Source organism: Alistipes sp. cv1 (assembly GCF_900240235.1).
In the GTDB taxonomy this organism is placed as follows: Bacteria; Bacteroidota; Bacteroidia; order Bacteroidales; family Rikenellaceae; genus Alistipes_A; species Alistipes_A hominis.
On sequence record NZ_OEPW01000003.1, the window covers coordinates 229,055 to 286,725 of the forward strand.

The 57,671-nt window shown below is 55.8% G+C and carries 46 protein-coding genes and 3 tRNA genes (2 of these 49 running past the window's edge); 32 read left to right on the forward strand and 17 right to left on the reverse strand.

The genetic code is table 11. The features are described from left to right. Positions 1 to 695: the 3' portion of an arginine--tRNA ligase gene (gene argS / locus C1A08_RS06905; protein ID WP_101572320.1), read on the forward strand. Its footprint begins 1,087 nt before the window's first position; 695 of the gene's 1,782 nt are visible here — the last part of the coding sequence; its start codon lies beyond the left edge, outside the window; it ends in the stop codon at positions 693 to 695. Between the two features lie 33 nt (positions 696 to 728). After that, a complete protein-coding gene (locus tag C1A08_RS06910) occupies positions 729 to 2,219 on the forward strand; it encodes a lipopolysaccharide biosynthesis protein (RefSeq protein ID WP_101572322.1) in 1,491 nt (496 codons plus the stop codon). A gap of 3 nt (positions 2,220 to 2,222) precedes the next feature. On the opposite strand, the gene C1A08_RS06915 is transcribed toward C1A08_RS06910, so the two are convergent. Further along, complete coding sequence (locus tag C1A08_RS06915; RefSeq protein ID WP_055205287.1) at positions 2,223 to 2,705, reverse strand: hypothetical protein; 483 nt, start codon at positions 2,703 to 2,705, stop codon at positions 2,223 to 2,225. Between the two features lie 537 nt (positions 2,706 to 3,242). Between C1A08_RS06915 and cls the strand changes: the two genes are divergently transcribed. The 10 genes from cls (at position 3,243) to tatC (ending at position 15,064) form a co-directional block, all read left to right on the forward strand. Then, positions 3,243 to 4,712, forward strand: coding sequence for a cardiolipin synthase (gene cls, locus C1A08_RS06925; RefSeq protein ID WP_055205289.1), 1,470 nt, complete (start codon positions 3,243 to 3,245; stop codon positions 4,710 to 4,712). A gap of 63 nt (positions 4,713 to 4,775) precedes the next feature. Next, positions 4,776 to 5,579 (forward strand): transglutaminase domain-containing protein, encoded by an 804-nt coding sequence (locus tag C1A08_RS06930; RefSeq protein ID WP_101572326.1) that lies wholly within the window; start codon positions 4,776 to 4,778, stop codon positions 5,577 to 5,579. 140 nt (positions 5,580 to 5,719) lie between these two features. After that, complete coding sequence (locus C1A08_RS06935) at positions 5,720 to 6,337, forward strand: porin family protein (RefSeq protein WP_055205294.1); 618 nt, start codon at positions 5,720 to 5,722, stop codon at positions 6,335 to 6,337. A 13-nt stretch (positions 6,338 to 6,350) separates the two neighbouring features. Further along, a complete protein-coding gene (locus C1A08_RS06940; RefSeq protein ID WP_055205295.1) occupies positions 6,351 to 7,310 on the forward strand; it encodes a PhoH family protein in 960 nt (319 codons plus the stop codon). A 26-nt stretch (positions 7,311 to 7,336) separates the two neighbouring features. Then, on the forward strand, positions 7,337 to 8,290 hold the full coding sequence (locus tag C1A08_RS06945; protein ID WP_101572328.1) for a phosphoribosylaminoimidazolesuccinocarboxamide synthase: 954 nt from the start codon (positions 7,337 to 7,339) through the stop codon (positions 8,288 to 8,290). 35 nt (positions 8,291 to 8,325) lie between these two features. Beyond that, entirely contained in the window at positions 8,326 to 9,789 is a 1,464-nt protein-coding gene (locus tag C1A08_RS06950; RefSeq protein ID WP_101572331.1) for an aminoacyl-histidine dipeptidase, read from the forward strand. 5 nt (positions 9,790 to 9,794) lie between these two features. Further along, entirely contained in the window at positions 9,795 to 10,793 is a 999-nt protein-coding gene (locus tag C1A08_RS06955; protein WP_101572333.1) for a diacylglycerol/lipid kinase family protein, read from the forward strand. 38 nt (positions 10,794 to 10,831) lie between these two features. Continuing rightward, positions 10,832 to 13,606 carry a glycoside hydrolase family 78 protein gene (locus tag C1A08_RS06960; RefSeq protein WP_101572335.1) on the forward strand — a complete coding sequence of 925 codons (2,775 nt, stop codon included), beginning with the start codon at positions 10,832 to 10,834 and terminating at the stop codon, positions 13,604 to 13,606. A gap of 252 nt (positions 13,607 to 13,858) precedes the next feature. Continuing rightward, on the forward strand, positions 13,859 to 14,104 hold the full coding sequence (locus tag C1A08_RS06965) for a Sec-independent protein translocase subunit TatA/TatB (protein ID WP_101572337.1): 246 nt from the start codon (positions 13,859 to 13,861) through the stop codon (positions 14,102 to 14,104). Positions 14,105 to 14,191: 87 nt separating this feature from the next. After that, a complete protein-coding gene (gene tatC / locus C1A08_RS06970; RefSeq protein ID WP_172970805.1) occupies positions 14,192 to 15,064 on the forward strand; it encodes a twin-arginine translocase subunit TatC in 873 nt (290 codons plus the stop codon). Between the two features lie 71 nt (positions 15,065 to 15,135). Here tatC and C1A08_RS06975 read toward each other — a convergent pair whose 3' ends face one another. From C1A08_RS06975 to C1A08_RS06985, 3 genes are all read right to left on the reverse strand, one after another. Next, positions 15,136 to 15,561, reverse strand: coding sequence for an RNA-binding S4 domain-containing protein (locus C1A08_RS06975; RefSeq protein ID WP_055205301.1), 426 nt, complete (start codon positions 15,559 to 15,561; stop codon positions 15,136 to 15,138). 9 nt (positions 15,562 to 15,570) lie between these two features. Beyond that, positions 15,571 to 16,134 carry an aminoacyl-tRNA hydrolase gene (gene pth, locus C1A08_RS06980; RefSeq protein ID WP_055205302.1) on the reverse strand — a complete coding sequence of 188 codons (564 nt, stop codon included), beginning with the start codon at positions 16,132 to 16,134 and terminating at the stop codon, positions 15,571 to 15,573. 101 nt (positions 16,135 to 16,235) lie between these two features. Then, on the reverse strand, positions 16,236 to 16,820 hold the full coding sequence (locus C1A08_RS06985; RefSeq protein ID WP_055205303.1) for a 50S ribosomal protein L25/general stress protein Ctc: 585 nt from the start codon (positions 16,818 to 16,820) through the stop codon (positions 16,236 to 16,238). Positions 16,821 to 17,230: 410 nt separating this feature from the next. On the opposite strand from C1A08_RS06985, the gene C1A08_RS06990 reads away from it, so the two are divergent. The 4 genes from C1A08_RS06990 (at position 17,231) to C1A08_RS07005 (ending at position 18,779) form a co-directional block, all read left to right on the forward strand. After that, positions 17,231 to 17,315: transfer RNA gene (locus tag C1A08_RS06990), tRNA-Leu, on the forward strand. Positions 17,316 to 17,354: 39 nt separating this feature from the next. Beyond that, positions 17,355 to 17,437 (forward strand) — tRNA-Leu (locus C1A08_RS06995). Between the two features lie 220 nt (positions 17,438 to 17,657). Continuing rightward, complete coding sequence (locus C1A08_RS07000; RefSeq protein WP_101572339.1) at positions 17,658 to 18,359, forward strand: MotA/TolQ/ExbB proton channel family protein; 702 nt, start codon at positions 17,658 to 17,660, stop codon at positions 18,357 to 18,359. Positions 18,360 to 18,362: 3 nt separating this feature from the next. Then, a complete protein-coding gene (locus C1A08_RS07005) occupies positions 18,363 to 18,779 on the forward strand; it encodes an ExbD/TolR family protein (RefSeq protein WP_055205318.1) in 417 nt (138 codons plus the stop codon). A gap of 157 nt (positions 18,780 to 18,936) precedes the next feature. On the opposite strand, the gene terL is transcribed toward C1A08_RS07005, so the two are convergent. The 3 genes from terL to C1A08_RS07020 all read right to left on the reverse strand — a co-directional run bounded on the left by terL (position 18,937) and on the right by C1A08_RS07020 (position 21,337). Further along, positions 18,937 to 20,394, reverse strand: coding sequence for a phage terminase large subunit (gene terL / locus C1A08_RS07010; RefSeq protein ID WP_101572341.1), 1,458 nt, complete (start codon positions 20,392 to 20,394; stop codon positions 18,937 to 18,939). A gap of 105 nt (positions 20,395 to 20,499) precedes the next feature. Further along, complete coding sequence (locus tag C1A08_RS07015) at positions 20,500 to 20,901, reverse strand: hypothetical protein (protein ID WP_125147213.1); 402 nt, start codon at positions 20,899 to 20,901, stop codon at positions 20,500 to 20,502. A 157-nt stretch (positions 20,902 to 21,058) separates the two neighbouring features. Beyond that, positions 21,059 to 21,337 (reverse strand): hypothetical protein, encoded by a 279-nt coding sequence (locus C1A08_RS07020; RefSeq protein WP_055205321.1) that lies wholly within the window; start codon positions 21,335 to 21,337, stop codon positions 21,059 to 21,061. Between the two features lie 227 nt (positions 21,338 to 21,564). Between C1A08_RS07020 and C1A08_RS07025 the strand changes: the two genes are divergently transcribed. Genes C1A08_RS07025 through C1A08_RS13375 form a run of 3 tightly spaced genes read left to right on the forward strand, consistent with a single transcriptional unit; the run spans position 21,565 to position 23,099 of the window. Continuing rightward, complete coding sequence (locus tag C1A08_RS07025) at positions 21,565 to 22,236, forward strand: LexA family transcriptional regulator (protein WP_055205424.1); 672 nt, start codon at positions 21,565 to 21,567, stop codon at positions 22,234 to 22,236. A gap of 21 nt (positions 22,237 to 22,257) precedes the next feature. Continuing rightward, positions 22,258 to 22,920 (forward strand): uracil-DNA glycosylase, encoded by a 663-nt coding sequence (gene ung, locus C1A08_RS07030; protein WP_101572343.1) that lies wholly within the window; start codon positions 22,258 to 22,260, stop codon positions 22,918 to 22,920. Positions 22,921 to 22,973: 53 nt separating this feature from the next. Further along, positions 22,974 to 23,099: a hypothetical protein gene (locus C1A08_RS13375; RefSeq protein ID WP_257937060.1), complete on the forward strand. Its 126-nt coding sequence runs from the start codon at positions 22,974 to 22,976 to the stop codon at positions 23,097 to 23,099. 56 nt (positions 23,100 to 23,155) lie between these two features. On the opposite strand, the gene guaA is transcribed toward C1A08_RS13375, so the two are convergent. The 4 genes from guaA to C1A08_RS07050 form a co-directional block, all read right to left on the reverse strand. Continuing rightward, positions 23,156 to 24,685: a glutamine-hydrolyzing GMP synthase gene (gene guaA / locus C1A08_RS07035; RefSeq protein WP_101572345.1), complete on the reverse strand. Its 1,530-nt coding sequence runs from the start codon at positions 24,683 to 24,685 to the stop codon at positions 23,156 to 23,158. Between the two features lie 27 nt (positions 24,686 to 24,712). Then, positions 24,713 to 27,175, reverse strand: a complete 2,463-nt coding sequence (gene pheT, locus C1A08_RS07040) for a phenylalanine--tRNA ligase subunit beta (RefSeq protein ID WP_101572347.1) — start codon at positions 27,173 to 27,175, stop codon at positions 24,713 to 24,715. Between the two features lie 326 nt (positions 27,176 to 27,501). Further along, the gene (gene lysA, locus C1A08_RS07045; protein WP_101572349.1) at positions 27,502 to 28,659 is read right to left on the reverse strand and encodes a diaminopimelate decarboxylase; all 1,158 of its coding nucleotides are present in this window, start codon (positions 28,657 to 28,659) and stop codon (positions 27,502 to 27,504) included. A gap of 2 nt (positions 28,660 to 28,661) precedes the next feature. Further along, positions 28,662 to 29,966, reverse strand: coding sequence for an aspartate kinase (locus C1A08_RS07050; RefSeq protein ID WP_219618093.1), 1,305 nt, complete (start codon positions 29,964 to 29,966; stop codon positions 28,662 to 28,664). Positions 29,967 to 30,168: 202 nt separating this feature from the next. On the opposite strand from C1A08_RS07050, the gene C1A08_RS07055 reads away from it, so the two are divergent. Both C1A08_RS07055 and C1A08_RS07060 read left to right on the forward strand, forming a co-directional pair. Next, positions 30,169 to 30,837: a hypothetical protein gene (locus C1A08_RS07055; protein WP_055205327.1), complete on the forward strand. Its 669-nt coding sequence runs from the start codon at positions 30,169 to 30,171 to the stop codon at positions 30,835 to 30,837. A gap of 263 nt (positions 30,838 to 31,100) precedes the next feature. Further along, positions 31,101 to 33,407: a PAS domain-containing protein gene (locus C1A08_RS07060; protein ID WP_101572351.1), complete on the forward strand. Its 2,307-nt coding sequence runs from the start codon at positions 31,101 to 31,103 to the stop codon at positions 33,405 to 33,407. 117 nt (positions 33,408 to 33,524) lie between these two features. Here C1A08_RS07060 and C1A08_RS07065 read toward each other — a convergent pair whose 3' ends face one another. After that, positions 33,525 to 35,828, reverse strand: coding sequence for a hypothetical protein (locus C1A08_RS07065; protein ID WP_101572353.1), 2,304 nt, complete (start codon positions 35,826 to 35,828; stop codon positions 33,525 to 33,527). Positions 35,829 to 36,019: 191 nt separating this feature from the next. On the opposite strand from C1A08_RS07065, the gene C1A08_RS07070 reads away from it, so the two are divergent. From C1A08_RS07070 to C1A08_RS07110, 9 genes are all read left to right on the forward strand, one after another. Next, positions 36,020 to 37,042, forward strand: coding sequence for a LacI family DNA-binding transcriptional regulator (locus tag C1A08_RS07070; protein ID WP_101572355.1), 1,023 nt, complete (start codon positions 36,020 to 36,022; stop codon positions 37,040 to 37,042). 85 nt (positions 37,043 to 37,127) lie between these two features. Continuing rightward, the gene (locus tag C1A08_RS07075; protein ID WP_101572357.1) at positions 37,128 to 39,764 is read left to right on the forward strand and encodes a family 78 glycoside hydrolase catalytic domain; all 2,637 of its coding nucleotides are present in this window, start codon (positions 37,128 to 37,130) and stop codon (positions 39,762 to 39,764) included. A 27-nt stretch (positions 39,765 to 39,791) separates the two neighbouring features. Beyond that, positions 39,792 to 42,215, forward strand: a complete 2,424-nt coding sequence (locus C1A08_RS07080; protein WP_101572359.1) for a glycoside hydrolase family 2 protein — start codon at positions 39,792 to 39,794, stop codon at positions 42,213 to 42,215. A gap of 12 nt (positions 42,216 to 42,227) precedes the next feature. Then, a complete protein-coding gene (locus C1A08_RS07085; RefSeq protein ID WP_055205333.1) occupies positions 42,228 to 43,199 on the forward strand; it encodes an ROK family protein in 972 nt (323 codons plus the stop codon). Between the two features lie 2 nt (positions 43,200 to 43,201). Continuing rightward, positions 43,202 to 43,792: an SIS domain-containing protein gene (locus C1A08_RS07090; RefSeq protein ID WP_055205334.1), complete on the forward strand. Its 591-nt coding sequence runs from the start codon at positions 43,202 to 43,204 to the stop codon at positions 43,790 to 43,792. A 37-nt stretch (positions 43,793 to 43,829) separates the two neighbouring features. Continuing rightward, on the forward strand, positions 43,830 to 44,987 hold the full coding sequence (locus C1A08_RS07095) for an MFS transporter (protein WP_101572361.1): 1,158 nt from the start codon (positions 43,830 to 43,832) through the stop codon (positions 44,985 to 44,987). A 21-nt stretch (positions 44,988 to 45,008) separates the two neighbouring features. Continuing rightward, positions 45,009 to 47,078 carry an alpha-galactosidase gene (locus C1A08_RS07100; protein WP_257937061.1) on the forward strand — a complete coding sequence of 690 codons (2,070 nt, stop codon included), beginning with the start codon at positions 45,009 to 45,011 and terminating at the stop codon, positions 47,076 to 47,078. A 28-nt stretch (positions 47,079 to 47,106) separates the two neighbouring features. Next, positions 47,107 to 49,182 carry an alpha-galactosidase gene (locus C1A08_RS07105; protein ID WP_180951537.1) on the forward strand — a complete coding sequence of 692 codons (2,076 nt, stop codon included), beginning with the start codon at positions 47,107 to 47,109 and terminating at the stop codon, positions 49,180 to 49,182. Between the two features lie 158 nt (positions 49,183 to 49,340). Beyond that, positions 49,341 to 50,510: a glycosyl hydrolase family 28-related protein gene (locus tag C1A08_RS07110; protein ID WP_101572363.1), complete on the forward strand. Its 1,170-nt coding sequence runs from the start codon at positions 49,341 to 49,343 to the stop codon at positions 50,508 to 50,510. A 25-nt stretch (positions 50,511 to 50,535) separates the two neighbouring features. On the opposite strand, the gene C1A08_RS07115 is transcribed toward C1A08_RS07110, so the two are convergent. From C1A08_RS07115 to C1A08_RS07135, 5 genes are all read right to left on the reverse strand, one after another. Continuing rightward, positions 50,536 to 51,117 carry an RNA polymerase sigma factor gene (locus C1A08_RS07115; RefSeq protein WP_070103340.1) on the reverse strand — a complete coding sequence of 194 codons (582 nt, stop codon included), beginning with the start codon at positions 51,115 to 51,117 and terminating at the stop codon, positions 50,536 to 50,538. Continuing rightward, the gene (locus tag C1A08_RS07120; protein WP_101572365.1) at positions 51,104 to 51,478 is read right to left on the reverse strand and encodes a hypothetical protein; all 375 of its coding nucleotides are present in this window, start codon (positions 51,476 to 51,478) and stop codon (positions 51,104 to 51,106) included. Before C1A08_RS07120 ends, C1A08_RS07115 begins: the two co-directional genes overlap by 14 nt. A 352-nt stretch (positions 51,479 to 51,830) precedes the next feature. Beyond that, a complete protein-coding gene (locus C1A08_RS07125; RefSeq protein WP_101572367.1) occupies positions 51,831 to 54,920 on the reverse strand; it encodes an FG-GAP-like repeat-containing protein in 3,090 nt (1,029 codons plus the stop codon). A gap of 130 nt (positions 54,921 to 55,050) precedes the next feature. Next, positions 55,051 to 55,122, reverse strand: a tRNA-Arg gene (locus C1A08_RS07130). 142 nt (positions 55,123 to 55,264) lie between these two features. After that, positions 55,265 to 55,891 carry a glycosyltransferase family 32 protein gene (locus C1A08_RS07135; protein ID WP_101572369.1) on the reverse strand — a complete coding sequence of 209 codons (627 nt, stop codon included), beginning with the start codon at positions 55,889 to 55,891 and terminating at the stop codon, positions 55,265 to 55,267. 205 nt (positions 55,892 to 56,096) lie between these two features. Here C1A08_RS07135 and ychF point away from each other — a divergent pair, with 205 nt between their 5' ends. Then, positions 56,097 to 57,194 carry a redox-regulated ATPase YchF gene (gene ychF / locus C1A08_RS07140; RefSeq protein ID WP_055206376.1) on the forward strand — a complete coding sequence of 366 codons (1,098 nt, stop codon included), beginning with the start codon at positions 56,097 to 56,099 and terminating at the stop codon, positions 57,192 to 57,194. 42 nt (positions 57,195 to 57,236) lie between these two features. After that, on the forward strand, positions 57,237 to 57,671 hold the 5' end (the start) of the coding sequence (locus C1A08_RS07145) for a mechanosensitive ion channel family protein (RefSeq protein WP_228385806.1). It continues 831 nt past the right edge of the window; 435 of the gene's 1,266 nt are visible here — the first part of the coding sequence; its start codon is at positions 57,237 to 57,239; its stop codon lies beyond the right edge, outside the window.

Sequence of the window (57,671 nt, forward strand, 5' to 3'; positions counted from 1 at the left end):
TGAAACTGATCCTCGGCAAGCTCGGTTACGGCTGGGCCGATCATATCACGCACCTGTCGTACGGTATGGTCGAGCTGCCCGAAGGAAAAATGAAGTCGCGCGAGGGGACGGTGGTGGACGCCGACGACCTGATCGACGAGATGGTGCGGACGGCTTACGACATGTCGCAGGAGCTCGGCAAACTCGACGATGCGACGCCGGACGAGGCGATGCGGATCAGCCGGATGGTAGGACTCGGCGCGTTGAAATATTTCATTCTGAAAGTCGATCCGCGTAAGACGATGCTGTTCGACCCGCGCGAGTCGATCGACTTCAACGGCAATACCGGGCCGTTTATCCAATACACCCACGCCCGGATCAAGTCGGTGTTGCGCAAGGCGGCCGAGCGCGGGATCGTTCCGGCTTCCGAGCTGCATAGCTCGGCGCTTTCGACTGAAGAGGTCGGCCTGATCAAGATGCTTGCCGACTATCCGGGCGCCGTAGCGCAGGCCGGCGCGACGTTCTCGCCGTCGGTGATCGCGAATTACGCTTACGAATTGGCCAAAGCGTACAACAGCTATTACCACGATTTCCCGATCCTGCGGGAGGCCGATGCGCAGAAACAAACGATGCGTCTGACGCTTTCCGAAACCGTAGCCCGCGTGATCGCTTCGGCGATGGCGCTGCTCGGTATCGGAGTTCCGCAACGCATGTAAACCGGCTTTCCGCAGCCTTTAACCGATACGGCCTTGGGCATCGTACAACGCAACAGCATCACGATCACGATCCTGTCCTACCTGGGGATCCTGATCGGATATGTCAACAAGATCCTGTTGCTGACGAACTTCCTGACCGAGGAGCAGGTCGGACTGGTCAATATTCTGACCGGGCTGGCCGTCCTGTACGCCCAGTTTTCCGCGCTGGGAATCAATTTTTCGGTCGTCAAATTCTTCCCGTTTTTCCGGACGCCCGACCGGCGGGACAACGGTTTCTTTTTCTGGTCGGCGCTGGGTGTCGGCGCCGGGTTCGTCGTGTTCACGGTTCTGTTCCTGGCGTTCCGCGAACCGGTCATGGCGTACTATTCGAAAGAATCTCCGCTACTGTCCGAGCACTACCTGATGCTGATTCCGCTGGGGCTGGCTACGTTGTCCTATAATTTTTTCAGTTCGTGGTTGCAGGCATTTTACAAGACGGTCGTCACCTCTTTCGTCAACGAGATTCTGCTGCGCCTGTTGATTTCGATCGAAATTTCGCTGTATGCGTTGCGGCTGATTACGTTCGAGCAATTCGTCGTGGGGTACGTGCTGATCTATTTCGTACCGGCGGCGATCCTGCTGGTTTATATGGCGACGATACGGCAAACGCGGTTCCGGCCGGTTCCGGTCACTCCGCGCGTGCGCAGGTTGCTTTCGATCACGGCGGTATACGGATTGTGGCAGTATCTCGGAGGGGCTTCGATGTATATCGTACCGATCGTCGACCAGACGATGCTGGCCGGGATCTGCGGGCTGGCGGAAGGAGGGATCTATACCACGATCATCTATATGACCAGCGCGATGCAGATGCCCTACCGTTCGATCGTCAAGGTGTCTACGCCGGTGGTTACGAACCTGTGGAAAGAGCGCGACATGGAAGGTATGCGCAAAATCTCGCGCGATGCGTCGCTGATGAACCTGATCGCCGGTTGCTTTCTGTTCGTCGTCATCTGGGTCAACCTCGACAATATCTTTTCGCTGATGCCGGAGTCGTACGCCAGCGGGCGTTACGTTTTCCTGTTCCTCGGCCTGGGTTGGGTCGTGAATATGTACGTGGGACTGAACAGCACGATTCTGATGACTTCCAAGAAATACCGCTATGAGTTCATGCTTTCGATCCTGCTGGTCGGGCTGACCGTCCTGACCAACGCGCTGATGATTCCCCGCTGGGGGATGAACGGGGCGGCGCTGGCGACGATGATCTCGCTGCTGGTTTTCAACGTCGGGCACGTTGCGTTCGTATGGAAGTTCTACCGGATTTTTTCACTGTCGTGGCGCGATGTCCTCGTCGCCCTGTGGGGAGCCGCGATGATCGGCGTCTCGATGCTGATTCCGCGGCAAGACAATTTCATCGTCGACGGAACGATCCGGACGACGCTGATTTCGCTCGTATTCGGTACGGGAATTTATTATTCGAAGATTTCTCCGGCGCTGAACCGGATGCTCGAAGGCCTGCTTCGCCGGATTTTCGTCCGCCGCTCTTAACGGTCAGGCGCGCAGTTGGGCTTGGCGATACGTAAAGAGCATGGGATAATCGTCGAATGCGAAGATGGTCATTTCGTCGCGCCGGCGCCGCCACGGGAGCAACCGTCCCCATACGATTTTGCTGACGAATATGAAAAACAGCGTGTATAGGTCGTCGTACTCTTTATCGCAACAATAAACGACGGACGGATCTTTCGGATCCACCAGTCGTTCGTATTTGTTGATCAGGAATCCGTTCCACTGGTATTTTCCCGAACAGAGCCGATCCATGAACGCATTGTAATCGGGCAGGAATACGAGCTGGCGTCCCGTAAAATCCTGATAATTCTGTAATGCGAGTTTGAAAATCCGATCGCGGCGGTTGTTGCGTTTCCCGAGCCAGAATATCAACAGGCGCGTCGGGATCTCTTGCGCGAACACGATGTCCGACGTGTGGGCTTTCAAAAATTTCTCGGTGTCCCGGTACAATCGTTTTTCTCTGTTCATAATGATGACTTTTTGTAGGATCGATCAACGATTGCTCCCGCTTGCGACGAGAACGCATTTGCCCGTATTCCCGTTTGCGGTACGGCATTTCCCGGCGGAACCGATGCGGACTTCGGGAGCGGTCGCACGAGACCGCCCGGTATCGGTCGGACAAAAGCATACTTTCTCCGTTTTCCGGATCGTAATCCGTTGAGGCTGTTCTGTAGTTCGCTGTGAATGGAAGAAGGGCATAATCATTTGTTTACAGTACGTCCGACGCCGCGATTTCTCCGGATTATTCGTCCTGATCGTACTTTTCGATCCTTGATTTAATAAAATTTATTATAAATATAGTTATAACTACATAACTTTATGATGCAAATATAATTAAAATTCAAGATAATCCAACGGTCCGATATATTTTTATGCAAAGTTCCGGTTATTTTATTTCGATCGAAAAGGAACGGAGGCGGGCCGTTTTGCAATTTTTCGGCAGACCGCCTCTTTTTTCCGGAGGGGTTTATTATATTTGTATCAAATACTGCTATTTGGAATGCCATGCCGGATACTTTTTTACTTTTCGCTCTGATCGACCTGAAGCCTTACCTGAGTTTCGGGTACATCGTTTTCGTGATTATCACGATCGCCGTGATCATTCACGACAAGCGCGATCCGGTGAAGGCGTTGTCGTGGATCATCGTGATTTCGTTGCTGCCGGTCGTCGGATTTATCTTTTACATCGTTTTCGGACGCAACCACCGCAAGCAAAAATTGTTCAGCCGCAAGGAACTGAGCGATCTCGAACAGATCGACACGCTGAGCCGGCAGCAAATCTACGAGATCAACAACGCCGCGGTGCTGCACAAACCGGAGATCAGCGACAACCGCGATATCATTACGCTGCTGCTCAACAGCAACAAGGCGCTGCTGACGGTGCATAACCGGGTGAAGCTGCTGAACGACGGAACGGAGACGTTCGACGAAATCCGCAAGGCGCTGTGGTCGGCCAGTTCGTCGATCCATCTGGAATATTACATCATCGAGGACGATCCGCTGGGCCGCGAGATCGCCGACATTCTGATCGCCAAGGCGCAGCAGGGGGTCGAGGTGAGGCTGATCTACGACGACGTGGGCAGTTGGGGGCTCGGGCGCAAGTACATCGGCCGGCTGCGCAAGGCCGGCGTCCGGGTAGAGTGTTTCATGCAGGTGGTCTTCCCGTGGCTGACCAGCCATGTTAATTACCGGAATCACCGCAAGATCCTGGTTGTGGACGGCAAGATCGGGTTCACGGGCGGGATCAACATCGCCCAGCGGTACGTCACCGGGACGAAAATGGGGCCGTGGCGCGATACCCACCTGCGGCTCGAGGGCGAAGCGGTCGGCATGTTGCAGATCGTATTCATCGCCGACTGGTTTTTCGTCAGCAAGCAGTTGTTGAACGACTATCCGAAATACCTGCCCAAAACGCATGTCAAGGAGGAGACGATGATCCAGATCGCCACGTCCGGACCCGATTCCGACTGGGCGTCGATCATGCAGGCGTTTTTCTCGGCCATCACGCATGCGCAGCACCATATCTATATTTCGTCGCCCTATTTCCTTCCGAACGAGGCGATTCTGACGGCGGTCAAAGTGGCTGCGCTGAGCGGGATCGACGTGCGGATCATGATCCCGAGCCGTTCCGATTCGAAGGTGGTTTACTGGGCCTCCCGCTCGTACATCGGCGAACTGATCGACGCCAACGTGAAGGTGTACCTGTACCGCCGGGGATTCAACCATTCGAAGCTGATTATGATCGACGGGCAGTTCAGTTCGGTCGGCACGGCCAATATGGACATCCGCAGTTTCGAAGACAATTTCGAAGTGTCGGCGTTGCTGTACGACCGGAAGATCACGCAGGAGCTGGAAGCGGAGTTCCTGCACGACCTCGATCAGAGCCGCATGGTAACGCGCGACTACTGGGAGAGTCGTCCCGCGCTGCATAGTTTTTACGAAGCGTTGTCGCGGTTGTTCAGCCCGTTGCTGTAAACGAGGTTCGGATGTTGCCGTACCGCCGTGGGAATGACTTGATAAACCGTTAAACTGCCCGTTATGAGAAAAAAACTATTTGTTGTTTTTTGTGCGTTTTTGGCGCCCGTGTTTTCCGCAGCCCAGTCGCACGATCCTTTCGAAGCGGACACCACCGAATTCGTCCTGACGGTAGGTTCCCTGTCGACGAAGGCTATGGATGCTTATCCGCAGCGAATAACCGGGCTGTCGAAAGACGGAAAAGGTTACCGGGTCGTTCTTACCGTGGTCAATCCTTATGCCGACAGTGCGCGGCGTGCGAAAATGATGGAGGCGCCTTATTCCCGCAATCGATCCTACGACGGAGAGACGGCGAAATATTTGTTGCCGACGCCGCTGATCGACCCTGAAAACGAACTCCTGGCGGGAATTGCCGATACGTTGTTTACCGACGAATCCAGCGCGTTTGCCGTAATAAACAAGGCGCTTTCATTTACCCACGGTTTTTTATCGCCCGACGATTCGCTTGCCCGCCGCATTGATGCGGGAATTTGCAGGACGCTGGACGTGGCGTCGATCATCGAGCGGAGGAGAGGCACTTGCAGCGAATATGCGAACCTGTTCATTGCATTGATGCGCCGCAAGAATATCCCCGCCCGCCTTGCCGTGGGCTATGTTTACGCTCCCGAATACAAAGCCGTCGGAAGCCATGCATGGCCCGAATGCTATCTCGATGGCATCGGATGGTTTGCCGTCGATCCTACGATGAATACTTTCTGGTTTCCCCATTTCATGATAGTCAAGATGCGGGACGGGGTTGATTACGAAGACTGCGACATCGGTCTGTTGAAAGAAGACATAGAGCCTGTGGAGATAGCGAAAAAATAGTCGGGGAACCCCGGTAACCGGGATTGCGTTTGCCTTTCGGTCCTCTTTGTCGGATATTTTCCACTTTAAGACCGAAAAGGAAACAGGAAAGGAATATTTTTTCTACCTTTGAAATGTTTAACGGTGTAAATATGCAATCTATGAAGAAAAGGTGTTTGCTCACGACTGCGATCGCATTGATTTTATGCGGAATAACGAACAATGCCGGGGCCAAAGGCCCGATTCGTTTCGGGATCAAGGCCGGTATCCAGAGCCAGAGTCTTCACGCTTCGAAAGACGAGGTGCTCGGCGTGTTTTCGGCCGATAAGGATTTCGGTTATCAGTTCGGCTTCGTGGCCAGGATCAATTTTCCGATGTTGTATATACAACCGGAGTTGAACTATGCCAAGCATCGCTTTACGATGGATATGGAGGACGGCGCCACGACGAAGGTAAAAGTGAACAACATTGAGCTGCCGATCCTCGTGGGGTGGAAAATCGCATTTGTGCGGTTGTTTGCCGGCCCCGTTTTCACGCTGATGAACGATACCGGCAACAAGTTGAAAAATACTTCGGCGGCGATCAATACCGAACTCGCAAAATCGTTGGTCGGTTATCAACTGGGCGGCGGCGTCGAATTCGGGCGCGTCAACGTGGATATGCGTTACGGCGGCCAGTTCAAAAAGCCGGAGCTCACCGTGGTCAAGGGCGAGCAGCAGGCCCGCACTTACAAGACGAGCATGAATCAGTGGCAGTTGAACATTAGCTACCTGTTCTAAATCCTGTACGCGGATGACCGAAAAAGTAATTCTTCTCGAAGGGATCGACCCGGTGGAGTTTTACGGCCTCGCCGATGCCAACATCGAAAAAATCGGCGGTAAATTTCCGAAACTGAAAATCGTGGCGCGCGGTTCCGCCATCAAGGTGATGGGGGAGGAGAGCGAGATCGTGCGGTTCGACAAGAAGCTTGCCGAACTGCTGGCTTATTACGAGCGTTACGGCCATATATCCCCGCAGGTGATCGACCAGATTTACGACGGGGGACTCTCTGCGGTGCAGGACGATCCGGAAGACCAGCATGTGATCGTCTACGGCAACAACGGCCTGGTCGTCCGGGCGCGCACCGTCAACCAGGAGCGCCTGCTGAACCTGTACGACCGCAACGACCTGATTTTCGCCATCGGCCCGGCCGGTTCGGGCAAGACTTATACGGCGATCGCGCTGGCGGTTCGGGCGCTGAAGAACCGCGAAGTGAAACGCATCATTCTGACGCGTCCCGCCGTGGAAGCCGGCGAAAAGCTCGGTTTTCTGCCCGGCGACATGAAGGAGAAACTCGATCCTTACTTACAGCCGCTGTACGATGCGTTGAACGACATGATTCCGGCAGCGAAACTCGGTAAATACGTGGAAGACGGCACGGTGCAGATTGCGCCGTTGGCCTATATGCGCGGGCGGACGCTCGACAACGCTTTCGTCATCCTGGACGAAGCGCAGAATACGACGGTCGCCCAGATCAAAATGTTCCTGACCCGCATGGGGCGCAACGCCCGGTTTATCGTTACCGGCGACATCACGCAGATCGACCTGCCGCGGCGCAGCGATTCGGGTCTGATGCCCGTTGTGGAGATGCTGAAAGGGATCGACGGTATCGGGATCGTCGCATTCGACAACCGCGACATCATCCGTCACCGGCTGGTAAAGCACATCGTTGAAGCCTTCGAACGACATGCCGGCAACTCCGAGAAAGAATGACTCGAAACATATAAATCGAAACAAACATGACAAAAGCAATCGTAAAAACCGATTTCCGGTTTGACGGGCAGAAGAGCCTGTATGAAGGAAAGGTACGTGATGTCTACAATATCGACGACCAGTATTTGGTGATGGTCGTGAGCGACCGGATTTCGGCGTTCGACGTCGTCCTGCCGAAAGGGATTCCCTACAAAGGACAGGTGCTGAACCAGATCGCGTCGAAATTTCTCGACGCCACGTCCGATATCTGCCCGAACTGGAAAATCGCTTCGCCCGATCCGATGGTGACGGTCGGTTACCGCTGCGACTCGTTTCCGGTCGAGATGATCGTGCGCGCTTACCTGACCGGCAGTTCGTGGCGGGATTACAAAGCCGGCGCCCGGGAGATCTGCGGCGTACCCGTTCCGGACGGAATGCGCGAACACCAGCGTTTCCCGCACCCGATCGTCACGCCGACGACCAAGGCCGAGATCGGCGAGCACGATCAGAATATTTCGAAAGAGGAGATCATCGCCAAAGGACTGGTTTCGAAGGCCGATTACGAAATGCTCGAAAAATACGCGTTGGCGCTGTTCGATCGCGGAAGCAAGATGGCTGCCGAGCGCGGCCTGATCCTGGTCGACACGAAGTACGAATTCGGCAAGAAGGACGGCGAGATCTACCTGATCGACGAGATTCATACGCCGGACAGTTCGCGCTATTTCTATGCCGACGGTTACGAGGAACGTTTTGCGAAAGGCGAGCCGCAGCGTCAGTTGTCGAAGGAGTTTGTCCGCGAATGGCTGATGGACCACGGTTTCCAGGGGAAGCCCGGACAGCAGGTTCCGCAGATGACCGATCAGTTCGTCGGGAGCGTCAGCGACCGGTACATCGAGCTGTACGAGAAGATCACCGGCGAGCAATTCGTCAAGGACGAAGCGGCCGATATCACTTCGCGGATCGAAAATAATGTAAAGAACATGCTGGCACGGCTGCGCTGAGGTTTGTTCGGAGAGCTTAGATAAAACGGGTTTTTATGAATACGAATCTGGATGGGCTTTCGCCCCGCGAGGTGTGGGAAAAATTCGCCGAGATCGCTCGTGTGCCGCGTCCGTCGCGGCACGAGGAGGCGATTCGGGCGTATCTGGTCGCCGAAGCGCGGACGCACGGCATCGCCTGTACGGTCGACGATGCCGGGAACGTGATCCTGCGCAAACCGGCTACGCCGGGCATGGAGTCCCGCAAGGGGATCATTCTGCAGGCGCACATGGACATGGTTCCGCAGAAAAACGGCGACAAGCGGTTCGATTTTACGAAAGATCCCATCGAAGTCCGTGTCGACGGCGAATGGGTAAGGGCCGACGGCACGACGCTCGGAGCCGACAACGGGATCGGAGTTGCTGCGATTTTGGCCGTTATGGAGTCTGAGGACGTCGTGCACGGGCCGTTGGAAGCGCTGATCACCGCGACCGAGGAGACCGGCATGGACGGGGCCCGCGGTCTGAAAGGCGGAATGCTCGACGGCGAGATACTGGTTAATCTGGATTCCGAGACGGAGGGCGAACTGTATGTCGGATGCGCTGGCGGTTTGGATGCTTCGGTGCGCATGACGTATCGTGAAGATATTGTTCCTGAAGGATATAAGGCTTTCTGGATTGCGGTAGGCGGTTTGAAAGGTGGACATTCGGGCATCGATATCCATCTGGGACGCGGCAATGCGAATCGGATTTTGTTCCGGCTGTTGAGAAAGTGCGAGCGGGAGTGCGGCTTGCGGTTGGCGTCGGTCGACGGCGGCGGCCTGCGCAATGCCATTCCGCGTGAGGCGACGGCGACGGTTGTCGTTCCGGACGCTGTCTCGGACGTTTTTCGGACGCTGGCCGCCGGTCTCGAATCGGTGTTGAAAGAGGAGTTCCGGGGCGTCGACGATGCGGTGACCGTTCGGATTACGGATGCCCGGCGGCCCGATTCGCTGATCGACCCGCAATCGCAACGGCAATTGATCCGGGCCGTACGCGGATGTCCCGACGGCGTAATCCGGATGAATCCGTCGATGCCGGGGCTGGTACAGACTTCGTCCAACCTGGCCCGGGTCACCGCCGGAAGCGGGGAGATTCTGGTGCACTGCCTACTACGCAGCTCGCTCGATAGCGAAAAGGCCGATCTGGGCGACCGGATCGCCGGGGTATTCGAACTCGCGGGAGCAGAAGTCGCGCTCGAGGGCGGTTACGACGGCTGGAATCCGAATCCGGATTCGCCGATTCTGCATACGATGATCGCGTCGTACGAGTCGCTGTTCGGTCGCCGACCGGTCGTTACGGCCATCCATGCCGGACTGGAGTGCGGGATCATCGGTACGAATTACCCTGCGCTGGATATGATTTCGTTCGGCCCGACGATCCTGCACCCGCATTCGCCCGACGAAAAAGTGAACGTCGCGTCAGTCGGCCGTTTCTGGCAGTATCTGCTGGGCACGCTCCGCAATGTACCGTTCAGATCGTAAAGGTTATGGAGACGTTCGATAAATGGTTTGCCATCGTCAATCCCGTCGCCGGAAGCGGCAAGGGACTGAGCGACTGGCCGCTGATCAGCAAGTTATTGCGCGATCACCACATCGTGCCGGAGTATGCGTTCACCGAACGCAAGTACCATGCGATCGAACTGGCCGTCGAGGCGATCAACAACGGTTTCCGCAAGATCATGGTGGTCGGCGGCGACGGGACGATCCACGAGGTGGTCAACGGCCTGTTTATTCAAAAGGCGGTTCCTACGACCGAGGTGCTGGTGGGCGTGATCGCCGTCGGTACCGGCAACGACTGGATCCGGATGTTCGGGATTCCGCGCAAATATTCCGAAGCGATCCGGGCGATCGTCGAAGGACACTCTTTTTTGCAGGACGTCGGCGTGGTTTCGTACCACAAGGCGACTTACAAGCAGGAGCGTTATATGGCCAACGTGGCCGGGGTGGGCTTCGACGCCGTCGTGAACCGTCGTTACAACCACCTGAAAGAGGAAGGGAAGCGGGGTAAATGGCTGTATCTGTGGAGCACGCTGAAAGCCCTGCTGCGCTACTCTTCGACCGGCGTCAAGGTGTATGTCGACGATGAATTGGTCGTTAACGACTTGGTTTACAGCGCTACGATCGGGATCGGCAGGTACAACGGCGGCGGGATGTTACAAACGCCGGACGCCGTGGCCGACGACGGGTTGTTCGACCTGACCGTGATTCGCAAAATGAGCTGGCTCTCGGTGCTGTTCCATTTCAAGGTGCTGTTCAACGGGAAAATTTACAGGTTGAACAAGACGAGCCTGAACCGGGGAAGGCGCATCCGGATCGAGTCGTCGCCCGAGATCGCGCTGGAGGTTGACGGCGAAGCGCTCGGATATTCGCCGTTCGAGTTCGAGATCATCGACCGCGCCGTCCGGGTGGTCGTGGCCAAACGCTTCCTGGAAGAAGGAAGCGCCGGCAAGTCCGTTGCGGATAGAATTTTGGAAAATAAAAAATAAAACGATATTTTTACGAACTAACCTTAACAAAACCAAAAATGAAAAAAAATCAACTTTTATCACTGGTTTGCGCGGCGTTGTTTTTTATGGGCTGCGGTGAAAAACCGGCGGGCGTCGTCGATTTGACTGTCGAGTTGCAGGAGAACCCTATCGGGCTCGACGAGCAGCATCCCCGTTTCGGATGGCGGATCGAATCCGATCAGGACGACGTGATGCAGACTTCCTATCGGATCATGGTGGCTCCTACGAAGACCGATCTCGACAAAGCGGAAAATCTGGTGTGGGATTCGGGCGTCGTTTCGTCCGACCAGTCTACGTTCGTTCCTTACGCGGGATCTCAGCTCGAATCCCGCAAGGATTACTACTGGAAGGTGCTGATTACCACCAATAAGGGCGACTCGCTGTGGAGCGATGCCGCGCAGTGGTCGATGGCGCTGCTCGATGACGGCGACTGGCAGGCGCAGTGGATCGGGATCGACAGTTCGCTGAACGCGACGGATCGCCTGACCGGCGACAGCCGTCTGGCCGCCCGTTACCTGCGCAAGGAATTCCCGGTGGAAGGGAACGTCGCTTCGGCGCGTTTATACATTAGCGGACTGGGCTTTTACGAATGCTACCTGAACGGCCGCAAGATCAACGAGGACATCTTCGCACCGACGGCTACCGACTATACGAAGTCGGTCAACTACAATGTTTTCGACGTGATGGAGTTCCTGAAGGACAAGCAGAATACGATCGGGGTGATCCTCGGCAACGGGCGCTATTTCTCGATGCGTCTGGGCGATCCTTCTGCCGGTTTGCTCGGTTCGCTGCGTCAGTTCGGCTACCCGAAGCTGCTGGCACAACTGGAAATCACTTATAAAGACGGTTCGAAAACGGTCGTAGTCAGCGACGACAGTTGGAAACTGACCACCAACGGCCCGATCATCGCCAACAACGAATTCGACGGCGAGGAGTATAACGCCAATTATGAGATGAAGGGCTGGAACGAAAACGGCTTCGACGACAGCGCGTGGATGCAGGCCCGGAAGGTAGGCGCTCCGGGAGGCGAATTGGTCGCTCAGCGCAATCCGAACATCATGACGATGGATACGGTGGACCCGGTTTCGATCAACCAGTTGAACGACAGTACTTACATCGTCGATATGGGGCAGAATTTGGTCGGATGGCTGGCTGTAACGCTGAAAGGGCAGAAGGACAAGCCGATCAAGATGCGTTTCTCCGAAACGCTGAAGGACGACGGCAGCCTGTATATGGACAACCTGCGCGGCGCGCACGTGACCGACATCTATACGCCTGCGTCGGACGGCCTGTTTAGCTGGGAACCCCGTTTCACCTATCACGGGTTCCGTTTCGTAGAGATTACCGGACTGAACTACAAGCCCGAGTTGAAAAATTTCAAAGGGAAAGTCAATTACGACCGGATGGAAACGGTCGGTTCGTTCGAGTCGTCCGATTCGACGATCAACCAGATTTACCACAATGCGTTCTGGGGTATTCGCGGCAATTACCGCAGTATGCCGACCGACTGTCCGCAGCGCGACGAGCGTATGGGATGGCTCGGCGACCGCGCGATGGGTTGCATCGGCGAAAGTTTCATGTTCCGTCATGCGCTGCTTTACGAAAAGTGGCTGAAGGATATCGAACAGATCCAAAGCGAAAACGGTTGCGTGCCCGACGTGGCTCCGGCTTTCTGGACGTTCGACCAACACTCCGGCAACGTAACCTGGCCCGCCGCTTACATTTGCGTGGCCGATATGTTGTACAACCAGTACGGCGACAGCCGCCCGATCAAGGAGCATTACGCTTCGATGAAAAAGTGGATGGATTTCATCCGCGACACGCAGATGAAGGATAATGTCGTTATCAACGACGTGTACGGCGACTGGTGTATGCCTCCCGAAAGCCAGGAACTGATCCACTCGGCCGATCCGGCTCGCAAAACCGACGGCCGCCTGCTCGCGACCAGTTTCTACTACCGTTTGTTGAACATTATGAGCAAATTCGCCGCAATCAGCGGCAACGAGGCCGATATTCCGGCTTACCAGGAGCTCGCCGCCAATATTAAGAGCGCTTATAACCAGATGTTCTTGAATACCGAAACCGGTCAGTACGCCAACAACACGGTGACGGCCAACATCCTGTCGCTGATGCAAGATCTGACCCCCGATTCGTTGCAGGGCAAGGTGTTCGAAAATATCGTGGAAAAAACCCAGGGCGAATTCGACAGCCATGTCAGCACCGGCCTGATCGGAATCCAGTTCCTGATGCGCGGCCTGACCGAGCACGGCAAGGGCGACCTGGCTTACACGATCGCTACGAACCGTACCTATCCGAGTTGGGGTTATATGATCGACAAGGGCGCCACGACGATCTGGGAATTGTGGAACGGCGATACGGCCGATCCGGCGATGAACTCGGGCAACCACGTGATGTTGCTGGGCGACCTGATGACGTGGTATTACGAGAACCTGGCCGGGATCAAGAGCGATCCGCAGCAGGTCGGTTTCAAGAAAATCGTTATGGCTCCCTATTTCCCCGACGGGCTCGATTGGGTGAACGCGTCGTACGAATCGCTGTACGGCCCGATCGAAAGCAATTGGAAGAAGGGTGAGAACGGACTTTCGTGGAAAGTCGTAATTCCTGCCAATACGACGGCCAGCATCCGCATCCCGGCCGCATCGGCCGATAAGGTCACCGAAAGCGGCAAGCCGCTGTTGCAGAATCCAGCGGTGAAGTCCGTCAATGCGGCCGACGGTTTCGTGGTGGTCGAAGCGGGATCGGGAACTTTCGATTTCCTGGCCGGGAAATAAGCTTACGTACCGAAAAAACAAAAGACCCCGCCCGATCGAACGGCGGGGGTTTTTGTAAGCCGGCTTTTCCGTTTGGACGGTCGAATGCGCAACGACCGGAATGCGCGGGAATGGGGACAGGCTAAAATAAATGCCCTGCGAACAACAAAAATCTGTTTTTTGTGTTATATTTGCAAGACGAACGGGCTTTCGGGAAACGCGAATCGGGGCCCGGACCGCAATAACCTGAGTGTGAAACCTAATATGTAAATTATGCTTAACTTACCTTTGCTGATAATGGGTGTGATCGGGCCGTGGCAGCTTTTAGTGATCGTGGCGCTGGTCGTTATTTTCTTCGGTGGCAAGAAAATTCCCGAACTGATGCGTGGCATGGGACGCGGTATCAAGGAGTTCAAGGACGCTATTAACAAGGATTATACGGCCGAAACTCCCAAGAACGAGACGACGGCTCCCTCTGCGCCCGCTGCAAAACCGACCGACGAGACTACCAAGAATTAGAATCTTGCAGGATACGGCAGGGGCCCGGGCCTTTGCGCGGTTCTACGGAACCGCGAATGTGTATCGTATGCTAACCGTTTGAATATTATGACCGATAAACAGGAAAAGTCATCCGATAACGAGATGACTTTTTTTGAACATATCGATGCTTTGCGTCCCCATTTGGTGCGTGGTTTTTCGGCGTTGTTCATCATCATGATCGTCGCATTCGTCGCCAAGAAGTTTATCATCGATATGGTGCTGATGGGGCCTCAGTCCCCCGACTTTCCGACCAACCGCTGGCTGTGCGAGTTATCGCACCGGCTGTTCGGCGACGACACCTTGTGTATCAACCATATCAAACTGAATATGGTGAATACGGCGCTCGGCGGGCAGTTCAACCTGCATATGCAGGTGTCGATGGTGACGGGCGTCGTACTGGCGGTTCCCTACCTGCTGTGGGAAATCTGGCGCTTCGTGGCTCCGGCCCTGACCAGCTACGAACGTTACAAAAGCCGGATGTTCGTGTTCTACGTTTCGGTGTGCTTCTTTTGCGGACTGTTGTTCGGCTATTTTCTGATCGTTCCGCTGTCGATCAATTTTTTCGCCGGTTATCAGGCCAGCGCCGATATTACGAACATGATCGACGTGCGCTCGTACCTGACTACCGTACTGACCGTGTCGGTGGCGTGCGCCGCAGTGTTCCAACTGCCGTTGCTGATCTATTACCTGACGCAGATGGGTATCGTGACGGCCGCTTTCCTACGAAAATACCGCCGACATGCGATCATCCTGCTGACCATCGTTTCGGCGGTGATCACGCCGCCCGACCTGTTCAGCCTGGTGCTGGTAATTCTGCCGCTCTATTCGCTGTATGAGCTGAGTATATTCCTCGCCCGCCATGTCGAACGGAAAAAGGCGAAAGAGGAGGCTGCGAACGGTTATCCGGTGGACGTGCCGCAGGAAGACCTGGAAGAATAACCGCTTTCGTTATAAAATAACGAAGAGGAGCGCATGGGAATGCGCTCCTCTTTTGTTATACCGGAAAAAGATTATTCTGAATCGCCGGACGTTTCCGAATCGTCGTCGAGGTAAATCTCTCCCATCAGCGAATCGATCTCCCGGCGTTCGCGTTTGGTGGGGCGGCCGGTTCCCCGGTCGCGCTGTACGAAAACGGTCAGTTTCGGGATGTGCAACTTGTCCAGTTCCGCCTGGGACGTCAGATTTTCGACGTAATCGGGCACGTTCTTGGCCGGTTGCCGCGAAGAGACCATCGCCGCGACGCGGTATGTGTAAGTGACCGGCATCTTCTTTACGGTCACCGTATCTCCGACTTTGATCTCCCGCGAAGGCTTTACGAAAGCCCCGTTGATCAATACTCGGTTCGTGCGGCACGCATCCGCCGCATCGCTGCGGGTCTTGAAGATCCGCACGGCCCACAGCCATTTGTCAACTCTTACCGAGAAATCTTCGCCCATCGTTTTGTCTTATTTGTTGTTGAATGCGTTCATCGTTCGTTCGAGTCCGGCCGTTGCGAACGACCGGATGACCTCTCCGGCCATATCGAGCCGTTCGGGCAGGGCGTCGGCCTCCTCTTTTGTCCAGGTGCCGAGGACGTAGTCCACCTGAAACCCTTTCGGAAAGTCTCCGCCGATCCCGAAACGCAGCCGGGCGTAGTTGTTGTGCCCGAGCGATTCCGCGATGTTTTTCAGTCCGTTGTGTCCTCCGTCGCTTCCTTTCCCGCGGATGCGGAGCGTGCCGAACGGCAGGGCGATGTCGTCTACGACGACGAACAGGTTCTCGATCGGGATTTTTTCGGTCTTCAGCCAGTAGCCGACGGCTTTCCCGCTGAGATTCATGTAAGTCGACGGTTTCAGCAGGATGAAGGTGCGCCCTTTGTATTTCAGTTCGGCGACCGATCCATAGCGGCCCGTTTCGAACGCTACGCCGGCGGCTTTCGCCAGCGCGTCCACCACTTTGAACCCGATGTTGTGGCGGGTTTCCGTATATTCGGCTCCGATGTTTCCGAGCCCTGCGATCAGATATTTCAATGTGTCGGATTTTTAGGAAAAAAGCCCTGTCGCTTCCCTTACAGGGGCTTCGCGACAGGGCGTTTCGGTATGTCGGTCGTCGCGGTCGTTCCGCGGTCGTCCTACTTCGCTGCGGCAGCTTCGGATGCGGCGGCGCCTCTGGCGGCACGCGTCATCTTAACGGCGCAGATCGCAGTCGACGCGGGGGTCAGGATCGCGATGTTGTCGTATTGCAGGTCGCCCACGAAAATGCTTTTGCCCAGGCCGAGTTTGGTTACGTCCACGACGATTTCGTCGGGCAGGTTCTCCATGGTGGCGCTGATGCGTACTTTTCGTTTGCTGAGGATCAGCTTACCGCCCAGTTTGACGCCTTCCGAGTTGCCTGTCAACTTCACGGGAACGTCGATCGAGATCGGTTTGCCGGGGATTACATGGAAGAAATCCACGTGCAACACGTTATCCGTTACCGGGTGATACTGTACTTCGCGCATTACGCCTACTTCTTTTTTGCCGTCGATGTCGAATTCCACGAGGTACGACTGCGGGGTGTAGATCAGCGGCCTTAGCGAACGCGTTTCCACTGCGAAATGAATGGTCTCCCCGTTTCCGTAGATTACGCACGGCACCATGCCTTCTTTACGTACGGCTTTGCTCTCTTTTTTGCCGAATGCGTTACGTTTCACGCCGGCGATTTTGATCGTTTCCATAATTTTGATTGTGTTTGTGTTATCCGGCGCTACTCAGAAACAGAAGAGAGATTCGAACTCTGTCGCCCCATCGCGCCTTTTGCAGTCGCAAAGATAGGATTAATAACGGGAAAATAAAAAAAATCGAAAAAATTATGTCCTGATATTTTGGATTATTCCAAATTTGGTTACCTTTGCAGCACTTTTACGGGATACACGTAAAGGGCGTTCTCAAAAGAATGATCCAGACGGAAAAAAGTTTTGGACGATTCGGAAAAAAGTTTTATCTTTGCAACGAAGTTTTAGGTTCATTTTAGGTTAGTAGTTTTAGGTTAGTAGAAGGAAAATGCCGCAGAAGTGAGATTTTTCTCTTTCTGTAGCTTTCCTTTGAATTTTGAATGAACTTTATTCCTGTTGTAAATAAGATATAAGCCCAGATGGTGAAATTGGTAGACACGCTACTTTGAGGGGGTAGTGTCGGTTTACGACGTGCAAGTTCGAGTCTTGTTCTGGGCACGGGAACCGAAGGGTTTGAGTTTTTTGAGGTATTGGATTGCCCAGGTGGCGAAATGGTAGACGCGCTAGTTTCAGGTACTAGTGTCAGTGATGATGTGAAGGTTCGAGTCCTTTCCTGGGCACCGTTTGAACTCCTAAGTTTTCGGACTTAGGAGTTTTTTATTTCCGATCGTTCGCCGGATTCGGGCGCAGGCCGATGGCGTTTTGCCCGTTTTTGAGACTCGGGTGAAGTTTATTTCCGAAAAGTGATTCCGAAACCGGGAAAAGATATATTTTTGTAGGTCATAGCGGGATTGCGGAGCGTCGTGCGTGTCGTCGTCCCATAAATTTATTCGAACGAATATGGGTTTACTGTGTATTTTCTTGCAGGCCGTCGCAAACCTTCCGGCAGAGCCGGCCGCCGCGGTTCATAGCGAGAGTTATTTCAGCCTGTTGATGAAGGGGGGACTGATTCTGATCCCGATTTTCCTGCTGGCGGGTTTGGCGATTTTCATTATTTCCGATAAATGGTACATGCTACGCAAGCTCGGAAAGCACGACAGCCGGGCGTTCGGCTACCTGCTGAAACTGATCTATGCCGGCGATTCCGATAAAGCCGGCCAATTTGCCGCGAGCCGGACTTTCCCGTCGTTCAAGGTGATCGCAGCGGGATTGAAAAACGACAACCGGACTTTGCAGGACGTCGAAGAGTCGATGCAGATTCAGGCGCGTTTGCAGATTTCCAAAATGGAAAAAGGGATGAATTACCTCGCCATTACCGCGTCGGTCGCGCCGATGCTGGGTTTTTTGGGAACGATTTTCGGGGTGATCCGGATCTTCTACGACATTTCGAAGTCCGGCGTGCTGGATATTTCCACGATTTCGAACGGTCTGTACGAAAAAATGATCTGCTCCGGTACCGGGCTGCTGGTCGGGATCATTGCCTATTCGGGGTATTCGCTGCTCAATAACCGGATCGACAAGATCGTGTTGCAGATGGACGTTGTCGCCAACGAAGCGCTGAAGGCGATCCGCGCCGACCGGGATCACGCCGTTAAACCGTAACCGATGAAAATCGAACGCAGAAAAACAAGGCTCGCCGAGGTGTACACGGCATCGTTGAACGACATCATGTTCTTCCTGCTGCTGTTTTTCCTGATTATCTCCACGATGGTCACGCCGGTGGCGCTGAAGGTGATGCTGCCGCATTCGAGCACGGCCGAGAAGGTGATTACCAAAAAGAATATCATGCTGGCGGTCACGGCCGACCGTCAGTATTTCATCGACGACCGGAAAGTGGAGTTCAAGGAGATCGAGCCGGCGCTGGCCTCGATGGTCAAGAACAAGAAAGAGGGGAATGCGGAGATCGAGTATGTCGTCTTGCTGCAGGCCGACATGTCGCTGAACCTACAGCCGGTCGTAGATCTGATCGATATAGCGAACAGGCTTCAGTTGAAGATGTTGCTGTTTGTTGAGAAAAAATAGCCGGATGATCGATGCCGGAATGAAACTCTCCGGGCGTTCTTGCAACGCCCGGAGGGTTTTTGTGTTCAGCGATCCGTCTCTTACGGAACATGCGATGCGGCGGCCGCGGCGATTCTGTGTCGCATAACTGCCGGCGGTCGTGCCGACCCGCCGGTCGTTACCGGCTGAATCCGACGGCCCGGATATTTTTTCGCGAAGCGGTTTCGCTTTCCGTCTCGATGATGCCGGTCAGCACGTCCGGCGCGTCGTCGCGCCGGTTTGCGCGGAACAGCCGCCGGAAGGTGACCAGGTCGCCGTACAGGACGTGCCAGCGGATCTGCCATCCGGCCGGCATCGCAATGCGGTTCAGTACGGCCGGGGCGTTCGACAGGATACGGGCTTCCTTGTTGTGACTCTGGTGAAACCACTCGACCCGTACTTCGCGGCATCGTTTCGCTACTTCGCGGGCGAATCCGCGGCCGCCGTTGTTGCTTTCGATGCGGGCTGCGACGGTGCCGTTGCGTAGCAGCATGTCGGCTACCAGGATCTCCGTCTCCTCCATGCCGAGCGGCGAATAGACCGCGTCGGTAATGTAGACGATACCGTCGCGCCCCACCTCGTAACAGACCGAGCACAGGTAGTCCTCGCCGGTATCGGCCGTGTCGGTGTAGTTGGCCCGGCGGACGGTATCTTCCGGCAGGCGGTCGTAGGTCTTGAAATTGTCGCCGTATAGCAGTCCTTCGCGTACGGCGGGATGTCCCTGGTACATTGTCTCGAACAGCAGCGGGTCGAGTCTGCGTTTTTGTTCCAGTAACCGTATGCCGTGGCGTTCCGGCCACAGCGCTTCGCCGGGCTTTCGCGGGTCGGAAGGGGTGGGGGGACTTTGTTTGACGGCTTCGAAGTTCAGGTGCAGCCATTGTTCCGCCTGCGTTTTTCCGTTATAAGATTCCGAGGAGGCGGTCAGTTCGAGTACCGGTTCGTGGGCGGCGATCCGTCCGATCAGATCGTCTTCGTGCCAGCGCGTGAAGACGATCAGTTCGCGCGAATCGTTGTGCAACCGGGTTTTGACGACCGCATTGTACCATTCCCACGCATGGTCGCGGATCAGCGGCGAATTGGCTTCGGCCGCGTCTTTATATAGGTCGTCGAGGATGAAAACGTCGACCGGGTTGCCGGTCAGCGCTCCTTCGCGCCCGACGCTGAGCAGACCGCCCGGAGCGCCGATCAGTTCGAATTCGTCGCTCGTGCGGATCACGTTCGGTTGTTTTGCGGAGGACGTCTTGAGCCGTGTCGCGGGGAAAACGTCCCGGTAGGCGGGTTCGCTCATCAAACGTTGTACCCGGCGGTTGAAGCGGGACGCGAGCCGCAGGTTGTACGAGGCCAGCGCGATTCGGGTCTGCGGTGCGATTCCCAGCAGGTAAGCCGGCAGCAGCACCGACGACCCGAGCGATTTGCCGTGTTGCGGCGGCACCGAAACGATCAGCCTGCGGATTTGTCCGTGCGCGAAGCGGTCGAGCGTATTGTAGTAAGTGCGATGGAACGGGGTCAGGCGGATCGCCGGCTGGCAGACCCGCGCGAAATCGCATAGCGAGCGGCGGGCGAGTTCCGCCGCTGCCTGTCGTTTTGAAAGCAGCATAGATCGGTATGGTTAAGACGAAAAGTTACGGGGGCGGTTTCCATTTTACCGGAGTCGGATTCGGTCGTACTCCGGAGTAAATTTCGGACGGGTACGACCGGTTCGTCAGAGTTCCGACAATCCCGAAATTTCACGGAGCGCCTGTTCGGACAGTCCCGACAGGTCGGGACGGTCGTCGTCCGCAGTGTCGTTGTCCGGAGGACTGCCCGTGTCGGCAGCGGATTTTGCGCGCCATCGTTGCGGATCGAGGTTCGACAGCGCGAATGTGATCGCCGCCAGGTCGGGGGCGACCTGCTTGCGGGTGATCGTTTCGTTTTTGATTCGTTTGTTGCCGTCTCCGTCGTATTCGTAGGTCGTCTTGACCTCTTTCAGCAGGTAGCCCCGGATTCGTTTTTCGAGGCTTTTCAGGGCTTTGGGGTATAACGTGGAGGATGCCTTCTCCTGCCGGGCCGGGGCGGGAGCCCCTGCGGAAACGGACGAAACGGAAGCTTTTTCGGAATCGGTCATGGTTTTTCGGTTTGTGCCGGGAAGCGCGTCGGGCGCCGATGCGCTTCCCGTACTTGTTTCCGGGTCGGAGCGCCGGGGCGGTCGCGCGACCGGGATGCGTTTCCCGCCGGACCTGTACGCCGGACCTGTCATGTTCATAAGGCAGGATCTCCGATGTTTAGAACCGGCTTTCGAGGAACCGGTTCAGGGTGTTCCAACTGAAATCGCTTTGCTGCTCCCCGTCGATCAGGGCGATGTCGTAGTTCCACCACACCGGGAGTACCGAGAGGATGATTCCGGTTTCCGGGGCGCGGCAAATGATCAGCGTACAGGTCAGCGAGGAATAGAATTCGTCGGTGTCGTATTCGACGGTGCCGTTAAAAAAATCTTTTTCCCGAATTTTTTCCAATAGAAGTTCCGCAATTTCTTCGTAAATTTGTTTGGTGATCGTGATCATAATTCTTGCAGTTTTGAATACAAAGATTAAATAAGAACGGTTCGAAATGGATTATACAATTTTTGAATCTAAGATTTGAATTTGGAAAGCTTGTAATAGTCTTTATATCAATTTCTATTTGAATTTTGTGTAAAACTGTTTAACTTTGCAGTACAAATATAAGTTCAATATTTTAATAAAACACATTTTTGCCTGAAAAAATGCAAAAAAATAACGATATCCGTATTTTGTGCGACCGGCTGCGTATGATTCGCTCTGAATTGTCGATGACTCAAGAAGATATGGCCCGTATCATAGGGATCGGTAAAAGCGCGTTGTCGATGATCGAAACCGGAAGGGCGTCGTTGTCGGAACGAAACCGCAATATTTTGATTCAAACATTGAATGTCAATCCGGAATGGCTTGAATCCGGAACGGGAGCCATGTTCAACGAGCAGTTCCCCGAGCGGACTTTCCTGAAGGGGAGCGACCGCCCGGTCGGATCGCAGAGCGTGCCGCTGTACAACGTGGAGGGGACGGCGGGCCTCGTTCCGCTATTTCTGGACAAGGCGTCCCGGCAGCCGGTGGATTACATCCACATTCCGAATCTGCCGAAGTGCGACGGGGCGATTTATGTCGTAGGCGACAGCATGTATCCGTTGCTCAAAAGCGGCGATATCGTGCTGTACAAGCAGTTGAACGACATCAACGACATTTTCTGGGGCGATATGTACCTGCTTTCGATCGACATCGACGGCGAGGAGTACATTACGGTCAAATATATCCAGAAGTCCGACAAGGAGGGGTGCGTCAGACTGGTGAGCCAGAATGTCCATCATGCCGACAAGGACGTCGAAATATCCAGAATCCGTGCGCTGGCTTTCGTGAAAGCCAGCATACGGATGAACTCGATCCGGTAACTAACCTAAATTTATAGCGATATGAACGTAAAGATAGCTCCGCGGTGGAAAGATCTGATCGGAGCGGAGTTTGAGAAACCCTATTTCGAGCAGCTTGCCGCGTTCGTCAAACAGGAATATGCCACGAGGCAGGTTTTTCCCGCCGGGAAAAATATTTTCCGGGCGTTCGATAAGTGCGATCCGGACGATCTGAAGGTCGTGATTATCGGGCAGGACCCTTATCACGGCGTCGGGCAGGCCAACGGCCTGTGTTTCTCTGTAAACGACGGGGTGCAGTTTCCGCCGTCGCTGGTCAATATTTTCCAGGAGGTGAACGCCGATACGGGGACGCCGGTTCCGCAGAGCGGCAACCTCGACCGTTGGGCCGAACAGGGTGTGTTGCTGTTGAACGCCGTGTTGACGGTGCGCGCCCACGAGGCGACTTCGCATGCCGGAAAAGGGTGGGAGCAGTTTACCGATGCCGTCGTACAGGCTATCGCGCGGCAAAAACAGGGGATTGTCTACATGCTGTGGGGGTCTTACGCCCAGCGTAAGGCGTCGATGGTCGATCCGCAGCGGAATTGTATCCTGAAGACCGTGCATCCGTCCCCGCTGTCGGCTTACCGGGGCTTTTTCGGGTGCCGTCATTTCAGTCAGGCGAATCAATACCTGCAAAGTATCGGAAGGACACCGATCCGCTGGTAGCGGGTACGAACGAATTAATTCATAAAGCGGCTTACGGGACCGGAGGCTCCTGCATGGTCGTTAAGGACGGACCGATTTATCTGTACTACACTTATTGCGGCGACGGCATCGTTTACGACATTCGTTTGGCTACGGCCGATGCGAACGATCCGAATTGGCCTGCCGCGCTGACCGAATGAAAAGCGCCCGGATCGTTCCTGTATGAACGTCCGGGCGTTTGATTCGGTGAATCGTCCTATTCCCACTCGATCGTTGCGGGCGGTTTCGAACTGATGTCGTAAACGACGCGATTGATTCCTTTTACGCGGTTGATGATGTCGTTCGAGACTTTAGCGAGAAAATCGTAGGGCAGGTGTACCCAGTCGGCGGTCATGCCGTCCGTCGAGGTGACCGCGCGCAGCGCTACGCAGTTTTCATAAGTGCGTTCGTCGCCCATCACGCCGACCGACTGAACCGGCAGCAGCATCACGCCCGCCTGCCAGACCTGATCGTACAGTCCCGACTCTTTCAGTCCGTCGATAAAGATTTTATCGGCTTCTTGCAGGATACGGACTTTCTCGGCCGTCACTTCGCCGAGGATACGGATGCCGAGTCCCGGCCCCGGGAACGGATGGCGCCCGAGGATATCCGCCGGAACGTTCAACTGGCGTCCCACGCGGCGTACTTCGTCCTTGAACAGCAGTCGCAGCGGTTCGACGATTTTGAGGTTCATCTTTTCGGGCAGCCCCCCTACGTTGTGGTGCGATTTGATCGTCGCCGACGGGCCGTTGACCGAGATCGATTCGATCACGTCGGGATAGATCGTTCCCTGGGCGAGCCACTTCACGTCGGTCAGTTTCTGCGCCTCGGCGTCGAATACTTCGATGAAATCGCGGCCGATAATCTTCCGTTTCTTTTCCGGGTCGGTCACGCCGGCCAGGTCGGCGAGGAATTTATCGCCGGCCCGTACGCCGATTACGTTCAGTCCCATCGACTCGTAGGATTTCAGCACCGATTCGAATTCGTCTTTGCGAAGCAGGCCCATATCGACGAAGATGCAGACCAACTGATCGCCTACCGCTTTGTGCAGCAGTTCGGCCGCCACCGACGAATCGACGCCGCCGGAGAGTCCCAGCAATACCTTGTCGCCTTTGATCTTGTCGCGCAGTTCGCGGACGGTCGATTCGATGAACGAGTCGGGCGTCCACTGTTGGCGGCAGCCGCAGATATCCACGACGAAATGTTTCAGCAGTTGTTTGCCTTCGGTCGAATGGTACACTTCCGGGTGAAACTGGATGCCCCAGGTCTGTTCGCCTTCGATCTGGAAGGCGGCGACCGGAACGGTGTCCGTGCTGGCGATGATGCGGTAGTTTTCCGGAATTTTCACGATCGTATCTCCGTGCGACATCCATACTTGCGTCCTGTCCGAAAGGCCTGCGATCAGCGGGTTGTTCGCAACGACTTTCGATAGTATCGCGCGTCCGTATTCCCTTGTGGCCGATGGTTTTACCTCGCCGCCGAATTGTTGCGACAGGTACTGGGCCCCGTAGCAGACGCCCAGCATCGGAAGGCGTCCCTTGATCGCCGACAGGTCTGCCTGAGGCGCCTGGGCGTCCCGTACCGAATAAGGACTTCCGGAGAGGATCACTCCTCTGACCGATTCGTCCGGCTGAGGGAAGTGGTTGTACGGATGGATTTCGCAATAGACGTTCAGCTCGCGCACGCGGCGTGCGATCAGCTGCGTGTACTGTGAACCGAAATCGAGAATCAAGATTTTTTCCTGCATATTCTGTTAGATGTGTTTTTCGTGCGTTTAGCGGATCTGCGCTCCGGCCTGCCGTTCGAATTCGCGGATCAGATTGCCCATCGTCCGGTCGATCACTTGGTCGGTCAGCGTTTTTTCACGGTCTTCGAGGACGAAACTCAGCGCGTACGATTTTTTGCCTTCCGGCAGCTTGTCGCCCTCGTATACGTCGAACAGCGATACGCTCTTCAATAGTTTTTTCTCGGTCGCGAAAGCAATCCTGCGCAGTTGCGCGAAGTTGACGCTCTTGTCCACGAGCAGTGCCAGGTCGCGTTTCACTTCCGGGTATTTTGGCAGTTCGCTGACCGTGACCGTATGGTTTCGGGTCAGTTTGACCAGCGCGTCGAAATTCAGTTCGAGGTAATAAACGTCCGCTTTAACGTCGAACAGGTTGCGGATCTTCCGCGACACGACGCCCATTTCGAGCAGCGGTTGTTTGCCGTTGAATTTGCAGCGGACCGCTTCGGCATACAGGTCGCTGTCGAGCGGTTCGGTGGTCGCGTCGTTCAGGTCGACACCGAATTTTTTCAGCACTTTTTCAGCCGCGCTCCGTAGCGTGTAAAAAGTGCTCGGCTGCGATTGAACGTTCCACGAAGCCGCGTGGTCTGCGCCGGTTATGGCCATCGAAACCATTGCCCGCTGGCTGTACGGCGCGAGCCCTCCCTCTTCGGCTTTTGCCGGATCGTAAGAGTAGCAGTTGCCGAATTCGTAGATTTTCAGGTCTCCGTTGCGGCGGTTGACGTTCAGTTGGATCGCCTCCATTGCGTTGAACAACAGTGTTTGACGCATTACGCTCAGGTCGTTGCTGAGCGGGTTGAGAATCTGCACGCAGTTTTCGGCTTTGTAGGCCGATAAGTTTTCGTAATAGGCCGCTTTAGTCAGCGAATTACTCATAATCTCTAAAAATCCGTTGGCGCTCAGCGTATCGGAGAGCATGTTGATCAGCTTGTCGCGATTCGGCTTCGGAGCGTAGGAGAGCGTCGAGTTGACGTGCATCGGGATCTCTACGTTGTCGTAGCCGTAAATCCGCAGGATGTCTTCCACGAGGTCGGCCTCGCGCCGCACGTCGACGCGGTAAGGCGGTACGCAGACCTGCCATGCGCCGTCGCGTTCCGATTCGATCGTCACGCCGAGCGCGTCGATGATTTTTCGGACGGTCGTCTCCGGGATCGCTTTGCCGATCAGCCGGACGATCCGGTCGTACGACACCTCGAACCGGAACGGCTCGATCCGCACCGGGTAGATGTCGGTTACGGCCGAAGTAACGACGCCTCCGGCCAGTTCGCGGATCAGCAGCGCGGCGCGCTTGAGCGCGTAAGGCGTCATGTCCGGGTCGATTCCGCGTTCGTAGCGGAACGACGCGTCGGTACTCAGTCCGTGGCGTTTGGCCGTTTTGCGGATCCAGACAGGGTTGAAATAGGCGCTCTCGATAAATACTTCGGTCGTCGAGTCCGATACGCCCGAGTCGAGTCCGCCGAACACGCCGGCGATACACATCGGCCCTTCGGCGTTGCAGATCATCAGGTCTTCGGCCGACAGTTTGCGTTCCACACCGTCCAGCGTAACGAACGGCGTCCCTTCCGGGCAGGTTCTCACGACGATTTTGTCTCCTTTGATTTTCGCCGCGTCGAATGCGTGCAACGGTTGTCCGGTTTCGTGTAAAATGAAGTTCGTGATGTCGACCACGTTGTTTTTCGGGTTAATGCCGATAGCTCGCAGGCGTTGTTGCAACCAGTCCGGCGAAGGCGCGATTTTGATTCCGGTCATCGTTACGCCCATGTAACGCGGCGCGGCTTCGGAATCGGCTACCTCCACGGCGATGGTTTTCGAATCGTTGTCCCGGCCGAACGCGTCGACCGCAGGCAGGATCAGTTCGTGCGGGATGTCGTTGGCCTTCAGGTAGACGGCCAGGTCGCGCGCTACGCCGTAGTGCGACATCGCGTCGGCCCGGTTCGGCGTCAGGCCGATTTCGAGCAGGTAATCGTCTTCCAATTGGAAATATTCTTTCGCCGGAGTTCCCGCTTTCACGTCGGCCGGCAGTACGATGATTCCTTCGTGGCTCGTTCCCACGCCGATCTCGTCTTCGGCGCACAGCATACCGAATGATTCGACGCCGCGGATTTTACTTTTTTTGATCTTGAAGCCGTTCTCTTCGCCGGTCGGATACAGCATGGCGTTGATCGTCGCTACGACCACTTTCTGTCCGGCCGCTACGTTCGGCGCGCCGCATACGATCTGGGTCGGCTGCCCGTCGCCGAGGTCGACCGTCGTTACGTGCAGTTTGTCGGCGTCCGGGTGTTTGTCGCAGGTCAGCACTTCGCCGACGACCAGTCCGGCGAGTCCCCCGCGGATCGATTCCGCTTTTTCGAATCCCTCGACTTCGAGTCCGATCTGGGTCAGTGTCCGGGAGATCTGTTCGGCGTTCAGGTTGGTTTTGATATAGGCTTTCAGCCAGTTCAATGAAATTTTCATCGTTCTATCTTGTTTTCCTTTTAATTTGTCGTCGATTGTTTCGGGCAGTCGGGCTTTCCTCCGGAAATCGGCCGGTGTTCCGGTCGCCTGAAATAGGTGCGAAAGTTACGAAAAGTTTTACAAAGTATCTAATTTCAGCGGGTACGCCCGGCGATAAATGCGGATAATTCGTATCGGACGGCGGCGGCTCATTCCTTATCTTCACAAGCTCCGGCAGCGATACCGGGTTCCGTCGTCACCGAGGTGCTTCCGAACGGAAAATCGCACATCAAAAAATAAAGCGCTATGAATGAGCGCTTTATTCGGTAGTTTATAAAAATATGTTTTTATAGTTTATCGCTGTATACGGCTCCGGGCAGATCCTGCAGATTGTAGCGCGATGCCATCGCCATGCCGTAAGCCCCTGCCGAACGCAGCGTCAGCAGGTCTCCGCGCGAGGTGACCGGCAGTTCGACGTCGCGGCCGAAAATATCCGACGATTCGCAGATCGGGCCGCCGATCGTATATTTTTCGCTCCCGGTCGCGGAAGTCAGGTTTTCGATCTTGTGTTTCGCGCCGTACAGGGCCGGCCGGATCAGGTCGGTCATTCCTGCGTCGACGATCACGATCTTCGTACCGGCCGACGTTTCTTTGTTGTAAAGCGCGCGCGTAATCAATTCGCCGCACTGCGCGACCAGCGAGCGGCCCAGTTCGAAATGCACGGTCTGGCCTTCGTCGATTTTCAGGTTGCGGTGGAAGATGTCGAAATAGGTTTCGAAGTCGGGCATCGGTTCCCGGTCGGGGTCGTCGTAGTCGATGCCGAGTCCGCCGCCCATGTTGAGGTGTTTCAAAACGATGCCCTTTTCGCGGAACCACTCCTTGATGTCGAATACCCGTTTGCTGAACGTTTCGAACACCTGCATATCGCGGATCTGCGAGCCGATGTGGAAGTGCAGCCCGACGATTTCGAGGTTTGCGAGTTTTTCGAGCGAAGCGATCGCCGCGTCGATTTCGTCGTACGAGATGCCGAATTTGTTATCCGCTTTGCCGGTGGTGATGTAGCGGTGCGTTTTCGGATCGACATCGGGGTTGATCCGAAGCGCGATTCGCGCCTTTTTGCCCATTCGTCCGGCGATTTCGTTGATGACTTGCAATTCGTGCAACGATTCGCAGTTGAACGAGAAGATTTCCTGGCCGAGCGCGTATTCGATCTCCCGGTCGGTTTTGCCGACGCCGGCGAATACGATCTCCGATGCCGCAAACCCGTTTTCGACGGCCATCCGCACCTCGTTGCCGCTGACGCAGTCCATGCCCATGCCGGCGCGGCGCACGGCTTCGACGATGCGCGGGTCGAAGTTCGATTTCAGCGCGTAATGTATTTTATAGCCGTAACGCGATGACGCTTCGGTCGCCTTGTTCAGTGTGCGGTTTAGCAGTTCCATGTCGTAAAAATAGAACGGCGTGGGCAGTTCCGCTAACTGTTTGATGTAATTTCGTGCGCTCATAATTATTCGAAAAGTCCGTCGTTAAGGGATTGCAAGGTTTGTTTCTTGTATTCGGTGCTGATCAGCATCGCCAGGCTGCGGTGGCTTGCCCCGTACGAGATCATTTTGATCGGAATCGACTGGACGCTTTTGAAAACGCTGGCGGCCAGTCCCGCGTCGCCGTGTTCCATTCGTCCGACGACGCACACGATCGAATTGTTGCGTTCGATCTCGATCGTGCCGAGCTTTTCGAGTTCGGCGACGATTTCGTCGATGTGCTTGTCGTTGTCGACCGTCAGCGATACGGCCACTTCGGACGTGGTAATCATGTCGATCGGCGTGCGGTACTGTTCGAAAATCTCGAATACCTTACGCAGGAAGCCGTAGGCCATCAGCATACGCGCCGAGTGGATACGGATCACGGTGATTCCGTCTTTGGCGGCCACCGCGTGGAACGATTTCGAATCGTCGTCGCGGTCGGAAATCGTCGTGCCCGGGGCTTTCGGGTCCATCGTATTTTTCAGCAGCACGGCGATCCCTTTGTCTTTGCAGGGCTGTATGGTCGCCGGGTGCAGGATCTTCGCCCCGAAGTAAGCCAGTTCGGCCGCCTCGTCGAAGCTCATGTTTCGGATCGGGTGGGTGTGGTCGACGATGCGCGGATCGTTGTTGTGCATTCCGTCGATGTCGGTCCATATCTGCACTTCGTTCGCGTCGATCGCCGCGCCCATCAGCGCCGCGCTGTAATCGCTGCCGCCGCGTCCGAGGTTGTCGATTTCGCTTCGGTTGTTCGTACAGATGAAACCCTGCGCCACGTAGAAAGTATCCTGGTCGGCCGCTACCGGAGCCAGCGCTTCCCTCAGACGGCAAGTATCTACTTTCCCGTCTTCGTCGGTCACCATGAAGTCGGGCGAGTTTAGGCATACGGCCTTCATGCCGGTTTCGTTCAGGTACAGCGTGAAAATCGCCGAGGTCAGTAGTTCGCCCTGCGCGATGATCGTGCGTTCGGAAGTGTATTCGCGGAATGCGCCGACTTCGCTGCGAATCAGTTCAAAGGCGGCTTTCATCCGTCCGAGGGCCTCGTCTCGGTGCGCGCCGAGCACCCCGTCGATGCAGGTCGTATATTTATCGGTCAACATCGCGAGCTGGCTTTCCACCGTGTCCCGGTCTCCGGCTGCGGCTGCCGCCACGATCTTCACCAGAGCGTCGGTCGTGCCCGACATCGCCGACAGCACCGTGATCCTCGCTCCTTCGTGACGGACTACTTCGGCTACTTTCTTCATATTCGCGGCCGAACCCACCGACGTGCCTCCGAATTTCAACACTTTAATCATAAAAACAATCAATAAGTTGTAAAATCAAACAAGAATTTATTTTTCGCACAAAAATAGAATGAATTGTTTGTTTTTATCGGGTAATTTTATTTTTTTTGCAACAAAGCGGGTCGGAGTGAAAAATTAGACACGGTCCGGGCAGGGAAGCGTCCTGTGCGGCGACGGATCCGGTTGGTATTGTCACATAAAAAATAACGATATGCTCACGATTCCGAATGCGGTCGAAGAGGTGATCAAAAAGAAGCCTTTTCTGGAAGGCGCGCTCGTCGAAGGATTGGTCAATCTTTCGGCGTTGGCCCGGCAACTGAAGCCCGAAATAGAGAAAAAAGTAGGAAAGGAGGTAAACGACAGCGCCGTCATCATGGCGCTGAACAGGCTGGTTCCGCGTCTGGAGTTGATGTCGGCGATGAAGTTCAAAAAGGTGGTCGAAAACATCGGGGACATCATCGTGCGCTCGAACCTGGCCGATTACGCTTTCGTCAACTCCCCGACCCTTTACGAACGGCAGGCCAAGCTGCTCGACCGCGTGCGGGCGATGAAGGACGTGTTTTGCACTTTTTCGCAGGGGATCTACGAGACGACCCTCGTCGTGAGCAGTTCGATCGTCAAGTTGGTGGACGAAATTTTCGCCGAAGAGACCGAGATCGCCAAAACCGAGAACCTTTCGTCGATTACGGTGAAGCTGCCGGCCGAAAACACCATCTGTCCGGGCGTCTATTACTATATTTTCAAGGAGCTGGCGTGGGACAATATCAATATTGCGGAGGTAATCAGTACGACCAACGAGTTTACCGTCGTGATCGGCGACGAGGACATTCACCGGGCATTTACGATCCTGATGGAGGCCAAACGTCAGGTCGGCGTCTGAATGATTCCGTTTTCGGCGAATAAGGCGAATAATATAAAAAGGTCTGGACGGTAAGCGAACGAGCCGATTGTTCCGAAGTTTTCGGGCCGGGAATGCGCCGGTGGCGACGTTTTGCGTTATTTTAGGATGTAAATATGTATCTGCAAGAGGATTGCGGGACTATAAAAAAGTGAACTTTTTCACGAATTTCCGATGATTCTCATTACGAAGTTGTATATTTGTAAAATTAGTTATAGCAGATTAATTTATTCACACGGACAAGGATGGTCAGGGAAGAGCAATTGCTGAAAAGAATTCAGGAACTGGAAACGGAAAACGAGAAGCTTCGCACACAACTGAATCGTCGTACTTCCGGCGCCGTCGACGGCGCCGCCGAACAAACCCGGGCCAAATACGCGGATCGGATATTGGATACCTTGCCCGATATGATGACGGTGTGGACCAATTCGGGGGTTATTACGGAGCTGATTTCGTCCGAAGAGACCAATCATGTGGGCGTTCCGTCCGAACGGTTCATCGGGATGAATATCCGGGAGCTGTTGCCGGAGGAGGCTTATCGAAACGTGCGGGCCAATCTGGATCACGTGCTCGAAACGAAAAGAGGTTCTACCGGGCGGCACGACCTGACCGTGGACGGCGAACTCCGGCATTACGAAAACCGGATCTGGCCGCTCGACCGGGACAAAGTGTTGTGTATGTGCCGGGATATCACCGAGGCGGTGCGTACCCAAAAGGCGATGAACGACGCCAACAAGCGGATGAAGCTGATCGAGCAGGTGGTTTCGCTCGGGTATTGGTTCTATTATTCGGAAACCAACGAATTTTATGCCCCGGATATCCTGCCTGTACTGCTGGAACGGGAGAGCGGAGCCGATTCTGTGAATGCCGACTACTATTTCGAGCATTTCGTCCATCCGGACGACCGTGAAAAAGCGCGCCAGTTGCTGCATTATAATCCGGAGCTGGGAGAAAAAGATTACATCGAGTTTCGGATCGTTACCGACGACAAAGTCAAATACCTGCGTCACCGGGTTCTTCGGGAGTCCGTCGAAAAAGGACATCGCGTCGTCGAAGGGTACGTGCAAGACGTAACGCCGATTATCGAGCGTTACCATGAACTGGAAATCCTGAAATATGCGGTGAATAATGCCAGCGAAGAGATTTTCTGCTGTTCGCTGGACGGCATGTTCCGTTTTGCCAACCGGACGTTCCTGTCGCACCATCGGATTACGGACGACGTCGCGAAATATAGTCTGAACGATCTCAAAGAGGGACAGTATGCTCCGGACGGTTTCGAGGCCCTGGTCGATAGGTTGCGGCGGAACGGCGGGGTGTTGCAGAATACGTGCTCCTACGAATTGCCCGACGGCGAGTCGATCACGATGGAGTCGATGGTTTACCTGTTGGACGATTCGTTTTCGGATCAGAAGGTCGTCTGGTTTTTCTGCCGGGACGTTACCGAGCGAGTCAGACAAGGGAACGAGTTGAAAGAACTGAACCGGCTGATGGAAGCGATTCTCGATAATATCCCGGTATACCTGTTCGTGAAAGACCCGAACGACGAGTTCCGTTATCTGTACTGGAATCAGTCGTTCGTCAAGCATTCGGGAATTCCGGCTTCGCAGGTGATCGGGAAGACCGATTTCGAAATTTTTCCGAATCCGGCCGATGCGGCTCATTTCCAGCGCGACGATCTCGAATTGTTGAAGCGGGGCGAGTTGCCGCCTTTCGAAGAGGAGTATTCCGTCGTAACCGGCCAGAAGCGGATCGTCAATACGGTGAAGATGCTGGTTCCGGTCGAGGAACGCAAGCTGCCGCTGCTGATGGGGATTTCGTGGGATATTACCGAACGCAAAGTGATCGAGACCGAGTTGCTCGAAGCCAAAGTGAAGGCCGAGCAGTCCGACCAGTTGAAAACCGCTTTCCTGGCCAACATGAGCCACGAAATCCGGACGCCGCTGAATGCCATCGTCGGCTTTGCCAAGATACTGCCCGAAATTACCGACGAGATGGAGCGCGCTTCGATCATCAATATCATCGACACCAATTCCGATCAATTGCTGATGTTGATCAACGACATCCTCGACCTGTCGAAGATCGAGGCGGGAACCATCGAGTTCGTGGACATCCCGGCGAACCTGACCGATCTGTGCCAGAATATTTACTGCACGCTGATCGAGAAGACGGCTCCGGGCGTGCAACTGGTATTCGAGGGCGCTTTCGACAATCTGGTGACGCTTTGCGACCCGGGCCGGTTGTCGCAGGTGATCGTCAACCTGATTACCAACGCGATCAAATTTACCAAAGAAGGGTTCATCCGTTACGGGTATCGGCTCAGGGAGGATCGGGTCGAGTTCTATGTGGCGGATATCGGCCTGGGGATTCCGGAGGACAAACTGAGCACGATTTTTACCCGTTTTACGAAATTGAATTCATTCATTGCGGGAACGGGGCTCGGACTGGCCATCTGCCGGATGATCGTCGAACGGCAGCATGGGAAAATATGGGCCGAATCGAAACTGGGCGAAGGTTCGATATTCCGGTTTAATTTTCCTTACCGGAAGTGCTGATTCCTTTTGGTCCGATGTTCGTCTCGGCTGTAAGCGGCTGGTTTGTAAAATATTGATTTTGGGTTGTGGCAGAAAAGGCGGGAGATTTATCCCGCCTTTTCTGTTTGATACGGCCGGTTACGGCCGGATATTGAACGTGTACTTCTCTCTGTTCTGCAACCGGTCGACGGTAATCCATGCCCATCGTGCGTCTCCGGCCGGTTCGGTGCGGACGACCGTGCCGTTCACGGTAACCCGGTCGCACGTGAACGGTCCGGCCCTGAATTTCAGCGTATCCAGGTTTCCTTTGTTTTCGATCGAAAACGAGGCGGTTTGCACGTTATTTTCCGGATAGGTCGCCCGGTAGCTGATTTTCGCTTCGCTGCCGGGAACGGTCAGGTCGTTTACTTCGACGTTCCATGTTTTCGGCAGCCGGGGCATGATCTTGACGACGTTGCCCTGCGCTTTCGAAGTGCCGGCCGCCATCAGGATCGTCCGGACGGTTTCGTTCTGCTGCACGAAATTGCCGAGATCGCCTTGGCGCCGGTACATTCCCTGCTCCCGGCTGTACGACGCGCCTTCCGGGACGATGAACGGCTTCGGCAACCTCGGGCTGTAACACAGTTTCGAAAGATTGGTCAGGAACCGGTCGTAATCGTCGCTCCGGTCGAGCAGCATCGAGGTCTGCGTGATGATGTTGTGGTCGTATCCGAGTCCGCGCGGCCCGAAGAACGCGTTGCCGATATAACGGTCGATATCGCTCCGGTAGGTGTTGTCGCAGAGCGAATACCATGCTGCGGGCGCGTCGTTGCGGACGTCGTAGCCCACGTAGTCGGCGTAGATCGACATCGACGGGTCGTGGAAAAATCCGAACTTTTCCGGGTTCCACTGCCGCCCGTCGGAGAATCCGTCGAGGATCGCCCGCTCCATCCGGTCGGCCAGTTCGGTCCATACCGTCGCTTCGCGGGTTTTGCCGGCCGCCTGCGCCATTTCGACGTACATCCGCACGCCGAGGTAGCACGGGATGTTGGCGAACATCGTGTAGTCCATCATGGCGGCTTCCGTTTCGCCGTACATCAGTCCGTTCTTGTTGAACGATATGTCGGGGTTTTTCATCGCCCAGTCGATGTAGTGCACCGCTTCGTTGACGTATGTCCAATTGTCGAGCACCCACTGCGGGTCGGCTCCGCCGTTGCGCCATACGTTGGCGATGCTCATCATGGTCAGTCCGTGTCCGTCCGGTTCGCTGTTGCCGAAGTTCTGGTAGTCGTCCCCAAAAAGTTCTTTTGTGTACTGCGTCGGCCAGTTGGCTACCGGGACGAGCACTTTCGAGTATTCCATCGGTTTGTTCGGGATGACGCTCCAGTGCCCCGGAATCCGTTTGCCGAGCATCGTCAGTCCGTTGTCCGGGTAATACATCAGGCATTTGTGCAGAAAATCGACCGATTTCTGCGTTTTCGGCAGCAGATCCAGGTAGGAGAGGATTCCCAGCGCCCGGTTCCGCGAATACATCGCTCCGCAATAGCTGTTCGCTTGCGGAACCCAGGTTCCGAAGCCGTCGTACCGCCATGACGGGGCTCCCGGCGAGCTTTCGTCGATCATTCCGTCGTCGCGCATTTTGGTCAGGATATCCTCGACGTTGTAGTAGTACACCTGCGTCAGGATATCGGCGAAACGGTTGCCGGTAAACGAAATCCGGGCGCGTTCGTAGGTTTCGGGATATTTGAACGCAGGAGCTTTCTTAAAATCGCTTTCGAATGTGTAAAGGCGGCGGCGTATTCGTTCGATCTCGCGGCGCATCGTGTCCGGGCGTCGGCTGTCGATCGTATGCGTGTCGAAAAACGGATCGGCCGCATCGACCGGTTTGCCGCCGGAGAGCGTTTTCCGCTCGTCCGAACGGAGCAGATATCCGCCGTCGAACACCGGTTCCCCTGCTTTGCGGGGATTGTCGGCGAGCCGGATTTCGCGGATCGGTTTGGATTGTATTTTCACTTTGATGGCGGTCTGGTCGTTTCCTTCGAATCCGCCCTGCAACTGAAGCGCTTTCCGCAGGCAGGCCGTCATGGCCGGTTCCGCCTCTTCCGTTTTGAACGGGGCTCCTCCGTCGCGCCAGTTCGCTTTGAACCACATGGTGTAGCCGAAGATCAGCGGAATTACGTCGGCGGTTCCGTCCGCGTAGGCGATCACGATCTCGCCGGCCCGGTCGCCGATGAACAGGTTTTCCGATTCCACGAGACTGCCCCAGGGCGGGGTGCCGCGGTCTTCCGAGTTGTATCCTCCGACGAAATAGATGTATTCGCCTTGCGGATTCTGCTGCGAGGGCCGGAACGGCATTTCGAACCATCCGTCTCCGACGAGACGCGTCCGGGCGTCTTCCGCCGCTGCGCCGCCGGGCGTCAGCAGCAACGAAAGAGCGATGATCTTGTAAATGTTTTTTTTCATGCGGGTTAAGTTTTGGGTTTGTCAAAAGTAATAAATAAATAGGATAGATTTTTGAAAAAAATATCCGCTTTGTTCCGTTTTTTTGCGATTTAATTTGTTATTTTTGGAAAAAGAAGTAATTTAGTGCGGATTTAACCGATTAAGTGATTTAAAAGTCGATTCGGGGTAGCATATCCCGTTTTTCCGATCGTATGAAAACTTCGTTGAAAGATATCGCCGAAGAGCTTCGCCTGTCGAAAACGACCGTTTCGTGGGTGCTTTCAGGTCGTGGGAACGAGCGCGGGATCAGCCAGGCGACTCAGGACAGGGTCAAGCAGTGCGCCCGGCGAATGAACTATCAGCCCAATCTGCTGGCTCGCAGCCTGAATACCGGGGTGTCCAGCACGATCGGCCTGATTCTTCCTTCTATTTCCGACTCGTTTTATTCGCAAGTCGCCCGCGAAGTCGAGATGGAAGCCGAACGGCACGGCTATTCGCTGATGATATGCAGTTCGGAGTCCGAAGGCGAGCGGGAGAACCGGATGATCCGGATGTTCCGCGCCAAGCAGGTCGACGGGATCATTCTGGCCCCGACCAAGATTTCGAAGACGGAGATCCGGCAGTTGGTCGACGACGCGTTCCCGCTGGTCGTTTTCGACCGTTATTTTTCGGAACTGAAAACCCATTATATAATTATCGACAACGAACAGAGCAGCTACCGGTTGGTGAGCCACCTGATCGAGCGGGGAGCCCGCCGGATCGCCATCGTGACGACCAACCCGCATCTGACCACGATGGATCAGCGGCGTGCCGGCTATGCCCGGGCGCTGACGGAAGCCGGTCTTCCTGTCGATCCCGACCTGTACGGCGAGGCGGCGTTCGTCGGTTACGAAGAGAACGTGTTCCGCGCGCTCGACCGGATTTTCGCCAAGGCGCCCGACGTGGACGGTTTTTTCTTTACGACCCATATCCTGGCGCTCGAGGCGTTCCGTTATTTCCACGGCCGCCGGATCGACATCAACGACGGTTACGGGCTGGCCTGTATTCACGAGGTGCCTGCGATGAGCGTGTTGGCTCCTGCGATGAACGTGGCGCGGATGCCGGTCGGGGAGATCGGGCGCAACGCGGTGCGGATGCTGCTGGGCGATATCCGGAACCGGGGCAGTCTGCCGCGGTCTGCCGATCGGGAGTTTGAGTCGCTCGTGCTGCCCTGCGAACTCTGCTTCCGGGATTGACGGGACTTTTTTTGAGGGCAAGAAACTTAAACGATTAAGTAACTTTTATCCGGGTCGGAATGCCCCGGAATTAAAAATAAAAACTATGACAGGATATCGGATAAATACGGTTTGCGCCGGGGCGGCGCTGACGGTGTTTTTGTTGTCCGGCTGCGCGCAGCGTCGGGCGGAAATCGCGGATATGCGGTGCGAATACATGAGTTCCCCGATCGGAATCGGCGCGAATACCCCGCCGCGGTTTACATGGAATTATACGGGCGACGACGATTTCGTGCAGCAGCGCTGCCGCGTGCGCGTCGCTTCGACGAAAGCGGCGCTGGCCGATTCGTTGGCCGACGGCGACGTATGGTCTTCTCCGGAGATCGTTTCGGTGAACGGTTTCGCGCAGTACGACGCGCCGCAGCCGCTGGAGCCCCGTACCCGTTATTATTGGAATGCGGTGGCCTGGGGCGATGACGGACGGATCGTCGTGTCGCCGGTCGACAGCTTCGAAACGGCGCAGGCCGACCTGTCGGGCTGGACGGCCCGCTGGATTACCGACGGACACGACAAGCGCTTCGCTGCGGCGCCGATGCTGCGCAAATCGTTCGACGTAACCGGAGAGGTACGCGACGCGCGTCTTTACATGAGCGCAGCGGCTTACGGGAAGATGCGGTTGAACGGCAAGCCGGTTACGCCGAACCGCCTTGAGCCGGGTTATACGCATTACGACAAACGGAACCTGTACGGTACCTATGACGTGACCGGGTTGCTCGTTCCGGGCGAAAACGTGCTTTCGGCCGTTCTCGGCAACGGGTTTTATAACGAAGACGCACCGGTCGCTACCTGGGATTTCGAAAACGCGCGCTGGCGCGACCGGGCGCGGATGATCGGCGAGCTGCATATCGTTTATGCGGACGGTTCGCAACAGGTCGTCGCATCGGACGGCACGTGGAAAACGGCTACCGGGCCGTACGTGCAGAACAACATTTACAGCGGCGATACGTATGACGCCCGGTTGGAGATTCCGGGTTGGGACGAACCCGGTTTCGACGATGCGGCGTGGAGCGCGGCCGTCGAGATAGAGGCTCCGTCGCCGCTGCTGGTGGCGCAGACCGCCCCGGCGATCCGTGCGACGCGCGAGATCCGTCCGGTTGCGGTAAAATCGTTCGGCGATACGGTGTATGTTTTCGATTTCGGCGAAAACATGGCCGGAGTATGCCGTTTGTCGGTGCAGGGAGAGAAGGGTACGAAGATCACGATGCAGCACGGCGAATTGCAGAAAGCGAACGGCCGCGTCGAAATGGGGAATATCGACATCTATTACAAACCGTTGCCGGGTCTCGCTTTCCAGACCGATACCTATACGCTGAAGGGCGAAGGCGTCGAGACGTTTACGCCGGATTTTACGTATCACGGTTTCCAGTATGTCGAGGTCAAATCCGACCGTCCCGTGAAGTTGAACGAAGAGAGTCTGACGGCCTTGTTCGTGCATACGGCTGTCGAGCCGGTCGGCACTTTTAGTTGCTCGAACGAATTGATGAACAAAATCTGGAAGGCCACCAACCAATCTTACCTGTCGAATCTGCACAGCATCCCGACCGACTGCCCGCAGCGCGAAAAGAACGGTTGGACGGCCGATGCGCACATTTCGATCGACCTGGCGCTGCTGAACTTCGACGGCATTCGTTTCTATGAAAAATGGCTCGACGACTTCGTCGACAACCAGCGCGAGGACGGAAGCATCTCGGGGATTATCCCGAGTTCGGGATGGGGTTACGCCGACTGGATCGGCCCCGTATGGGATGCGGCTATGTTCATTATTCCGAATGCGTTGTACGACTATTACGGCGACAAGCGGGCGATCGAGAAAATGTACCCGGTGTGCGAAAAATACCTGGGTTACTTGCAGGCGCGCGAAGACCAGGACGGTACGGTGACTTACGGAATCGGCGATTGGGTGCCCTACAAGACCCAGACCCCGACGGATTACACGACCACCTGTTTCTATTACCTCGACCAGGCGTTGATGACGCGTTTTGCGGAACTGACCGGTCGCGACGGAGCAGCCTATGCCAAAAAAGCGGAAAATCTTAAGGAATTGATCAATAAGAAATATTTCAACGCCGACAGCGCGACCTATGCCAACGGTTCGCAGGCCGCCCTTGCGACGGCGCTGGCGCTCGGGCTCGTGCCGCAGCAGTACGAACAGCGAGTGGCCGACCGGCTCGCACAGTCGGTCGAAGCGTCGAACGGACACCTCGATTTCGGGATGCTCGGCAGCAAGTTCGCGCTGCGGATGTTGACCAAATACGGATATGCCGACCTCGCGTACCGGATGGCGGCGCAGGAAGACTGCCCGTCGTGGGGCGGGTGGATCAACCGCGGGTTCACGACGCTGGCCGAAACGTGGCAGCTTTCCGAAGAGTTCCGCGACGCGTCGATCAATCACGTGTTCCTGGGCGATGTCAGCGCCTGGATGTATAACGACTTGGCCGGGATCAATTTCGATCCGCAGCAGCCCGGTTTCCGTCACATTCTTTTCCGGCCCCATTTTGTCGAGGGACTCGACTGGGTGAAAGCCGAATACCGTTCGGTCAACGGCCCGATTCGTTCCGAGTGGAAGCGGGACGGCGGAAAAGTGCGGCTGACCGTCGATGTTCCGGTCAATACGACCGGGACGGTAATCGTCGGGGACAAAGAGATTCCGGTTTCCGCCGGCGTGCATGAATTCAAATTTTAAAAAACGATAAACTTAAAGAACGAAACGATGAAAAAGAACCGAATACTCGGATTTTGTCTGAGTCAGTTGTTGTTGCTGGGGACGGTCGCGTCCGCATCGGGCGCGACTGCGCCGGCGGCTCCGGTTTCGCTGGACGGCGAGTGGGAACTCTCTTACTGGCCCCAACCCGAAAAAGCCGTGACCGATCCGGCGGCGCTCTCCGGGATCGAAGTGAAAACCATTCCTGCGAAGGTGCCCGGTAACGTCGAACTCGACCTGCTGGCCGCCGGCCTGATCGACGACCCGATGATCGGAGCCAACGTGAACAAACTGCGCGCCTGGGAGGGGTATCAATGGTGCTATACGCGCCGGTTCGACGCTCCGAAACTGGAGCCCGGACAGCGCGCCGAACTCTGGTTCGGCGGGATCGACTGCCTGGCCGACGTCTGGGTCAACGGCAAACATGCGGGCTCGTCGGCCGATATGCTGATCGAGCGCAGTTTCGACGTGACCGATCTGATCGAACAGGGCGGCAGCAATACGGTACAGGTTATCATCCGTCCGGTTGTGCTCGGCGCGCAGGATCACCTGCTCGGCTCGTTCAGCATGGGTAATTTCGCGACCGAAGAATCGGTCTATATCCGCAAGGCGCCGCACATGTACGGCTGGGACATCATGCCCCGTCTGGTGAGCGCCGGACTGTGGCGCGGCGTCGAACTGCGCACGCTCAATCCCGCGCGTTTCACCGACGTCAATTGGGTGACGACGCACGTCGATACGGCTTCGCGCAACGTGAGTTTGTTCGTCGATTTCCAGACGAGACTGCCTTTCGATCAATACGACAAGGCGAAAGTCCGTTTTACGTTGACGCGTGACGGCAAGGAAGCCTACCGGGGCGAGCAAGTGCTGTTCGCGCATGCCGGACGGATCGTCGTGAACCTCGAAAAGGCCGACCTGTGGTGGCCGCGGGGGTACGGAGAACCGGCCCTGTACGAAGCCAAAGGCGAATTGATCGGCGCCGACGGACAGGTGCTCGATACGGATGTCAAGCGGATCGGCCTGCGTATCGTGCAACTCGATCTTTCCGATATTCATTTGCCCGACGAGCGCGGAAAATTCTGTTTTATCGTCAACGGCGAGAAAATTTTCGTACGCGGCACGAACTGGGTTCCCCTCGACGCGCTGCACAGCCGCGACGCGGCGCAGTACGAGAGCGCGATGAAATTGGTGACCGACGCCAATTGTAACATGGTGCGTTGCTGGGGCGGGAACGTTTACGAGGATACCCGCTTCTTCGACCTGTGCGACGAGAACGGCATTCTGGTTTGGCAGGATTTCGCGATGGGATGCTCGTTCTATCCGCAGCGCGCCGATTTCCTGGATCAGCTTCGCGAGGAGGTCACCTCGGTCGTGTTGAAACTGCGTAACCATCCGTCTCTCGCATTGTGGGCCGGTAACAACGAGGACGATGCGAATCTGTTCTGGAGCCGCTTGCAGCCGTTCCATCTCGATCCGAACCGCGACCAGGTTTCGCGCCATGTGATTCCCGAAGTCCTTTATGAGTTCGATCCGACGCGCCCTTACCTGCCCAGCTCGCCCTATTACAGCGAAGCCGTGTGGGAGAAGGGGAGCCTCGAACAATACCTGCCCGAAAACCACTTGTGGGGACCGCGGGGATATTACAAAGACAAGTTCTACACGACGGCTCCCTGCACGTTCGTCAGCGAGATCGGCTATCACGGCTGTCCGAACCGCAGCAGCATCGAGAAGATGATGACCAAACAGGGCGTCTATCCGTGGACCGAAGGCCGTAAATGGAACGACGAATGGATCACCAAGTCGACCCGCCGCTACGAGGCGTGGGGGCCGACGATGGATCGCAACAATCTGATGCTGAATCAGGTGAACATTCTGTTCGGATCGGTTCCGGACGATTTGGACGATTTCGTTTTCGCATCGCAGTCGGTACAGGCCGAGGCGATGAAGTATTTCGTCGAGATGTGGCGCAGTCGTAAGTTCGAACGTACGGGCATTATCTGGTGGAATGTGCGCGACGGCTGGCCGATCATTTCGGACGCCGTGGTCGACTATTACGGTTCGAAAAAGTTGGCTTACTATTTCCTGCAGAACGTGCAGAAAAACGTCTGCCTGCTGATCAACGATCCGGTCGACGGGGCCTATCCGCTGGTTGCGGTGAACGATACGCGCCTTCCGGCCGAAGGGACGGTGACGGTTACCGACGTGGCGACCGGCAAGGAAGTGTTCAAGGGCAGCTACAATGTCGGCCCCAACGGGCGGCAGTGCGTTTCGAACCTGCCCGTGATGAAGGGACAGGGAATGTTGCAGATCCGTTACGATGCGAACGGCGAAAGTTGCAGCAACCACTTCCTGTACGGCGAACCGCCCTACAAGCTGAAAGAGTACAAGGGATGGCTCGACAAGACGAAAATGTATACGAACAAAGATAAATAGCGGTCGGTTGACATGAAAACGAATATCATCGGAGTGGATGTCGGGGGAACCAAATGTGCGGTGACCTACGGGCAAAAGGAAGGTTTCGAGCTGCATATCCGGGAGAAGATCCGGTTTGCGACGACCGGTGTCGACGAGACGATCGCCAACATCGTCCGCGCAGTGGACGATGTGATGCGAAAGAACGGATTGACGGCCGGCAATACGGCCGCGATCGGAGTCAGTTGCGGCGGTCCGCTCGACAGCCGTACCGGCGTAGTGATGTCGCCGCCGAATTTGCCTGGCTGGGACAACATCCCGATCGTCAAGTTGTTGGGCGATCGTTTCGGTATCCGCACGGGGATTCATAACGATGCGAACGCCTGCGCGTTGGCCGAATGGAAATTCGGGGCCGGCATCGGTGCGCGGAACATGGCTTTTCTGACTTTCGGCACGGGGCTCGGCGCAGGGTTGATCCTCGACGGGAAGCTCTATGCCGGAACGAACGACAACGCCGGCGAGCTGGGGCATATCCGTCTGTCGGATTTCGGCCCGGTCGGCTACGGTAAGTGCGGTTCGTTCGAAGGATTCGCCAGCGGCGGCGGGATCGCGCAGCTCGCGCGGTTCAAAGTGAGCGAAAAGCATCAGATGGGCCAACGGGTAAGCTGGTGCGCGCCCGGACAACTGGATGAGATTACGGCTCGGGACGTGGCTGATGCGGCCGCTGCCGGCGACGAGCTGGCTCTTGAGATCTACCGGATTTCGGCTACGTACCTCGGCCGCGGGCTTGCGATCGTAATCGACCTGATCAATCCGGAGGTGATCGTTATCGGGGGCATTTATACGCGCAACCGGGAGATGATGGAGCCTTTCGTGCTGCGGGAGATCGAGCGCGAGGCGCTGTCGCACGCCCGGCGGGTTTGTTCGATCCGTCCGGCTGCGCTCGGCGAACAGATCGGTGATTATGCGGCGCTTTCGGTAGCCGCGGATTTAATAAAGGAATAATTATGGGAATCATAGAAAACAGTTTGCATCAGGCGGAGACGGCGTTGCACGAGTTCATTTCGGACCCGCAGACGCCCGTGCTGATGGAAAAGGCGGTCGCAATTTTTAAACAGGCGCTCGATAAAGGGTGTAAAATCATCAGTTGCGGCAACGGCGGCTCGCTGTGCGATGCCGCGCATTTTGCCGAAGAGCTGACCGGGCGTTTCCGAGGCGACCGCCGTCCGTTGCCGGCCATGGCGATCAACGACGCGGCTTACATGACCTGCGTGGGCAACGATTTCAGTTTCGACCAGATTTTTGCGCGTTGGGTCGAGGCGTTCGGACGCGAAGGCGACGTGCTGCTGGCAATCAGTACCAGCGGCAATTCGGGCAATGTGGTGATGGCGATCGAGAAGGCCAAAGCCTGCGGTATGAAGGTCGTTGCGCTGACCGCCAAAGGGGGGAACAAGCTCTCCGAGTTGGCCGACGTCGCGATCTGCGCTCCGCGCACCCCGCACTCCGACCGCATCCAGGAGATCCATATCAAAGTGATTCACATTCTGATCGAAGCGCTCGAAGACGCGATCTTTTACGCTTCGGATGCGAAGCGATAAACCGGCGACGGGCCGGATAACCTAAAACCAAAAACAAATGAATTCGAAAACTTCGTTGCTGAAAATATTGCCCGTGATGTTCGGATTTTTCATCATGGGTTTCGTCGACATCGTCGGCATTGCGACCAGTTATGTCAAGAGCGATTTCGCGGGCCTGAGCGACTCGGTGGTGAATATGATCTCGTTGTCGTGTTTCCTGTGGTTCCTGGTGCTGTCGATCCCGACGGGGATGCTGATGAACCGCATCGGGCGCAAAAACACCGTGCTGCTGAGTTTCGCCGTCCATGTGCTGGCGATGTGTATGCCTCTGATCGCTTACGATTTCGCGTCGGTGTTGATTGCCTTCGGGCTGATCGGAATCGGAAATACGCTGTTGCAGGTGTCGATGAATCCGCTGGTGATGGAAGTCGTTACCAAAGACAAGCTGACCGGAACGCTGACCCTCGGGCAGTTCGTCAAGGCCGTCAGCTCGTTCGTCGGTCCGATCCTGGCCGCCTGGGCCGCGGGGACGTTCTTCGGGTGGAAGATGATCTTCCCGATCTATGCCGGCGCCTCGCTTGTGGCATTGCTGTGGCTGTGGTTGACGCCGATCCGGGACATCCGCGAGAAATCGACTAATATTTCGTTCCGGGCGACTTTCGACCTGCTGCGCGACAGCCGGATCGTGGCTTATTTTATCGGTATCCTGGTGCTGGTCGGCGTGGATGTCGGCATGAACATGACGTTCCCGAAACTGCTGATGGAACGGTGCGGCCTGGAACTGACCGACGCCGGTATGGGCAATAGCGTCTATTTCTTCGCCCGCACGGTCGGAGCTTTCCTCGGCGGTATCTTGCTGATGAAGTATTCCGAAAGCAAGTTCTTTACGTACAGCACTTACATCGCGCTGCTCGGACTCGTTCTGATGCTGCTGAGCGAGAACCTGTGGTTTATCCTCGGATGCGTTGCGGTGTTCGGCGTGGGCTATGCGAACCTGTTCTCGATCATTTTCTCGCTGTCGCTGAAACGGGTTCCCGAAAAAGCCAACGAAGTTTCGGCGTTGCTGATCGTCGGCGTGTCGGGCGGCGCGGTGTTGCCGCCGCTGCTCGGCGTGGTGACCGACCTGTTCGCCACGCAACTGGCCGCCGTCATCATGCTGGCCGTCGCCTGGCTGTATATGGTCTGGCTGACCGGACAAATCAAAACAAAAGCATAAATCCTGAAATCAAACGAACCGATGAAACGAACTGCAATCCGTTACAGTTTTTTAATCATGCTCATCCTGCCGTTGTTCGCGCACGGTCAGGCTTCTATGAAAATGTCCGCCGGGCAGGTCGATGCCGCCCGCTGGATCGAAACCCGCTTCGCGCGGGGAAAGGTTCCGCCGTTCTCATTCGTTTACGGCGACAAATCGTCTAAAAGTCTGCTCCCCGGCTGGAATTATTCGATGAAACGCCTGCCGGGCGACGATCCGGACGTAGTGAAATACCTTTATACTTATACCGAACGTCCGTCGGGGCTGAAGGTGGAGTGTTTTGTTACCGGCTTTCCGGCGTTCGATGCCGTCGAATGGGTGCTGCACTTTACCAACACGGGCAAAAGCGATTCGCGGGTGCTCGAGCAAGTGAAAGTGGTCGATCTCGATATGCAGGCGCCGGCCGCCGGCGACTTCACGCTGTACTATGCCGACGGAAACCACATTTCGAAGGAGGATTTCCATCCCCGGACGACCGTGCTGAGTACGACCGAGCCGTTTCGGATGGCGCCCGAAGGGGGGCGTTCGTCGCAGGGCGATTTCCTTCCGTTCTTCAACCTGACGGCTCCGTCGGGCAAAGAGGGCGTAGTGGTGGGGATCGGATGGACCGGTATGTGGTACGCCGATCTGACCAAAACCGGCGACCGCGGCGCGACGCTCGTTTCAGGGATGAAAACCATGCGGTTGTACCTGCATCCCGACGAGTCGATCCGCACGCCGAGCATCAGCCTGATGTTTTGGAACGGCGACGACCGGATGGCCGGCCACAACCGTTTCCGCCGTTTCGTCCTCGCCCACCATACCCGTAAGGTGGACGGGCAGATGCAGAAATATCCGCTGTGCAGCGGATTCAACTATCGCGATCCGGCTCCGTGCACCGAGTATTCGTGCCTGACGGCCGACTGGGCGATCGCGATGGTCAAACGTTATAAACAATTCGAACTTGTTCCGGAAGTGTTCTGGCTCGACGCCGGATGGCATACCGGCGCTGCCGACTACAAGGATGGCAAGTCGTGGGCCAATACCACCGGTAACTGGACGGTCGATACGACCCGTTTTCCGGACGGGCTGAAACCCGTTGCGGACGCCGTGCATGAGACCGGAGCCAAATTTATGGTCTGGTTCGAACCCGAGCGCGTGATCAAAGGGACGCAGTGGGCCGTCGAACACCCCGATTGGATGCTCGACCTGCCGTCGGAACCCGACGGAACCTACCTGTTGTTCGACCTGGGTAACAAAGAGGCCCGCGAGTGGCTGTGCCGTTATATCGGCGATCTGATCGAGCGAAACGGCATCGACTATTATCGCCAGGATTTCAATATGGAACCCGATAAATACTGGGCCGCGCACGATGAGGCGGGGCGTACCGGCATGAAGGAGATCCGCCATGTCGAAGGGCTTTACGCATTTTGGGATTACCTGCTGGAACGGTTCCCTGGCCTGCTGATCGACAATTGCGCGAGCGGCGGCCGCCGGCTCGACCTGGAGACGACCTCGCGCAGCGCACCGCTGTGGCGCAGCGACTATTACCACTACGACGATCCGGACGGCTACCAGGGGCACACTTACGGACTGAATTTCTTCCTGCCGATCCACGGAACCGGGATCTTGCAGACCGACGAATATTCGTTCCGGTCGAGTATCAGCAGCGCGTTGATCTACAATTGGAAGATCACCGAGCCCGGCGTTTCGTTCCTCGACATGCAGGAGCGCGTGAAAGAGTATCAGGAGGTGCGCGACTATTATTACGAGGATTATTATCCGCTGACGGGCTGCGAAGACCTGACCCGCGACAATATCTGGCTGGCTTACCAGTTGAACCGCCCGTCGGATGGGACGGGGATCGTCGTGGCATTCCGCCGCGCCGCCAATCCGGACAGCAGCATTACGGTGAAATTGTCGGGGCTGGATGCCGCGAAGCGTTATGACGTGCGCAACCGCGATACCGGCGAGTCGGTCGTCAAGACCGGGGCGGAACTGGCGTCCGGTTTCGAGTTGACGCTCGCCGAGCCGAAAAGTTCGTTGCTGCTGCAATACAAACCCGCCGAATAGTTTCCGCATTCATTAAAAATTAAAAACGATGATACGAAATACAATCCATACATTCCGGTCGAAATGCCGGGCGCTCGTTTGTTCACTGCTTACGCTGGCGGTGTTCCCGCAGTTCGTTTCCGGACAAGCCAAATCCGCCATGACCGATAAGCCGTTCGATGTGACCCGTTGGATCGAGACGCATTTCGCCAAAGGGAAAATTCCTCCGTTCTCCTTCGTTTACGACGGAAAACCGTCCCGCGAGCTGCTGAAAAAGTGGAAATACACGGCCGCCCGCGTCGAATCCGACGAACCGGAGGCGGTCGAATACTTGTATACGTACCTGGATCGTTCGACCGGACTTCAGGTTGAATGCCGGGTGAAAGGTTTTACCGATTTCGATGCGGTCGAATGGGTCTTGAATTTTAAGAACGATTCGCAAGCCAATTCCGCGTCCATTTCTCAGGTCAAAGTGGTCGATCTCGATTTCGAATACCCGCAAAAGGGCGATTTCATCCTGCATTACGCCGACGGAAGCCATGTTTCGAAGCACGATTTCCACCAGCGCACCAAGGTGCTTGCGCCGGGCGATTCGCTGTACATGGCCCCGCAGGGCGGACGTTCGTCGCAGGTGGCTTTTCCGTTCTTCAACATCGAGTCTCCCGCAGGGCAGGGCGTGATGGTGGCCGTCGGCTGGACGGGAACGTGGTTCGCCGATATCGCCGGTAAGACCGACCGCAGCGTGACGTTGGCCTCGGGCATGAAATACCTCGATACGTACCTCTATCCGCAGGAGTCGATCCGCACGCCGAGCATCTGCCTGCTGTTCTGGAAAGGCGACGACCGGATGGTCGGACACAACCGGTTCCGTCGGTTCGTGATGGCGCATCATACGCCGAAGGTGGACGGCAAGCCCGCCCATTTCCCCGAATCGTCGAGTTTCAACTATGGCGACCCGTCTCCATGCAACGAATACACCTGCCTGACAGCCGATTATGCGATCGCGCTGATCCGGCGTTACAAGCAGTTCGACATCGTACCGGAAGTATTTTGGCTCGATGCCGGATGGTATTCGCAGGCGGCCGACTACAAGAATCATAAGAACTGGGCCAATACGGTGGGCAACTGGACGGTCGATCGCGAGAAATTCCCCGACGGACTGAAGCCGGTTTCCGACGAAGCGCACAAGGTCGGGGCCAAGTTTATGGTATGGTTCGAACCCGAGCGGGTTATCAAAGGCTCCCAGTGGGCCGAGGAGCATCCCGAGTGGATGTTGGATGCCGGGACGGATGCCTACCTGTTCGATCTGGGGAACCCGAAGGCGCTCGAATGGTTCTGCGACCAGATCGGCGAACTGATCGAGCAGAACGGCATCGACTATTACCGTCAGGATTTCAACATGGAACCGGATATCTTTTGGCAGAAGAACGATGAACCGGGCCGTACCGGAATCCGTGAGATCCGGCATATAGAAGGTCTGTACGCGTTTTGGGATTACCTGCGGCAGCGTTTCCCGGGCCTGCTGGTCGACAACTGCGCGAGCGGCGGCCGCCGGATCGACCTCGAGGCCACTTCGCGCAGCGCCCCGATGTGGCGTACCGACTACAATTACGGCGAACCGGTCGGCTACCAGTGCCATACTTACGGGCTGGAGATGTACCTGCCGCAGCACGGCACGGGCGTGCAGAAGACCGACAAGTTTACGTTCCGTTCGAGCCTCGGCACTTCGGTCGTTTACAACTGGAAGATCACCAACGGCTCCTCGTCGTTCTACGAAATACAGGACTGCATGAAGGAGTTCCGCGAAGTGCGGCCCTATTTCTACGAAGATTATTATCCGCTGACCGGTTCCGGCGACATCACCGGCGATAATATCTGGATGGCATACCAGCTCTACCGGCCGTCCGATAAGAGCGGGTTCGTCGTGGCGTTCCGCCGGGAAGCCTGCCCCGACAAGACCCACACAGTGAAGTTGTCGGGCCTCGATCCGGATGCGGTTTATTCCATTACGAATAAGGATACCGGCGAAACGGTGTCCAAGAGCGGCCGCGAACTGGCCGAAGGGTTCGTGCTGACGCTCGACCAGCCGCGCAGTTCGCTGCTGTTGAAATATCAGGCCGAATAGCGGGCCTGCCCGTATGTTATCGTACAAGGCGGGAACTCTTCGGATGTTCCCGCCTTGTCGTACGGTTCGTGTTGAATATCCGGATGTTATTCGTATCTTTAACACGTTTGGGCGAATAGGTAAAAGGAGTCTGAATTGAAATTAATAATATAAAACGGATGAAAAGGATATTTTACGTTGCTTGTGCCGTCCTGCTGTGCGCCTGCGTCGGACGTGCGGATCGCAATCGGGCGGGCGCGACCGATCCGATGAAGGCGGACGGAGGTCTGGTTTACGATGTGAAAAATTTCGGAGCTGTCGGCGACGGCGTGACCGACGATACGCGCGCCATCCAGTCCGCCCTGGATTATGCGGTGGATCACGGGGGCGGTACGGTTTATTTCCCGAACGGCCTGTACCGGCTCGCTACGCTACAGGATACGTGCAAAGTGCGGGCCCACCTGATCGTGAAGCCCCGCCAAAGTCCGGGCCGCCGCGATTACGTGATGATCCGGCTGCAGGGCGAAAGCAGCGTCGTTACCCCGTGCTCGTATGCCAGTCATACGACCGAGGATAAAGCCGAAGTGTGGAAAAACGGCACCGTCCTGGTTTCGGATGCGGTCGGCGAGTTGCAGGCCGATCCTGCGCAAGCCCCCGTATCCGTCCTGGCCGCCGGAGCCGGAGACAATCTCTATCTGCTGAACCAGGCGCTCGTAAGGCTGCAGGATCTCGCGTTCCAGGTGAAAGCCGAAGCGGGAAAATACCCGTACCTGTCCGGTGTGAACATGGCCTATGCGGCGACCGTATATACCGATAATATCCTGATTTATTCGTCGATCCGAAATATGGCGCTGACCTCGCCGACCGGGGACGGGCACTATTCGGCCGGATTCATCGCTCCGCGCACCTGGTGCAATCCGGAGCAGGAATTCCGGAATATCTGTGTCAAAAGCGCCTTCCGGTTCGGCTTCGTCTTTTCCGAACATGCGAACGGAAACAACCTGTCGGCGTGGAACTGCGACAACGCTTTCGTCTTTTCGAGAATGGATCATTCCGCCTGGTTCGGTCGGATCCACGCCCAGAATTGCGCGAACATCGTTTCGTCGTTGAACGTGGAGTTCGCCGGACACGGCGTTGGAGACGCTTTTTTGAAAATCGAACAGGTAGGCATCGAGGTGAACAGCGGTCAGAAGCCGGTCGATTTCAACTACCGCTGTTTTGTAGACGATCCGGACAACCATTTGTACGGCACGTTGTATTACCACATCGTCAAATCGAACGTAGGGGCCGATAACTCCTATTTCAAGGCCGACGGCGGCGCGCATCTGAAAGCGATTCCGTCGTTTTGACGGATCGGTTCGTTCCGGCGGTCCGCTATCGGGGGACGATTTCCCGGTAAAGCTGTTGTAGCCTTTTGCGGAGGAGGCCGATCGCGTAGTGTTTCCGCGACAACAGCGTGGGAACGGGAACCCCGGTCGTTTCGGCGATCTCTTTGTAGGGAATCCCGTCGTATTCGGTGAGTTCGAATACCGAACGTTGCTCGGGCGGAAGCTCCGACAGCGCCAGTTCGATTTCTTCCCGGATCAGTTCGTTGCGGAACATGATCTCCGGATCGTTCCCGTCGTCGGCCAGGAAGTCCGACAGCGAGTCGAGGAAATAGTCGTCCTCGTTTTCCTGCCGGGTTTCGGGTAGCGCCTGCTCCCGTTTCTTTCGCCGGCGGTCGATGATGCGGTTTGTAACCGCTTGGTAGAGCCAGGCCGACAGGTATTCGATGGGATTCTCCTGCAGATCCGTTTTCGTCAGTTTGTAGAAAACGTCCTGGAGGATGTCTTCCGTATCTTCCGCCGAGTCCACCCTATGTCGGATATACCCTTCGAGCTCCGGCTTGTACTGATCGTAGACCAGCGGCAGGTCGCTTCGGGAGTCGAGTCTCCGTTTCTTTTTAACGGCTGTCATGGTCGGTTTTTTCCGGTTGATCCGGGCCGCAGCCGAACATCTGCCGGCGGATGTACTCCCTGCGTTCCTCTTTGCCCATCGCCCGGATCCTGTCCCGCATCGCGGCGCGCTCTTTCCACGTGGGGAAAGTAGGCCCTGACCGGCGGAGGGCGTTCATGCCGAAACAGTGCCTTCCCATCCCGCCGAACAACAGTTTGTTCAGCAGCACCAGGCCCGCCGCCTGCCAGAAGGTAACGGCCGTCCAGCCGATGATCTGCGGGACGAGCCAGTTCCACAGCAACATGACCGCGGTAGATGCCGCGCCGAATACGGCGATGAAGATCGACGTTCCGATCAGGCCTCTCAGAAATTTGTTTTTCATGGTATCGTGTTTTTGTCGTTTTGTTCTTCGCGGGCGAACGTTCGCCCGTATTCCCTGACGAACGTGAACGGAAGATATTTTATAAAATAGCGATTAATCGCGACAACGTGTTTTTCGGGATTTTTCGGTCGGTAGTACCGCATAGATGTTCGTAAGGCGTAAAGGGACTCCCTTTACGCCTTATTTGAACCTACCTTCGGTCTGTTTAAGTGAGATAATACGACTACGTGCGAACAGAAATGTTAAAAATACGTCAAAATGGAGCGAATTTCCCGCTCTGTTTTTGTTGAAAGCCGTCGTTAATTTATTCAGCGATTTTCAGATTATTTTGACGAGATCCATGACCTTGAGGTTATTTGTTTTTCACTTCGAACCCGCTTTCCGTTTCATAACTTTCCCCGTCGGCCGTATGTACGATTACTTTCAGGATGCAGTGCCCGTCCGGCACCTCGGCGGTATCCCATAAGTTGTCGTCGCCGTAGGCCACGTAAGGAGCGGATTTTTCCGTGCAAATTTTTTCTCCGTTAATATAAAAATCGACTCCCGTGACAGATTTATTTCCCGTGACCGTCGCGACGTAAGGGACTTTGCCGGACAATACGATGCCCACGGTCGGGGAGACTATTTCGACTTTGATACCTTCGCCCGTCAGGTATTCCTCCGATTGTTCCGGCAGTTTCTGTAATTGGACGTTGCGCGTATTGAGGCCCTTTGTCTTTTCGGTCAGGTTTTCGAAATCGAGTATCCTGAAGACTTTGTTCCCCTGTTTGCGGTCGAAATTCGCAGCTTTGAATATTGGGAATTTTTCGCCGTCGAAATAATCGTGAGAGTAGAGCGATATGCGTCCCGATTCGGTACCCACCAGCAGGTCGGGGCGGCCGTCGCCGTCGAAATCGAACACGCATGGCATACAACAGTGCCAGGCGTCATGGCCGTCGGAACCGGTCCATTCCACAAAGTAACCGCCGCGCGCCATCATATAATCGTATTCGAATACGGGATCTTCGTTCGTGCCGACATTTATGGCGATAGTCATGTTTCCGCCGCCCAGGTAATTGCGCGGCTCGCCCATTATCAGGTCTAAACGACCGTCTCCGTTCCAATCGGCGACGTCCATATTGAAACGTCCCTGACCGCCGGGGTGGGTCAGGCGTCCTATATGGAAAACCGAGCCGTCGGCTTTGCGCAGTTTGCGTTTGTTTTCCAAGACTTCCGGATTATGTGCGGACTGCGAATACATCATCAGGTCGCTCCGGTCGTCCAGTACTATAAAATCCAGTCGCCCGTCTCCGTTCCAGTCGGCGACGCCGGGCCTGTTGCGCCATGGGGTCACGAGCGGCTGGTTCCCGTAATAGAAATTGCGTACATTCTTCGACAGTACCGGTTTTTGTCGCGTCCCGGTATTCTCTATCCACCGGACTTTGCCCAGGCAGTCGGAAATAATGATGTCCAGGTCGCCGTCGCCGTCCACATCCCTCGGAACGCATGAGAGGTATCCCCAATACTGTTCTTCCATACCCTGTACGGTACCGCCGTTCTCCACGGCATTGAAAAAGAATGGCTCCCCGGAATCGTCTTGCAAGAATACGCCGCCTTTATAATTCGGCTGAGTAGGCGTCCCGGTGTTCTCGAACAGCATGATGTTGCCGCCGCATCCTCCCGATATTAGGTCGAGGTCGCCGTCGTCGTCCCAATCCACGGCGTAGGGGGTCGGCGAGTCGTTATGCACGAGTACCCCGCCTTGCTGGAAGAATCTTATCGGCTCTTCGAATTCGAGACTGCCCTGAACGCCCTTGTTGCGGAACAGCCAGTAGAATCCTTGCCATGCCGTGCATACGATATCGACGTATCCGTCGCCGTCCCAATCCAAAGGGAAGGGTTTGAGCGACATGTCACCCGAAATATATGGATCGTCACCGAAATATCCGAAAGGTACTTTGTTCACTTCCGCAACAGGCAGCTCGCCGTCCACACCTTTGTTCGTCAATACGAACAAGTCGCTGTTGGCCGTGCCTACCAGAAGGTCGGGACGGCCGTCGTTATCCATGTCTGCCGCCTTCAGCGCAGACCATGACGAATTGGGAAATTCAACGGGACGGCCGTCGGGAGTATGAACGACCTGCGGCGTACGTTTGCCGTTACGGGTGAGTTCCACAACGATGTCTCCTTTCATATTGTGGTAACGGTTGGTGCGCGGATGCCTGCGGAATCGGACGCGGTCGGACACGCCGTCGCCATCCCAGTCGAGCGTTATATACGAAAGTTCCGGCGACGGAAGTCGGTCGGTGGGCAGGGCACGGCTGCGGGGCAGGAACCTGGGTTCGCTGTTGCTGCCTATGTTGCGTTGCAACCAGGTTCCCCCGTCCGTTCTTATCCCATAAATATCGAAATCGCCGTCTCCGTCCGCATCGACCGCTTCGAATTGCATGCCCGGCCATCCGAGCCATGACATGTTAGGCTCCGAGGCATCGTAGGTCAGCAGTTCGCCGACTCCGAGGTTGAGGTTTCCGGCTTGCGGTCGGGGGCCTTCCGCATGGGAGGCGGCAAAGTATATCTCGTATCCGGCGGCTCCTTCGGGAGCTTTCCACTTGAGGGTGCCGTTGCGCAGGTAATGGTCGCTCAGCGACGACAGCGGATCGCCGAAAGAGACGGGACAGTCGGTTTTCTTTCCATCCGTGTCTACGGCGAAAATACGTACGGAAGCGGGATCTACGGGCCGGTTTTGCCCCGCCGCCAGCAATAGTCTCGCAAAATCGAGATCCGCCCATACGGGCGCTCCGGCGCTGTTGTCGTCGGTGCTGCCGGTTATCCTGTACGGTAACTCGGGCGCCGCCCAATTGCCGTCGGAGCGGAGGCGCTTTTCGACGATGTCGTAGCGGTTCTCTTTCGGGAGTTCCGCGATAAGCGGTTCGTCTACGGATTCCAGTCTCAGACCGTCTATCCAGGCCGTACCCGCAGAACCATAGAATTTTATCGTAAGAGTGCCTTTATCCAGTCCCGGCGGAACCCTGAACGTACGTTCGAGATAGCTGAAAGGTGTATTCCGATTGTATTGGGAGAGTGTATATGTGAATCCTTCTCCCGAAAAAGTAAGCTCTACAATGGCGTCCCGCCGGTAATTTACCTTCTCCGTTTTAACCCATCCCCCCAGGCGCATGAATTCCCCTCGGAGGGAGTCGAATTCGAAAGTAACGGAAGCGTCGGCATAACTTTTCATGCCGTCCCCTGCCACTTTAAGGGAGCCTTTTCCGATCACTCCTTCCAAAGTATCTATGCTCCATGACGTTTCGGGCGTAAATTTCCATCCGGAAAGAGCCTGTCCCTGTGAAAAATCTTCATCCAGCCACACTTTCGTTTCAGGCTGTACGGTACAGGAGGATAGCAGACTAACGGTAGCCAGCAAGTTCAATACAAAGGCGGTGGTTCTAAGCGTCGTCGTCATTATCGTAAGTTAATTGGAAAATTTTGAAGTTTGCAGGCGAATGTGATATCTCAGAAAACACTTTCTCTTTCAGAAAGTACCGCGTACGGTATTCGGAAACAAAAATAGCGTTGATTGTCAACGCTATTAGTACCCCCGACGGGAATCGAACCCATATCACCAGAACCGGAATCTGCCATTCTATCCATTGAACTACAGGGGCGGTCTTCGAATTGCAGCACAAAGATGCAACATTTTCGGATTTAATACAAATCTTGACGCCGATTAAGTGTTAAAATTTGCAGAATCCCGTTCCGGCGGCCGTTTCCGTACCGCCGTTTCTGCCTCCCGGCCTCCCGGCCGGATTACTTCCACGAACCGGCGAAGTGGTGGATGCAGTACGTGTTGTCCGTTATCGTGATTTTTCCGGTTTTGTAATCTTTCGGGCAGAAGTAGTCTTTCGGGAAGATGTGCAGGGAGTCGTCGTAAATCTGGAACGTGTTGTCCAGTTTTACGCCCCGCTTTTTCAGAATGCGCGAGATTATGACCGTGCTCGGGGTTTTGTTCAACCGGCCGTTCCAGCGGATGAACGGTTTCCTGTTCATGTATTTCCAGTACTCGTCGGTCCATGCGGCTCCTTTCTCGCTGCCGACGATCCCGGTGTGCAGCAGCGTGTCGGATTCGAAACTCATGAAGGCGGGCAGTTCCAGCAGCGGATCGAGGTTTTTGATGATTTCGATATCGGTATCCAGCCAGATGCCGCCGTGCTCCCGCAATAACTGCAGCCGGACCGGGTCGATGACGAACGCATATTTCTTTTTTTGGTAGGCCTGCCGCGTGAACTTGATCGAGTTTACGTCGTAGTTGTCTTCGTTCCAGAGCATCAGCTTGTAGTCGGGCAGGAATTTTTTCCACGATTCGATGCACTTCAGGTTGTCTTCCGGCATCGGACCGCGTCCGAACCAGCAGTAATGGATAATTTTCGGTATCATAATTTGTCAGGTATGGTGCAAAAGTAGTTCTTTAAAATATAAAAGTAATGATTTTTCCGGAATATCGCGGCGCTCCGGCGCGGAATCCGCCGGATTGCCGTCCCGGGGATGTCGTCGCGGGGATAATTCTTCGGAGAAGGTGGGGCGGCGAATTGCATATTTTTGTACCTTTGTCACTCTGTCGAAATTATTAAAAACAATATAGATGGCTTTACAATGCGGAATCGTGGGGCTGCCGAACGTCGGCAAATCGACCCTGTTCAACTGCCTGTCGAATGCGAAAGCGCAATCGGCGAATTTTCCTTTTTGCACGATCGAGCCTAACGTGGGCGTGATTACGGTGCCCGACGAGCGGATCGTGAACCTGGTAAAGATCGACAATCCGAAAAAGACGATCCCTACGACCATCGAGATCGTCGATATCGCGGGGCTGGTCAAAGGGGCTTCGCGGGGCGAGGGTCTCGGCAATAAGTTTCTGGCCAATATCCGCGAGACGGACGCTATCATTCATGTGCTGCGCTGTTTCGACGATGACAACATCACGCACGTAGACGGCAGCGTCGATCCCGTCCGCGACAAGGAGATTATCGACGCCGAGCTGCAACTGAAAGACCTCGAAACGGTCGAGAGCCGCATTGCCAAAGTGCAGAAGCAGGCTGCGACCGGGGATAAGAGCGCCAAACGGCTGTTCGACATCCTGTCGCGTTACAAGTCGGCGCTGGAGCAGGGCAAAAGCGCCCGCACCGTCGAACTGGACAAGGAAGACCGCAAGCTGGTCTACGATTTGCATCTGCTGACCGATAAGCCGGTGCTCTATGTCTGCAACGTGGACGAAAAAAGCGCGGTTGGCGGGAATGCTCATGTAGAGGCGGTACGCGGCGCGATCCGCGAAGAGAATGCCGAACTGCTGATCGTAGCGGCCGCTACCGAGGCCGATATCGCCGAATTGGATACTTACGAGGAGCGACAGATGTTTCTCGAGGAGGTCGGACTGAAAGAATCGGGCGTCAACCGGTTGATCCGGGCGGCGTACAGTCTGTTGAATCTCGAAACCTATTTTACGACCGGCCCGGACGAAACCCGCGCCTGGACGTATGCGAAAGGAACGAAGGCGCCGCAGGCCGCCGGGATCATTCACACCGATTTCGAACGCGGCTTTATCCGCGCCGAGGTGATCAAATACGACGATTACGTGCGTCTCGGTTCTGAAAAAGCGTGCCGCGAGGCGGGTAAGATCGCCATCGAAGGCAAGGAGTACGTCGTACAGGACGGCGATATCATGCATTTCCTGTTCAACGTGTAGGCGGACGGCGTTGTTGCGGAACGAATTTATAAACAGACTGTTATGGAGCCGGTTGTAGACGAATGGATGTACGGGGTGCTGCGGGAACTGGGTTTTTCCGTGGAGACGGCCGATGTATGGGACCGCTGGGTGGTGCTGGGTTTTATCGTGGCGATCGCTTTCGTGTCGGACTTCGTTTGCAGGCAGTTGTTGCTGCGGGTGGTCAAGCGGATCGTCGCGCGCACCAAGGCGACCTGGGACGATATCCTGTTCGAAGACCGGGTGCTGCGGCGGCTGTGTCACATCGTGCCGCCGGTGTTGATCTATTTCCTGTTGCCGCTGGCCTTTCCGCCGGAATCCGGCATGGTGGCGTTCGTGCTGAAACTGCTGCTGATCTACGTGATCGCCGTGGTGTTGCGGTTTGTCAACGCTTTTCTCAAAGCGCTGCACGATGTGGCCGACCAGAAGGAGGAATTGCAGGGGAAACCGCTGAAAGGA

Bases quoted from the DNA above. Each gene is read 5' to 3' on its own strand.
- lysA (WP_101572349.1), bottom strand. From the start codon at position 28,659: ATGAGCGCACGAAATTACATCAAACAGTTAGCGGAACTGCCCACGCCG.
- C1A08_RS07065 (WP_101572353.1), bottom strand. From the start codon at position 35,828: ATGAAAAAAAACATTTACAAGATCATCGCTCTTTCGTTGCTGCTGACG.
- C1A08_RS07095 (WP_101572361.1), top strand. From the start codon at position 43,830: ATGAATTCGAAAACTTCGTTGCTGAAAATATTGCCCGTGATGTTCGGA.
- C1A08_RS07125 (WP_101572367.1), bottom strand. From the start codon at position 54,920: ATGACGACGACGCTTAGAACCACCGCCTTTGTATTGAACTTGCTGGCT.
- C1A08_RS07105 (WP_180951537.1), top strand. From the start codon at position 47,107: ATGATACGAAATACAATCCATACATTCCGGTCGAAATGCCGGGCGCTC.
- C1A08_RS06960 (WP_101572335.1), top strand. From the start codon at position 10,832: ATGAAAAAAAATCAACTTTTATCACTGGTTTGCGCGGCGTTGTTTTTT.
- C1A08_RS06935 (WP_055205294.1), top strand. From the start codon at position 5,720: ATGAAGAAAAGGTGTTTGCTCACGACTGCGATCGCATTGATTTTATGC.
- C1A08_RS07085 (WP_055205333.1), top strand. From the start codon at position 42,228: ATGAAAACGAATATCATCGGAGTGGATGTCGGGGGAACCAAATGTGCG.
- C1A08_RS06985 (WP_055205303.1), bottom strand. From the start codon at position 16,820: ATGGAAACGATCAAAATCGCCGGCGTGAAACGTAACGCATTCGGCAAA.
- pheT (WP_101572347.1), bottom strand. From the start codon at position 27,175: ATGAAAATTTCATTGAACTGGCTGAAAGCCTATATCAAAACCAACCTG.
- cls (WP_055205289.1), top strand. From the start codon at position 3,243: ATGCCGGATACTTTTTTACTTTTCGCTCTGATCGACCTGAAGCCTTAC.
- C1A08_RS13375 (WP_257937060.1), top strand. From the start codon at position 22,974: ATGGTCGTTAAGGACGGACCGATTTATCTGTACTACACTTATTGCGGC.
- C1A08_RS07070 (WP_101572355.1), top strand. From the start codon at position 36,020: ATGAAAACTTCGTTGAAAGATATCGCCGAAGAGCTTCGCCTGTCGAAA.
- terL (WP_101572341.1), bottom strand. From the start codon at position 20,394: ATGCTGCTTTCAAAACGACAGGCAGCGGCGGAACTCGCCCGCCGCTCG.
- C1A08_RS07075 (WP_101572357.1), top strand. From the start codon at position 37,128: ATGACAGGATATCGGATAAATACGGTTTGCGCCGGGGCGGCGCTGACG.
- tatC (WP_172970805.1), top strand. From the start codon at position 14,192: ATGACCGATAAACAGGAAAAGTCATCCGATAACGAGATGACTTTTTTT.
- C1A08_RS06940 (WP_055205295.1), top strand. From the start codon at position 6,351: ATGACCGAAAAAGTAATTCTTCTCGAAGGGATCGACCCGGTGGAGTTT.
- C1A08_RS07055 (WP_055205327.1), top strand. From the start codon at position 30,169: ATGCTCACGATTCCGAATGCGGTCGAAGAGGTGATCAAAAAGAAGCCT.
- C1A08_RS07005 (WP_055205318.1), top strand. From the start codon at position 18,363: ATGAAAATCGAACGCAGAAAAACAAGGCTCGCCGAGGTGTACACGGCA.
- C1A08_RS07090 (WP_055205334.1), top strand. From the start codon at position 43,202: ATGGGAATCATAGAAAACAGTTTGCATCAGGCGGAGACGGCGTTGCAC.
- C1A08_RS06955 (WP_101572333.1), top strand. From the start codon at position 9,795: ATGGAGACGTTCGATAAATGGTTTGCCATCGTCAATCCCGTCGCCGGA.
- ychF (WP_055206376.1), top strand. From the start codon at position 56,097: ATGGCTTTACAATGCGGAATCGTGGGGCTGCCGAACGTCGGCAAATCG.
- C1A08_RS06945 (WP_101572328.1), top strand. From the start codon at position 7,337: ATGACAAAAGCAATCGTAAAAACCGATTTCCGGTTTGACGGGCAGAAG.
- C1A08_RS06915 (WP_055205287.1), bottom strand. From the start codon at position 2,705: ATGAACAGAGAAAAACGATTGTACCGGGACACCGAGAAATTTTTGAAA.
- C1A08_RS06950 (WP_101572331.1), top strand. From the start codon at position 8,326: ATGAATACGAATCTGGATGGGCTTTCGCCCCGCGAGGTGTGGGAAAAA.
- C1A08_RS07135 (WP_101572369.1), bottom strand. From the start codon at position 55,891: ATGATACCGAAAATTATCCATTACTGCTGGTTCGGACGCGGTCCGATG.
- C1A08_RS07020 (WP_055205321.1), bottom strand. From the start codon at position 21,337: ATGATCACGATCACCAAACAAATTTACGAAGAAATTGCGGAACTTCTA.
- C1A08_RS07080 (WP_101572359.1), top strand. From the start codon at position 39,792: ATGAAAAAGAACCGAATACTCGGATTTTGTCTGAGTCAGTTGTTGTTG.
- C1A08_RS07100 (WP_257937061.1), top strand. From the start codon at position 45,009: ATGAAACGAACTGCAATCCGTTACAGTTTTTTAATCATGCTCATCCTG.
- guaA (WP_101572345.1), bottom strand. From the start codon at position 24,685: ATGCAGGAAAAAATCTTGATTCTCGATTTCGGTTCACAGTACACGCAG.
- C1A08_RS06930 (WP_101572326.1), top strand. From the start codon at position 4,776: ATGAGAAAAAAACTATTTGTTGTTTTTTGTGCGTTTTTGGCGCCCGTG.
- C1A08_RS07060 (WP_101572351.1), top strand. From the start codon at position 31,101: ATGGTCAGGGAAGAGCAATTGCTGAAAAGAATTCAGGAACTGGAAACG.
- C1A08_RS07110 (WP_101572363.1), top strand. From the start codon at position 49,341: ATGAAAAGGATATTTTACGTTGCTTGTGCCGTCCTGCTGTGCGCCTGC.
- ung (WP_101572343.1), top strand. From the start codon at position 22,258: ATGAACGTAAAGATAGCTCCGCGGTGGAAAGATCTGATCGGAGCGGAG.
- C1A08_RS07000 (WP_101572339.1), top strand. From the start codon at position 17,658: ATGGGTTTACTGTGTATTTTCTTGCAGGCCGTCGCAAACCTTCCGGCA.
- C1A08_RS06975 (WP_055205301.1), bottom strand. From the start codon at position 15,561: ATGGGCGAAGATTTCTCGGTAAGAGTTGACAAATGGCTGTGGGCCGTG.
- C1A08_RS07115 (WP_070103340.1), bottom strand. From the start codon at position 51,117: ATGACAGCCGTTAAAAAGAAACGGAGACTCGACTCCCGAAGCGACCTG.
- C1A08_RS06965 (WP_101572337.1), top strand. From the start codon at position 13,859: ATGCTTAACTTACCTTTGCTGATAATGGGTGTGATCGGGCCGTGGCAG.
- C1A08_RS07015 (WP_125147213.1), bottom strand. From the start codon at position 20,901: ATGACCGATTCCGAAAAAGCTTCCGTTTCGTCCGTTTCCGCAGGGGCT.
- C1A08_RS07120 (WP_101572365.1), bottom strand. From the start codon at position 51,478: ATGAAAAACAAATTTCTGAGAGGCCTGATCGGAACGTCGATCTTCATC.